Here is a 57,671-nt window from a genome sequence, read left to right as displayed (position 1 = left end):
AGCAGCGTCTCGCCGTGGCGGCGAGGCATAATGAACTCGTCATAGATCGCGTAAGCCAGAAGGGCAACAATAAATAAAACCAGTACGGTGTCCGTGACAGTCATTCATCCTCCAGATAAAAAGACCGGGGGCAAGCCCCCGGTCGGTAACGCATTTTATTACAGACCCAGCAGGCCGACGGCGTAGCCCGCGATACCGATGACGAAGAAGCCAACGATGATCCACAGCGGGTTCACTTTCTTACGCAGCAGCCACATACAGGCGAAGGTTAATAGCAGCGGTACCAGGCCAGGCATCAGCTGGTCCAGAATGGTCTGCACGGTGGTGACGCGCGTCTGACCATCCTGACCGGTGATCGTCGATACCACCAGCGGGATGTTCACGTGCGTCCACTTGTTAACCAAAGCCCCCATTACAAACAGGCCGAGGATTGACGCCCCCTCAGTCAGTTTTTGCAGGAAGCCGCCGCCCATATCCTTAACGATATCCACCCCTTTACGGTAACCGTACGCCACGCCGTAGTAGCGGGTCAGCAGACGCACCGCGTTGAACAGGATAAAGAACAGCAGGGGACCAAGCAGACTGCCGCTCATGGCGATCCCGGCGCCCAGTGCCGCAAAGACCGGACGCACGGTACCCCAGAAGATCGGGTCGCCCACGCCTGCCAGCGGCCCCATCAGACCGACTTTAATACCGTTGATAGCACCATCGTCGATCTCAGCCCCGTTTGCACGCTGCTCTTCCATCGCCAGCGTTACGCCCAGAACAGGCGCCGCTACGTAAGGGTGGGTGTTGAAGAATTCCAGGTGACGCTTAATTGCCTGACGGCGTGCTTCGTTGTTTTCCGGATACAGGCGTTTGATTGCCGGCACCATGGAGAAGCAGAAGCCGAGCGCCTGCATACGTTCGAAGTTCCATGAACCCTGAAACAGGTTAGAACGGATGAACACGCCACGAATATCACCCGGAGTGAGTTTTTTCTCAGTGGTAGTTTTTGTCATATCAACCATTTCGCTCACCTGTTAGTCCAGTTCGTTATCGAGATCGTTGTTACCAGCAGCCTGCGCAGGGGCACCCGCGACACGGTTGTATTTTGGGCTGAGCTGGATATAAAGAATCGCCATCACCGCACCAATCACACCCAGCGCAACCAGGTTGAAGTTGGTGAATGCAGCGGTAACGAAACCAAGGTAGAAGAACGGCATCAGATAGCCTGCGCGCATCATGTTGATGACCATCGCGTAACCTACGACCACAATCATACCGCCCGCGATATTCAGACCGCCGGTGACCACTTCTGGTATGGCGTTCAGCATACTTTGAACTTCACTGGTCCCAACGGAAATCGCCACGATAACGGCCGGAATAGCGATACGCATCGCCTGCAGGAACAGGGACGAGACGTGGATCCAGGAGAGCGCTGTCAGGTTGCCGTTATCGGCCGCCTTATCCGCCGCGTGCTGGAAGGCAACGGTGATGGTACGAACAATGATGGTCAGCACCTGGCCTGCCGCGGCCAGTGGAATGGCCAGCGCGATACCGGCACCGATACTCTGATGACCGGCGATAACCAGAACGGTCGAAATAATGGACGCCAGCGCGGCATCTGGCGCAACTGCCGCACCGATGTTCATCCAGCCGAGGGCGATCATTTCCAGGGTACCACCGATGATGATACCGGTTTTCATGTCACCGAGAACGGCGCCAATCAACGTACAGGCCACCAGAGGGCGGTGGAACTGAAATTCATCAAGTACGGACTCCATACCCGCAATACACGCGACGATGAACACCAGCACAATCTGAAGAGTAGTAATCTCCATTGCACTTCTCCTATAACATAAGCTCTATATGAAAAACCGGCCCGGGCTTATTTCCCCACTTTGCCGATCAAATCCATCATTTTCAGTTTCTGATCCGTGGAAACCTTACGGGCTTCCAGCTCGATACCGCGTGCATTCAGCTTGTTGAAGGCCTCGATATCTTTCGCATCCACTGAAATCGCGTTGTTGACCTGCGTTTTGCCCTGACGGAAAGCCATACCGCCAATGTTAACGGAGGTGATTTTCACGCCGCCTTCAACAATGCGTTCAACGTCTGTCGGGTTGGTGAACAGAAGCATCACGCGTTCGCCCGCATATTTCGGGTTGTTGTAAACGCGGATCATTTTGGCGACATCCACGACGTGCGCGGTGACGCCCGGCGGTGCAACCTGGGTAAGAAGGGTTTTACGGACAGTGTCGGCGGCCACTTCGTCACTGACCACGATGATGCGTTGTACGTTGGTCTCTTTGGTCCAGCGCGTCGCCACCTGGCCGTGGATCAGACGGTCATCAATACGCGCAAGGCCGATAACCATGTAATCGTTCGGACCCATTGGCTTCGCCGGTGCCGCGGCTTTTGGTGCAGCAGGGGCAGGGGCAGGTTTTTCAACCGGCTGTGCTTTCAGCGCCTTCACGCCTTCGCGACCGGTTTCCACCGCCAGCGCCACCAGCTCGTCAAAGCCTGGGTTGTCGTCACGCGCCATGAAGGTTTCCACCAACATTGGGATATTTACCCCGGCGACGACTTCATAATGCTCTTTATCGACGACAATGCGGCTGGCAGCGTTGAACGGGCTACCGCCCCATGTATCCACGAGAAACAGCACGCCTTTGCTGGTATCCAGCTTCTCAAGCTGAGCAGTGTACTTTTCAATCAGCGTCTCGGCGTTTTCACCGGGAACGAAATCGATCCAGCCGACGTTTTCCTGCTCGCCCAACAGCATTTCTGCCGTTTTGAGTAACTGCTCCGCAGCCCAACCATGTGTGCCTATGACAATAGCAATGGTCACTTGCTACCTCCTATTATTATCATTTATACGTCTGCCAGGCAGGCGTACTGAGAATCGTATTGGCGAACCGAATCGATTCAGATAAGGGTTAGAGTTCTAAAAAACCAAGACTTCCGCGAATTATTTTAGATAGTGAAAAAATAATTTATGTGATGAAGATCCGTAATTTAGCTACGCCTTACAGATTTTTCTGTAAGATAAACCACGTGTGTTACAGAAGTTTGCAAAGGAACGTAAATCTTTGCTAAAAACCCATTGTCTCTGATATGTTTAGCGTCCGTTTAATTATTCAGGAGTATAGGGCTACAGCCCACTATATGGACCGTCACCGACGTCAGTTATCTTCCAGGCCATCCCGCGCCTTATTCACCGGCGACCTTCGCCACGCATCGACCCCCATTCCCTTTGAAATGCCCGAAATTAGCGGGGCACCGTTTTGTCATTCCTTTAGCAGGAGCGTGTCATGGAATTCTTAATGGACCCGTCAATCTGGGTAGGCTTGCTTACGCTGGTCGTGCTGGAGATCGTTCTCGGTATTGATAACCTGGTGTTTATTGCCATCCTTGCGGATAAGCTGCCGCCGAAACAGCGTGATAAAGCCCGTCTGATCGGCCTCTCGCTGGCGCTGATCATGCGACTGGGCCTGCTGTCCGTGATCTCGTGGATGGTTACGCTGACTAAGCCTCTGTTCACCGTCATGGATTTCACCTTCTCCGGCCGTGATTTAATCATGCTGGTGGGGGGGCTTTTCCTGCTGTTCAAAGCTACAACAGAGCTGCATGAACGGCTGGAGAACCGGCAGCATGATGATGGTCACGGTAAGGGGTATGCCAGCTTCTGGGTGGTGGTCCTGCAGATTGTGGTGCTTGATGCGGTCTTCTCACTGGATGCGGTGATTACAGCGGTTGGCATGGTGAACCATCTGCCGGTGATGATGGCGGCGGTTGTGATTGCGATGGCGGTAATGCTGCTGGCGTCGAAACCGCTGACGCGTTTCGTCAACCAACATCCGACGGTCGTCGTGCTGTGTCTGAGTTTCCTGTTGATGATTGGTCTGAGCCTGGTGGCAGAAGGTTTTGGTTTCCATATACCGAAAGGCTACCTGTACGCCGCGATTGGCTTCTCGATTCTGATCGAGCTGTTTAACCAGATTGCGCGCCGTAACTTCATTAAGCAGCAGTCGAATCAGCCGCTGCGCGCGCGTACCGCCGATGCGATCCTGCGCCTGATGGGCGGGCGTCGTCAGGTGAACGTGCAGGCGGATAACGAGAACCGTAACCCGGTTCCGGTGCCGGAAGGCGCGTTTGTGGAAGAAGAACGCTACATGATCAACGGCGTGCTTTCGCTGGCCTCCCGCTCCCTGCGCGGCATTATGACGCCGCGCGGTGAAATCAGCTGGGTGGACGCCAACCTGAGCGTCGACGAAATTCGCCAGCAGCTGCTCTCCTCGCCGCACAGCCTGTTCCCGGTCTGTCGGGGCGAGCTGGATGAGATCATCGGTGTGGTGCGCGCGAAAGAGATGCTCGTGGCGCTGGAAGAGGGCGTCAACGTCGAGGCCGTAGCGGCCGCGTCGCCTGCCATCGTGGTGCCGGAGACGCTGGATCCGATTAACCTGCTGGGCGTGTTGCGTCGTGCTCGCGGGAGCTTTGTTATCGTCACCAACGAATTTGGTGTGGTACAAGGTCTGGTAACGCCGCTGGACGTGCTGGAAGCCATTGCCGGTGAATTCCCTGATGCGGATGAAACGCCAGAAATCGTTGCCGACGGTGACGGCTGGCTGGTGAAAGGCACAACTGACCTGCATGCGCTCTCGCACACGCTGGGCGTCGAAAACGTGGTCAATGACGATGAAGACATCGCCACGGTAGCGGGGCTGGTGATTGCCGTTAACGGGCAGATCCCGCGTATCGGTGATGTGCTTGAGCTGCCGCCGCTGCAAATTACCATCGTTGAAGCCAACGACTATCGCGTTGATATGGTTCGTATTGTTAAAGAGCACTCTGTACACGACGAAGAAGAGTAACGCTATCTAGCGTAACGGCAATAAAGGCACGATGTGTCCGTTGTGACGGGCTGGCGGAGGGTTACTTTCCGCCAGCCATTTCGGAAACTCCCGCAGCGGCATCGGCCGCGCATACAAGTACCCCTGCAAAATATGTACGCTGTGGCGGCGCAAATAGCGTGACTGCTCCTCGGTTTCAACCCCTTCTGCAACCAGTTCAATATTCAACCGCTGGCCCAGCGCAATAATAATATCCGTTACCGTTGAGTTCACGGCGTCGGTGCCGATCGCGGTGGTGAAGGATTTATCAATTTTCAGCACGTCCGGGTGAAGTTTTTCAAGCCACGAAAGAGAACTATTGCCCGTACCAAAATCATCAATCGCAAGCTTCACCCCTTTGCGATGCAGCTCCCGCACGATGCGGTAATCCACATCGAGCAACGCATCGCGTTCGGTTAACTCTACAATCAACTTTTGAACAGGGTTCGCCTTAAACCAGATGCGGTTGAGATCCCGGATCAGCGCAGCGCGGCGAAAATGGCTGGCGGCCACGTTGATGCCAATATGGAAATCCCGTGAGGCCGGGAAAAAGCCTATCTGCCGCACCGTTTCGCTGATGACGTAGCGGGTAAGCGGAACAATCAGGCTATGTTCTTCAGCCAGGGGGATAAAGACATCGGGAGAAATCCAGCCCTGACGCGGGTTGTTCCAGCGCAGGAGGATCTCGACGCCAACGCATTCCCGGGTGCGGGCGTTTACCAGCGGCTGGCAGAAGAGTTCAAACTCCCGGGCAGCAATCCCCATATTAATTTCCCAGGTGAAACTTATGCGTCGCGCCGTGGCAAGCCAGGCGATATAGCCCATCAGTAAACTGAGCATCAACGCCAGCGGTAGCTGGGTGGGCAGATTTTTCAATGCCATTTGGCCTGCCCCCGGGCCGCTGACCGTGACGCTGAAAGGGTAGTGCTGTGAAGACTGTTCCAGTAGGGAGGCGTGTTCATCGAAGGTCGGCGTATTCGTCACCTGCTGCCCGTCGCGGAGAAAATTATCGCCTACTCTCAGGACCACGTCGGTGATTTGTGGCCGCTGTGGCTCCAGAATCATTTTGGTGATGAGATCGATATTCACTACCTCCATCAACCCGTCACTGCCGTCGCCCGCAAGGGGTGACCACTGAATCAGTACCGGACTGCCCTTTAACAGCCACCGATCGGTCAACAAGATCAGCCTGGGTTCACTGGACGGAAGCATCGGCTCAATGTCACTGACGGGCATATTTCGGTTGCCAAATACGCTCGAGCAATACAGTATTCCGTCTTTGACGAGGGCGATGGAGCGCACGGTCTGGAGGATCGCCGCCTGTTTTCGCAGTATCGGATTCGCTTCAGCGCAGGGCATATCAACCAGAAAACGTAGAGTTTCACGCTGGGTTTCTAACGCAAGAAGCACCTTATCAAGCGCACGCACGGTATGGTGAGTAAAGTCGTGGATCCGATCCTGATTAATGTTGCGCTGTGAAATAAAGCGAATGCCCAGCGTCAGGACGAGCGTAACGAGCGCAACCGTAACACAGACGATAACGCGCTTTCGGCGATAGTCTTTAATGATCGTTTGTGCAGTTTGCATGAACGGTCGCCTGATAAGCACCGGCCGGAAAAGCCAGACGCAACAGTGACAGTGTAGTGGGGAATACGTGAAGCGACGAGAGGCGGTGGGAAAATTCGCCCATCTGTTGCAGATGGGCGAAAAGGAAGGTTTAGTCGCACTGCACCTTAATGGCCAGACCGCCGCGCGAAGTCTCACGGTACTTCGCGTTCATGTCCTTGCCGGTTTCGTACATGGTTTCAATAACCTTATCCAGTGACACGCGTGGCTCGCTGGTACGGCGCATCGCCATACGCGAGGCGTTGATCGCTTTGACGGAGGCGATGGCGTTACGCTCAATGCACGGTACCTGCACCTGGCCGGCAACCGGGTCACAGGTCAGACCGAGGTTGTGCTCCATGCCGATTTCCGCCGCCACGCACACCTGCTCAGGGCTTGCGCCCAGCAGTTCCGCCAGACCGGCCGCCGCCATAGAGCAGGCCACGCCCACTTCACCCTGACAGCCTACTTCGGCACCGGAGATGGAGGCATTCATCTTGTACAGCGCGCCGATAGCGCCTGCCGCGAGGAAATAACGGATATAGATCTCCGATGTCACGGGCTCAATAAAGTGATCGTAGTAGGCCAGCACCGCCGGAACGATACCGCACGCGCCGTTGGTTGGCGCCGTCACCACGCGACCACCCGCTGCGTTCTCTTCGTTAACCGCCAGCGCAAACATGTTCACCCAGTCAACCACATTCATAGGGTCATTGGAGAATTTGTCGGTGGTGACCAGCATACGGCGAAGCGCAGAGGCACGACGCGGCACACGCAGTGGCCCAGGCAGAACCCCCTCGGTGTTCATCCCGCGGTCAATACAGGCGCGCATGGTTTGCCACACGTTAGCAAAATAGTCTTCGATCTCTTTCTTGCTGTGCAGCGCCAGTTCGTTCTGCATCACCATGCCGGAGAGGGAGAGACCGGTCTCTTTGCAATAGGCCAACATCTCGGTGGCAGATTTAAACGGATAGGGCACATTCACATCGCCCGCGCTCTCTTTGCCAAAGTGTTCTTCGTCAACGATAAAGCCGCCGCCGATGGAGTAGTAGGTTTTACTGTAGATCTCTTTTTCGCCGCTCCAGGCGTGGATGGTCATACCGTTTTCATGCAGCGGCAGGTTGTCGCTACGAAAACGCATCCCGTCATCCTGCGGGAAGTCCACTTCGTGCTGACCGTTAGCCAGCAGCAGACGACCGCGCGTTTCCACGTCGCGGATAAATGCCGGAATGGCATCAATATCAACTGTGTCCGGCATATTGCCCGCCAGACCCATAATAATGGCGATATCGGTGTGGTGGCCTTTACCCGTTAATGACAGTGAACCGTAAACGTCTACGGCGACTCGGGTAACGCTTTCCAGTAATCCTTTTTCGACCAGATCATCGACGAACTGTTTACCGGCCTTCATCGGCCCTACAGTGTGGGAAGAAGATGGACCAATCCCCACTTTGAACATGTCGAATATACTAATCACTTTCACACTCCTGACAGGGTTACTGGGGTTCCAGTAACGATGTTATAACTGCGCATAGTGTAAGAGGGAACACTAACCTCGGCTTAACTATTCACATGAATTAAACTAATGGTTAACGATGGTTTAGCTAATAGCGCGACGCCGATCGCAAACCTGCCAGAAAAGGGTGGAATGTAAAGTATAGTCAAGGCTTCAGGCCGATTTGTAGCGCAAGCTCACGAATGATGCCTGCCGTCATGCCCCAGACAAAATAATGCTGATACCACGACAGCCAGACCCGATGATCGTGCCCGCGGCGGTGAATATCCAGAGGATGATAGCGGCCCAGACGAAGGGCCTCTTCAAGCGGCATTTCGAACACCGCTGAAACTTCATCGACGCTGGCGTGATACTGAAGATCGGGCGGAATAATGCCGACGACCGGCGTGACCTGAAAACCGGTTACGCTGTCCACTGGCGGCAGCACGCCAATCACCTCGACCGCCTCCGGGGGGATCGCCACCTCCTCATGCGCTTCGCGCAGCGCGGCGGCAATCAGGGAAGCATCGGTGCTGTCCACCGCGCCGCCCGGAAACGCAACCTGACCGGCGTGTTTTCGCATATGCGGTGAGCGCTGGGTAAGCAACAGACCCGGCTGTTCACGACGCACGACCGGGATCAGTACCGCCGCCTGACGTTGATTCAGCGCGGCGCGGTTAACCTGGGGCCGCAGAAGCTGAAAACGCGACAGAAAATCATCCAGCGTCAGGTTGTCTTTCTTCACCGTGAGTTCTCCAGTTGTTTCAGGATACGATTCACTTTATCAAAGGTTTCCTGATATTCCGCCCCGGCTTGGCTGTCGGCTACAATGCCGCCGCCTGCGGAACAGTAAAGGTTACCGTCGCAGGCCGTCAGGGTGCGAATAGTGATGCTGGTATCCATGGTTCCGCACAGGCTCACATAGCCGATGCTGCCGCACCAGGCGTTGCGGCGATGCGGTTCCAGTTCGTCGATAATCTCCATCGCGCGGACCTTCGGCGCGCCGGTGATGGAGCCGCCCGGAAACGCGGCGCGGAGCAGATCGCAGGCGGTTCGCGAGGCCGGCAGGCGTGCAGTGATAGTACTGACCAGATGATGCACCGCCGGGAAAGGTTCCACAACGAACAGCTCCGGCACGCGCACGCTGCCCGGCTCGGCGACGCGGCCAATATCATTGCGCATCAGATCGACAATCATCAGGTTTTCAGCGCGATCTTTCGGCGAGGCCGCCAGCGTCTCCGCCTGCTGGCGGTCGGCGTTAGCATCGGCAAGGCGCGGCAGGGTGCCCTTGATCGGGCGGGTCTGAATAATACCGTCAGCCAGATGAATAAAACGCTCAGGCGAAAGGCTGAGGATGGCACCGTGTTCAAGGCGTAAAAATGCGCTAAACGGGGCCTTATTGCTGGCATTGAGGCGAGTAAATGCCTGCCATTCGTCTCCCCGGTACGCCGCCTGGAAACGCTGGGCAAGGTTGACCTGATAACAGTCGCCGCTGTGAAGATACGCCTGCACGCGAGAGAATTTTTCCGCATATTCCGCCGCGCTCATGTTCGAGTGCCAGCCAGAGGTCAGCATAAAGTGTTCCGCTGTGGCGGGCCGTTGCGCCTCAAGCCAGGCCAGACGCGCCTGCACATCTCGGTGGCTAAGCAGGGAAACCGTCTGCTTACGGTGATCCACGATTAGCGCCCAGTCATACAGCCCCACCGCCATATCCGGCAGGGAAACATCCGCCTGTGCATGCTCGGGCAGCTTTTCGAAACGGCGACCCAGATCGTAACCAAACAGGCCCAGCGCGCCCCCCTGGAAAGGCAGATCCGGATCCGGTGTGGCAGATAAGCCCAGAGCATGGATCTCGTTCTGAAGCCGCATCAGCGGATCGTCCGTGGGTGACAGCGCATCGGTAGTCAGCGTTTTAACCGGGTCGGCCACCAGAATATCAAAGCGGCTGTAGGGGTGATCCGCATGCCCGGAGTGCAGCAGCATGGCAAAAGGAAGGTGGCTCAGACGGGCAAACCAGAACTCGGCGGCGTCTGCACGCCAGGGTAAGGTCATAACAGTGGGGAAGCGCATGTTCATGTATGGCATACTACCGGGTAGCGTGAAATAATTAGCGCGAATAATTTAGCAGGAGTTAACGATGTTTGCAGGTTTACCTTCTCTCAGTCATGACCAACAGCAGAAAGCGGTAGAGCGGATTCAGGAACTGATGGGCCAGGGTATGAGCAGCGGAGAAGCGATCACCGTCGTCGCTCAGGAAATTCGCGCCAGTCATACCGGCGAGCGGATAGTGGCGCGATTTGAAGATGAAGATGAATAACCGGGCTTAAACTGCCGCGATAATCTTAATCTCCACCTTATACTCCGGTTTCATCAGCGTGGCCTGTACGGTGCAGCGTACAGGCGCGTGACCCGCCACTACCCACGCATCCCAGGCTTTATTCATCTCCGCGAAGTCGTCTTTATTCGCCAGGAAAATCGTCGCGTCCAGAATGCGGGATTTATCGCTGCCCTGTTTTTCCAGTACGGCGTCGATCTGCGCCAGGGTGTTAGCGGTTTGCTCGAAGGCGTCGGCGTCCAGATTGGCAGGGACACCGGTGTAGTACAGCGTCTGGTTGTGGATCACCACATCAGACCAGCGGGCTTCGGCATCAATGCGCGTAATTGTCATAAACGTATCCTCGTTATCTTTCATCGTCAGGCGGCAAGACTGCCATATTGTTCCGCCGTCGTCACTATTTGGGGTGGCACCGGAGAGAAGGGGCTGACATAATCCCTGTGCAAAAATACAGTGAGAGAACACCGTGGCAGACGATTTTTCCCCTGAAGGTCAGTTAGCACAGGCAATTCCCGGTTTTAAACCGCGCGAACCCCAACGTCAGATGGCGCATGCCGTCGCGCACGCCATCGACAAGGCGCAGCCGCTGGTTGTGGAGGCCGGCACCGGTACGGGGAAAACCTACGCTTACCTCGCTCCTGCGTTGCGGGCGAAAAAAAAGGTGATCATCTCTACGGGATCAAAAGCGCTCCAGGATCAGCTCTACAGCCGCGACTTACCCACGGTGGCGAAAGCGCTGAAATACAAAGGTCGTCTGGCCTTGCTGAAAGGGCGTTCTAACTATCTGTGTCTGGAGCGTCTCGAACAGCAGGCACTGGCGGGCGGTGACCTGCCGGTACAAACACTCAGCGATGTGATCGTCCTGCGCGCCTGGGCCAACCAGACGGAGGAGGGGGACATCAGCACCTGTGCGAGCGTGCCGGAAGACTCCCCGGCCTGGCCGCTGGTGACCAGCACCAACGACAACTGCCTCGGCAGCGACTGCCCGCTGTATAAAGACTGCTTTGTGGTGAAAGCGCGTAAAACGGCGATGGAAGCCGATGTGGTGGTGGTGAACCATCACCTGTTTCTTGCGGATATGGTGGTCAAGGACAGTGGTTTCGGCGAGCTGATCCCGGAGGCGGAGGTGATGATCTTCGATGAAGCCCATCAGCTACCGGACATCGCCAGCCAGTATTTTGGCCAGTCGCTCTCCAGCCGTCAGCTTCAGGATCTGGCGAAAGATATTACCATTGCCTATCGCACCGAGCTCAAAGATACCCAGCAGTTGCAGAAGTGCGCGGACCGCCTGGCGCAATGCGCACAGGATTTCCGCTTACAGCTTGGCGAGCCGGGCTATCGCGGCAACCTGCGCGAACTGCTCGCGGACAAAAATATCCAGCGCGCGCTGCTGCTGCTCGATGATGCCCTTGAACTCTGTTATGACGTGGCGAAGCTGTCCCTCGGACGTTCAGCGCTGCTGGACGCCGCCTTCGAGCGGGCCACGCTCTACCGTGGGCGGCTGAAGCGGCTGAAAGAGATCAACCAGCCGGGCTACAGCTACTGGTATGAATGTACCTCGCGCCACTTTACCCTGGCGCTCACGCCGCTGACCGTTGCCGATAAATTCAAAGAGGTGATGGCGCAAAAGCCCGGCACCTGGGTCTTTACCTCGGCCACGCTGTCGGTCAACGACGATCTGCACCACTTTACCGAGCGTCTCGGCATTGAGCAGGCTGAATCCTTACTCCTCCCAAGCCCGTTCGACTATGAGAAACAGGCGCTGCTGTGCGTGCCACGCAATCTGCCGCTGCCTAACCAGCCAGGGGCGGCGCGCCATCTGGCGGCCATGCTAAAGCCGATGATTGAGGCCAACAACGGACGCTGCTTTATGCTCTGCACCTCTCACGCCATGATGCGCGATCTGGCCGAGCAGTTCCGCGCGACCATGACGTTGCCGGTGCTGTTGCAGGGGGAAACCAGCAAAGGCCAGCTGCTCCAGCAGTTTGTCAGCGCCGGTAATGCCCTGCTGGTGGCGACCAGCAGCTTCTGGGAAGGGGTGGACGTGCGCGGCGATACGCTCTCGCTGGTGATTATCGATAAGCTGCCATTCACATCGCCGGACGATCCGCTCCTGAAAGCACGCATGGAGGACTGCCGTCTGCGCGGGGGCGATCCGTTCGACGACGTCCAGTTGCCGGACGCGGTTATCACGCTTAAACAGGGGGTAGGGCGACTGATACGCGACGTCACCGACCGCGGAGTGCTGGTGATCTGCGACAATCGCCTGGTGATGCGTCCCTACGGCGCCACCTTCCTCGCCAGCCTGCCGCCTGCGCCGCGCACACGGGATATTAAACGCGCGGTCCGCTTCCTGGCGAACCCGACGGCGGAGTAATTCTTCCCGGAGTGTGTTAAGATGCGCGCCATTTTGTGACTGACCATTGCGAGAGCGCGACGACTGATGCGAATTCTGGCTATTGATACCGCGACAGAGGCCTGTTCCGTTGCCCTGTGGAACGACGGTACAACTTTTGCTCATTTCGAAGAGTGCCCACGGGAACACACCCAACGTATTCTGCCCCTGGTAAAAACCATTTTAACCGAGGGCAACACCGCCCTGACTGACCTCGACGCGCTGGCCTACGGCCGTGGTCCGGGCAGCTTTACGGGCGTACGTATCGGGATTGGCATTGCGCAGGGGCTGGCGCTGGGCGCTGACCTGCCGATGATCGGCGTTTCAACGCTTGCGACTATGGCTCAGGGTGCCTGGCGCATGACCGGTGCCAGCCGCGTGCTGGCCGCGATTGATGCCCGCATGGGTGAAGTCTACTGGGCGGAGTACACCCGTGACGAAAACGGCGTCTGGCACGGCGAAGAGTCGGAAGCCGTGCTTAAACCTGAAGCCGTCACCGAGCGCCTGAAACAGCTCACGGGTGAGTGGGCGACGGTCGGAACCGGCTGGCCGGCATGGCCTGAGATGGCGAAGGACACCGGCCTTACGCTGGTGGATGGTAACATGCTCCTGCCTGCCGCCGAAGATATGTTGCCTGTTGCCTGTCAGCAGCTTGCCGCAGGAAAAACCGTGGCCGTTGAACACGCCGAGCCGGTTTATTTACGAAACACCGTCGCGTGGAAGAAACTTCCTGGCCGCGAGTGAATCTCAGTAACAGGAACTGAGAAAAAGGAGTCGCATCATGGCGGTTCAGACTAAAGTTGTACGCTTTTTTATGGCAGGCGCGGTTGCCATAGCACTGAGCGGGTGCGTCACCGTTCCTGATGCGATCAAGGGCACCAGCCCGACGCCACAGCAGGATCTGGTACGCGTGATGAATGCTCCGGAGCTGTATGTCGGGCAGGAAGCGCGCTTTGGCGGCAAGGTGGTTGAAGTGCTAAACCAGCAGGGGAAAACCCGGCTGGAGATTGCCACCGTTCCACTGGACAGCGGCGCACGGCCTGTTCTGGGTGAAGCCTCGCGCGGGCGGATCTACGCTGACGTCAGCGGCTTCCTCGATCCGGTAGATTTCCGCGGGCAGCTGGTGACCGTCGTCGGGCCGATTACCGGTTCGGTGGCGGGGAAAATCGGCAATACGCCATACAAATTTATGACCATGCAGGTGAACGGCTACAAACGCTGGCGTATCGCCCAGCAGGTGGTGATGCCGCCACAGCCAATCGATCCGTGGATGTGGGGTCCGCATCCGTATCGTTACGGCTACGGTGGCTGGGGTTGGTACAATCCAGGCCCTGCACAGGTTCAAACAATCGTAACTGAGTAACTTACTGTTATTGTTAGGAAAGAGACAGCGGCTCAGCCGCTGTCTCTGTTTTTTTACGGACAAAACGAAAAAAAAGAGTGACGCGCTTCGCAACCTGCAATCTGAGCAATTAATAAACTGGTACGCTGAGTTAATATAATGTTAACAAACTGTTTATTATCGGGGCTGTGATGACGACGAACACTCATTTCAGAGGTGATGCATTGAAAAAGGTTTGGCTTAACCGTTATCCCGCGGATGTCCCTGCGGAGATCAATCCTGACCGTTATCAATCCCTGATTGAATTATTTGAACACTCGGTACGGCGCTACGCTGACCAGCCCGCATTTGTGAATATGGGCGAAGTGATGACTTTCCGTAAGCTGGAAGAGCGCAGCCGGGCGTTTGCGGCCTATTTACAGGAAGGGTTGGGCTTGCAGAAAGGGGATCGCGTCGCGCTGATGATGCCAAACCTGCTGCAATACCCGGTGGCGCTGTTCGGGATCCTCAGGGCGGGGATGATCGTGGTTAACGTTAACCCGCTCTATACCCCGCGCGAGCTGGAACATCAGTTGAATGACAGCGGTGCGGCGGCGATTGTGATTGTCTCCAACTTTGCCCACACGCTGGAAAAAGTCGTTGAAAGAACTCAGGTTAAGCACGTCATTCTGACGCGCATGGGCGACCAGCTCTCTACCGCGAAAGGTACGCTGGTCAACTTTGTCGTGAAATACGTTAAGCGGCTGGTGCCGAAATACCACCTGCCGGATGCCATCTCTTTCCGCCGCGCGCTGCATGCGGGCTATCGGATGCAGTACGTTAAGCCGGAGATCGTGTCAGAAGATCTGGCGTTCCTGCAATACACCGGCGGTACCACCGGCGTGGCTAAAGGGGCGATGCTGACCCATCGTAACATGCTGGCGAACCTTGAACAGGTGAACGCCACCTACGGGCCGCTACTGCACCCGGGCAAGGAGCTGGTGATCACCGCGCTTCCGCTGTATCACATTTTTGCGCTGACCATGAACTGCCTGCTGTTTATCGAGCTTGGCGGTCAAAACGTATTGATCACCAACCCGCGCGACATTCCGGGGCTGGTTAAAGAGCTGGCGAAATACCCGTTCACCGCCATGACCGGCGTGAACACCCTGTTTAACGCGCTGCTTAACAATAAAGAGTTCCAGCAGCTCGATTTCTCCACGCTGCATCTTTCTGCGGGCGGCGGGATGCCGGTTCAGCAGGCGGTTGCCGAGCGCTGGGTAAAACTCACCGGACAGTATCTGCTGGAAGGCTATGGTCTGACGGAGTGCGCCCCGCTGGTCAGCGTCAACCCGCATGACATCGACTACCACAGCGGCAGTATCGGTCTGCCGGTCCCGTCGACGGAAGCTAAACTGGTGGACGATGAAGGTAACGAAGTGCCTCACGGCGAACCGGGCGAGCTGTGCGTCAGAGGGCCGCAGGTGATGCTGGGCTACTGGCAGCGCCCAGATGCCACGGATGAGATCATCAAAGACGGCTGGCTGTACACCGGCGACATCGCGGTGATGGATGACGAAGGTTTTCTGCGTATCGTCGATCGCAAGAAAGACATGATCCTCGTTTCCGGTTTCAACGTCTATCCGAACGAAATCGAAGACGTGGTGATGCAGCACAGCGGCGTGCTGGAAGTGGCAGCGGTGGGGGTTCCTTCCGGCAGCAGTGGTGAAGCGGTGAAGATATTTGTGGTCAAGAAAGATCCTTCTCTTACCGAGGAAGCGCTGATAACGTTTTGTCGCCGGCAGCTGACGGGCTATAAAGTGCCGAAGCTGGTGGAATTCCGCGATGAGCTGCCGAAATCCAACGTCGGGAAGATATTACGACGAGAATTACGTGACGAAGCCCGTGCCAAAGTGGACAATAAGGCCTGAGCTTCACGTTAATCGCCCAGACGCCGGTTAAGCCGGCGTTTTTTATGGGCGCAAACAAAAGAGAGTCCGATTTGAATTACCAGATGATCACTACCAACGACGAGCTGGCTTCGCTGTGCGAGGTGACGCGTGATTTCCCCGCTATCGCCCTGGATACGGAATTTGTCCGTACCCGCACGTACTACCCGCAACTGGGCCTGATCCAGATGTATGACGGCAAACACGTGTCGTTGATTGACCCCCTCGGCATTACCGACTGGGCGCCAATGCGCGAGCTGTTGCTTGATACCGCCGTGACCAAATATCTGCACGCCGGCAGTGAAGATCTGGAAGTCTTTCTCAACACCTTTGGCATCATGCCGCAGCCGCTGATTGATACCCAGATCCTCGCGGCGTTCAGCGGTCGCCCGCTCTCCTGGGGCTTCGCGGCGATGGTGGAAGAGTACACCGGTCTGACGCTGGATAAGAGCGAATCGCGTACCGACTGGCTCGCGCGCCCGCTGACGGCGCGTCAGCTTGAATACGCCGCGGCAGATGTATTCTACCTGCTGCCGATTGCTGGCCAGCTTATGAAAGAGGCTGAGGCGTCCGGTTGGCTGTCTGCCGCCCTGGACGAGTGCCGCATGACGCAGCAGCGTCGTCAGGAAGTGGTTGATCCGAAAGAGGCCTGGCGTGACATCACTAACGCCTGGCAGCTGCGCACCCGTCAACTGGCCTGTCTGCAACTGCTGGCTGACTGGCGGCTGCGTAAAGCGCGTGAACGCGATCTGGCGGTTAACTTCGTGGTGCGTGAAGAACACCTGTGGGCGGTGGCGCGCTATATGCCGGGTAGCCTTGGCGAACTGGACAGCATTGGCCTTTCCGGGAGTGAGATCCGTTTCCACGGTAAAACGCTGCTCGCGCTGGTAGAGAAAGCTCAGCAGCTGCCGGAGGACGCACTGCCAGAACCACTGCTTAACCTGATGGATATGCCGGGCTACCGCAAGGCGTTCAAAGATATCAAAGCGCTGGTGCAGACGGTGGCGGGGGAAAGCAAACTGAGCGCCGAGCTGCTGGCTTCACGTCGTCAGATTAACCAGCTGCTGAACTGGCACTGGAAGTTGAAACCGCAAAATGGCTTACCGGAACTGGTCGCCGGATGGCGGGGGGAACTGATGGCTGAACGCCTGAACACCCTGCTGGAAGGGTATCCGCGCTAAAGAATTGTAGCCCCGGTAAGCGCCGCGCCACCGGGGAAATTGCCGGGCGGTACGATGCTTGCCCGGCCTACAAAACCACAAACGGATTAACGTGACTCTTCCGCTTCCGGAAGCGTCACGTTCAGCTCCAGAATCGAAATATCCCCGTCTTTTTGCTCCAACTGAACGGTGACCATTTCCGGGTCAATCTGCACGTATTTGCAGATCACTTCCAGAATGTCTTTGCGCAGCTGCGGCAGGTAGTGCGGTTCGGCGTCGCTACGACGACGTTCCGCCACAATGATTTGCAGACGTTCTTTTGCGATGTTGGCGGTGCTTTTTTTCCGCGAGAGAAAAAAGTCCAGTAATGCCATAACTTATCCTCCGAACAGGCGTTTGAGGAAACCTTTCTTCTCTTCTTCAATGAAGCGGAAAGGACGTTCTTCTCCCAGCAGACGGTCAACGGTATCCGCATACGCTTTACCCGCGTCTGCCTGTGTATCCAGGATCACGGGCTCGCCCTGGTTAGAGGCGCGCAATACGGACTGATCTTCCGGGATCACGCCAACCAGTTTGATGCGCAGGATCTCCAGCACGTCTTCCATGCTCAGCATGTCACCTTTGTTCACCCGACCCGGGTTGTAGCGGGTCAGCAGAAGGTGCTCTTTGATCGGCTCCTGGCCATTTTCCGCGCGACGAGATTTCGAGGCCAGAATGCCGAGAATACGGTCGGAGTCACGTACTGACGAGACTTCCGGGTTAGTAGTGATGATGGCTTCATCCGCGAAGTAGAGCGCCATCAGCGCGCCGGTTTCGATGCCGGCCGGGGAGTCGCAGACCACGAAGTCGAACTCCATCTTTTTCAGATCGTCGAGCACCTTTTCCACGCCTTCACGGGTCAGCGCGTCTTTATCACGGGTCTGGGACGCCGGGAGAATGTAGAGGTTCTCGGTACGCTTATCTTTAATTAGCGCCTGGTTAAGCGTGGCATCGCCCTGAATGACGTTCACGAAGTCATACACCACGCGACGCTCGCAACCCATGATCAGGTCCAGGTTACGCAGACCGATATCGAAGTCGATTACGACGGTTTTCTTTCCCTTCTGGGCCAAACCAGTAGCGATGGCCGCGCTGGAGGTGGTCTTGCCAACGCCTCCTTTACCCGAAGTCACAACAATAATGCGTGCCATAGAAATTCCTTGTTAAAAGGGATCAATTTAACGGTTGAACGGTCAAAGCGTTATCTGCCAGCTGCAGACGAGCCGCTTTGCCATAAAATTCGGCTGGGATTTTATCGCTCAGCCAATATTCACCTGCGATAGACACCAGTTCTGCCGTCAGGTGAGTACAAAAAATTTGTGCTTCTCGATCGCCGCTGGCGCCCGCAAGCGCACGCCCACGCATCATACCGTAAACGTGAATATTGCCGTCTGCAATCAGTTCTGCGCCCGCACTGACGTGGCTTGTAACAATCAGATCACAGTTTGGCGCATAAATGCGCTGACCGGAACGAACCGGCAGATCAATCAATCGCGTTTTTGTGACTGGGGCTACATTTTGCGCCGAAGGCGGGGGAGCGGGAACGGTTGCAGGCGTTGCGCGCGGGGATTTTTCTTTACCCTCGTTTAACAAGGGCAAACCCGCGCGTTCAATTTCGGCTTTTAACTCTGCGTCTTTACAGCCGCTTATACCCACGATGCGCAACCCCGTGGAGACGACGGCCTGCTGGAGTCGCTTCCAGTTAACCGGCCCCTCAAGGTCGCTTACATTAACGACAACAGGAGCATGCTTAAGAAAAGCGGGAGCCTGCGCGATTTTGTCTTCTAACGCCTGACGAATAACCTCGGGTTTTGCATCATGCAAATGAACCACTGATAAGGTGAAGCTACTGCCTTTAAGCTCGATGGGCGTATTTGACATCCTGGCCTTACTCAATTTGCTATTAACCGCAACACATCGCCGCGATATTCCGAAGAGTATCAGGCATGTTATAGTCAGGAGTATATTGAGGCAAGCAACCACCCATTAATTCAGAGTAAAAACATGTTTTGTGTGATCTACAGAAGTACCAGCCGCGACCAGACCTACCTTTATGTCGAAAAGAAAGACGATTTTTCCCGCGTGCCTGAGGAATTAATGAAAAGCTTTGGCCGACCGCAACTGGCGATGCTGCTGCCGCTGGACGGCCGTAAGAAGCTGGTGAACGCCGATCTGGAGAAAGTCAAAAAGGCGTTAACCGAGCAGGGCTATTATTTACAGCTTCCGCCGCCACCGGAGAATTTATTAAAACAGCATCTTGAGGTGAGCGGAAAGAAATAAGCCCGGGTCACTCCGGGAACAACTCATCAACCGATTAGGGGTCGACCATGTATCAACATCATAACTGGCAAGGTGCATTACTGGATTATCCCGTCAGCAAAGTGATCTGCGTGGGCAGCAACTATGCAAAACATATTCAGGAGATGGGCAGCGCCGTGCCGGATGAGCCGGTTCTGTTTATTAAGCCAGAAACTGCACTGTGCGATATTCGCCAGCCGCTGGTTCTGCCGCAGGGGCTGGGCTCGGTGCATCATGAAGTGGAGCTGGCGGTGCTGATCGGCGCGACGCTGCGCCAGGCGACCGAAGAGCATGTAGAGAAAGCGATTGCGGGTTACGGTGTCGCGCTCGACCTGACCCTGCGCGACGTCCAGAGCAAAATGAAGAAAGCGGGGCAGCCGTGGGAAAAAGCCAAGGGCTTTGACAATTCATGCCCGATTTCCGGTTTCGTTCCGGTGAGTGAATTTACCGACGATCCGCAGAATACGCCCCTCAGCCTGAAGGTCAACGGCGAGATCCGCCAGCAGGGGACGACCGCTGACATGATCCATAAGATCGTTCCGCTGATTGCCTACATGAGCCGCTTCTTCACCCTGAAACCCGGCGACGTGATCCTTACCGGCACTCCGGAAGGTGTGGGGCCGCTGCACAGTGGCGACGAGCTGGACGTCAGTTTTAACGGCCTGTCGCTGAAAACCCGCGTGCTGTAAAAGCACCTTGCCGCCTGAAAAGGGCGGCAAAACTTGCATCAACGTGCCAGACTCGTTATAAGGTGCGCTCTATTTTGACGTGTGGACATCCCGATGAACGACATTCCTTTCTGGCAAAGCAAAACTCTCGACGACATGACCGACGCGGAGTGGGAATCGTTGTGTGACGGCTGTGGGCAGTGCTGCCTGCATAAGCTGATGGATGAAGATTCGGATGAGATCTATTTCACCAACGTAGCCTGCAAGCAGTTAAACATCAAAACCTGCCAGTGCCGCAACTACGAGCGACGTTTCGACTATGAGCCGGATTGCATCAAGTTAACCCGTGAAAATCTGCCGACCTTTGAGTGGCTGCCGCATACCTGCGCGTATCGCCTGCTGGCGGAAGGTAAAGATCTGCCCACATGGCATCCGCTGTTGACGGGGTCGAAAGCGGCGATGCACGGCGAGCGTATTTCCGTGCGCCACATTGCGGTGAAAGAGTCCGAGGTGCAGGACTGGGAAGACCACATTATGAATCACCCTAATCGGTGATAATAAAAAACCCGCCGAGGCGGGTTTTTTATTGTGCGCAATTTTGTCGGGTGGCGCTGCGCTTACCCGACCTACAAAACTGACGTTGCCGTTTCGCTTTTACCTTCCAAAAAGATCGCGTTTCTTTGGCTTGAACGGCTGGGCAATCAGCACCAGCAGGGCTACCACGAAGTAGGCGACAAAAATGCCCACCAGCCACTGCGGCATCTCCAGCGTCAGAAACTCCCACTGGCGTACAGAGCAGTCACCGGAGGCCACAAACACTTGCGGCAGCCATTTATCCAGCGGCAGCCAGCTCGGGAAGCGGGCGGCAAAGTCGCAGGTCATAAACGGCGACGGGTGAAGCTGCATCTGGGTGTGCTCCCAGGCAAGCGCAATCCCTTTCCCGGCGCTGTACAGCCAGATGGCAATTGCGGCATAGCGTAACGGTGTTTTAGGTGCAATCGCACCTACCAGACCCGCGCCCATAATGCCGAACAGCGCACAACGCTCATAAATACACAGGACGCAAGGTTTCAGCCCCATCACATGCTGAAACCACAGCGCGACCATTTCCAGCGCAAAGGCGGTCAGGGCCATCAACAACCACGCTCCGCGACCGCGTGAGCACTGGTTCAAAAATCGCAACATAATCATTTCCCTGGAACATGCTTAGACAGCGCAGTGTAAACGAATTTTAATGCGCCGCAAGTATACCTGCTTGCAACAACCATTGCGTACAGGGAACGAGAGTAATTTTGATGCACAGCAAACCAACAAGGGTAAGCACCAGCGTGTACGGCAGCGCCATCCAGACCATTCTTCCATAAGAAAGTCGTATGAGTGGCGCCAGCGCCGAGGTCAGCAGGAAGAGGAAGGCCGCCTGACCGTTCGGGGTTGCCACGGAGGGGAGGTTGGTTCCAGTGTTGATCGCCACCGCCAGCAGCTCGAACTGTTCACTGCTGACAATCCCTTGCTCCATCGCGGCTTTGGCCTCATTGATGTATACCGTCCCGACAAAGACGTTATCGGATATAGAAGACAACAGACCGTTAAACAAATAGAACAGCGTTAGCTGCGAATCTGGCGTGGCCTGAAGCACAAACGCGATGATTGGCGCGAACAGATGTTGGTCAATAATCACCGCCACGACGGCGAAAAACACCGCCAGCAGGGCGGTAAACGGCAGCGCTTCGGTAAAGGCTTTTCCGATAGCATGTTCGTCCGTGACGCCGCTCAGGCTGGTTGCAAGAATAATTACCGACAGACCAATCAGCCCCACCTCGGCAAGGTGGAAGGCCAGCGCAGCGATAAGCCACACGCCGATGATGCCCTGTGCAATCAGGCGCAGCGTCTCCTGGCGCGTGCGTTGTTTGCGGCTCTGCTCGTCAAACTTATGCAGCTCCTGACGGACCTGATCGGGCAACTTCGCGCCATACCCAAAAAGGTTGAATTTTTCGACCAGCACGCAGGTCGCTAAGCCGCAGATCAGAACGGGCACGCTGACCGGCGCCATGCGCAGGAAAAATTCGCCAAAATGCCACTCAGCCGCTTTGGCGATAATCAGGTTTTGCGGCTCTCCGACCATTGTCATCACGCCCCCCAGCGCCGTCCCCACGCCCGCATGCATCATCAGGCTGCGCAGAAACGCGCGGAACTGCTCGAGCACATCGCGGTTGTGCGCCTCAACGTGGCTGTCGTCCTGTAAGTTATCGCCAGGACGAGACGAGGCGACCCGGTGGTAAATACCGTAAAAGCCGACGGCGACGCTGATCACCACAGCCACAACCGTCAGCGCATCCAGGAAGGCAGAGAGGAAAGCCGCGGCGAGGCAAAACGCCAGCGAGAGCAGCGTTTTCGACGGAATGCTCAGCAGCAGACGGGTGAAGATAAACAGCAGAAGCTGCTTCATAAAGTAGATCCCCGCCACCATGAAGATCAGCAGTAGCAGGACTTCAAGATTCGACGCAATCTCGTTTTTAACATGCTCCGCGCTGGTCATTCCAATGACCACGGCTTCCAGCGCCAGCAGCCCGCCGGGCAGCAGCGGATAGCACTTCAATGCCATCGCCAGGGTAAAGATAAACTCGGCGACCAACATCCACCCGGCAACGAAGGGATCCAGCAAAAAGATAACGGGATTAACGACCAGGAATACCAGTAGAGTGAGTTTGTACCAGTCAGGTGACTGACCTAAAAAGTTGCGCCACAGCGCGCGCCCAAATGAAATTTCCACGACAGACGTCCTTTCCCCGTCAAATAAGACAAGACATCAGTATACGCAAAAACGGCGGCGGAGAGGGGGATAAAGCCATTTTGTAAATTTCATAAAAATGAAACGGCGATCCCTCTTTTCTGTCTCTGCTGCGCTATCTGCCTCTGCGCGCCTCTGGTATGATGAGTGCAATTTGCTAAAGCTGTGTAATGGAAATCTCACTATGGTCATTAAGGCGCAGAGCCCGGCGGGTTTCGCGGAAGAGTACATCATTGAAAGCATCTGGAATAATCGTTTCCCTGCGGGATCAATTCTACCTGCTGAACGCGAACTCTCTGAACTGATTGGCGTCACCCGTACCACGCTGCGAGAAGTGCTCCAGCGTCTGGCGCGCGATGGCTGGTTGACGATACAGCATGGCAAACCCACTAAGGTGAATAACTTCTGGGAAACGTCCGGGCTGAATATTCTGGAAACGCTGGCGCGTCTCGATCACGAAAGCGTACCGCAGCTGATTGACAATCTGCTTTCGGTGCGCACCAACATCGCTACCATTTTCATCCGCACCGCGTTTCGTCAGCATCCTGAAGATGCGCTGAAGGTGCTTGCCACCGCCAATGAGGTGGAAGACCACGCGGACGCCTTTGCGACCCTCGACTACAACGTGTTCCGCGGTCTGGCGTTTGCTTCCGGCAATCCGGTTTACGGTCTGATCCTGAATGGAATGAAAGGGTTATATACACGCATTGGTCGTCACTACTTTGCCAACCCTGAAGCCCGCAGCCTGGCGCTCGGCTTCTACCATAAACTGAGCAAGCTCTGCACCGAAGGGCTGCACGATCAGGTCTATGAAACGGTGCGTCGTTATGGCCACGACTCCGGTGAAATCTGGCACCGAATGCAGAAAACCCTGCCGGGTGATTTAGCGATTCAGAGTCGCTGAAATAAAAAACCTCTCGATTGAGAGGTTTTTTTCGCCCGGTGGCGCTTCGCTTACCGGGCAAAAAAACTACAACGTATTCAACCGCGCCGGACACCGCTCCAGCAGCTCCACGCTGCCATCTTCATTCTGCTGCTCCAGCGACACGTCAAATCCCCACAGGCGATGCACATGCTTCAGCACTTCCTTACGCCCCTTATCCAGCGGCGCGCGGTTGTGAGGGATATAGCGCAGCGTCAAAGAGCGGTCACCGCGCAGATCCACATTCCAGACCTGAATGTTCGGTTCAAGATTGCTCAGGTTGTACTGAGACGACAGGCGCGAGCGGATCTCACGATAGCCCTCTTCGTTGTGGATCGCAGAGATCTCCAGGTAGTTGTTGCGGTCATCATCCAGTACGGTGAAGAAGCGGAAATCACGCATGATCTTCGGCGACATGAACTGGCTGATAAAGCTCTCATCCTTAAAATCACGCATCGCGAAGTGCAGCGTTTCCAGCCAGTCAGAACCGGCAATATCCGGGAACCAGTATTTGTCCTCTTCGGTGGGCGACTGGCAGATACGCTTGATATCCTGGAACATGGCAAAGCCGAGTGCGTACGGGTTAATGCCGCTGTACCACGGGCTGTTATACGCTGGCTGGAATACCACGTTGGTGTGGCTGTGCAGAAACTCCATCATAAACCGCTCGGTGACTTTTCCTTCGTCATACAGGTGGTTAAGAATGGTGTAGTGCCAGAAGGTCGCCCAGCCTTCGTTCATCACCTGGGTCTGCTTCTGAGGATAGAAATACTGGCTCACCTTGCGCACGATGCGCAAGATCTCACGCTGCCACGGCTCCAGCAATGGGGCGTTCTTCTCCATAAAGTAGAGCAGGTTTTCCTGCGGCTCGGAAGGGTAACGACGCGCCTCGGCGACGGTTTTCTCCTCCTCACGTTTCGGCAGGGTGCGCCACAGCATATTCACCTGGCTTTGCAGATACTCCTCGCGGCTCTTCTGCCGGGCTTTCTCTTCCTGCAATGAGATCTTCTGCGGACGCTTATAGCGGTCAACGCCGTAATTCATCAGCGCGTGGCAGGAGTCCAGCAGCTTCTCTACCTCGTCCACGCCGTAGCGCTCTTCGCAGTCGGTAATGTATTTGCGGGCGAAGATCAGGTAATCGACGATGGAGCTGGCGTCCGTCCAGCTGCGGAACAGATAGTTATTTTTGAAGAACGAGTTATGTCCATAGCAAGCGTGCGCCATCACCAGCGCCTGCATGGTAATGGTGTTCTCCTCCATCAGATAGGCAATACACGGGTTAGAGTTAATAACGATTTCATACGCCAGCCCCTGCTGTCCGTGCTTATACAGTCGCTCCGTTTCAATGAATTTTTTACCAAACGACCAGTGCGGATAGTTAATCGGCATCCCGACGCTGGAGTAAGCGTCCATCATCTGTTCCGAGGTGATGACTTCAATCTGATGGGGATAGGTGTCCAGACGATAGAGTTTGGCCACCCGGTCGATCTCCGCCAGGTAGACATCCAGCAACTCGAAGGTCCAGTCGGGTCCATCGCTCAGACGGGTGCTGTCCCTTGACATGGAATCTAGTGTAGCCATTAGCGCGCCCTCGTTGTTGGTCGCTCTCTCTGACTGGAGAGCCTCCTTTCAAGCATAGATCACCCCATTCAAATACGCGGGGCGCAGAAATTTTTTCTTTGCGATTTCCCGTTTTCGATACGGCAAAAAAAGCGGTGCTCGCAGAATTTTCTACTGGTTAAAAATAACGCGCAGCAGGAGATCCCAAATAAGCGCCATCCCCTGATACAGCGGGATATGTGAGTTGAGTCACCATAAAAAAGTCATATGTTGAATAATATTTTCAGCTAGGTTATCAATCTGTAATTAGATGATTGTTCTTTTGCTCATAATGGAGTGGCTATGCGTGTTGTCATACTGGGAAGTGGTGTCGTTGGCGTAACCAGCGCCTGGTATTTAAGTCAGGCGGGACATGAGGTTACCGTTATCGATCGCGAATCCGGTCCGGCGCTGGAAACCAGTGCGGCGAATGCGGGGCAGATCTCCCCGGGCTACGCTGCGCCGTGGGCGGCCCCGGGCGTTCCGCTGAAGGCGATCAAATGGATGTTTCAGCGACATGCGCCGCTGGCGATAAGCCTTGACGGCACACAGTTCCAGCTTAAGTGGATGTGGCAGATGCTGCGCAACTGCGATACCCGCCACTACATGGAAAACAAAGGGCGCATGGTGCGCCTCGCAGAATACAGCCGCGATTGCCTGAAAGCGCTGCGTTCCTCAACGGGGATCGAATATGAAGGGCGCCAGGGCGGCACACTTCAGCTGTTCCGTACCGCGCAACAGTATGAAAACGCGACCCGCGATATCGCCGTGCTTGAAGATGCGGGCGTACCGTATCAGCTGCTGGAAGCCAGCCAACTTGCCCAGGTGGAGCCAGCACTTGCCGAGGTCGCGCACAAGCTGACGGGCGGCCTGCGTTTACCGAACGATGAAACCGGCGACTGCCAGCTTTTCACCCAGCGTCTGGCGCGCATGTGTGAGCAGGCCGGGGTGAAATTCCGCTTCAACACCTCTGTCGACAAGCTGCTGTCGGAAGGGGAGAAGATTTACGGCGTGAAGTGTGGAGAAGAGGTGATCAAAGCCGATGCTTACGTGATGGCGTTCGGATCCTATTCTACCGCGATGCTGAAAGGGATCCTGGATATCCCGGTCTATCCGCTGAAAGGCTACTCCCTGACCATTCCCGTGAAAGAGGACAGCGGCGCGCCAGTATCAACCATTCTTGATGAAACCTACAAAATCGCCATCACCCGTTTCGATAACCGGATCCGCGTCGGCGGCATGGCGGAAATCGTGGGCTTCAATACCGAACTGCTCAAACCACGTCGTGAAACGTTGGAGATGGTCGTCGGCGATCTCTTCCCGCGCGGCGGTTTCATTGAGCAGGCGACGTTCTGGACCGGCCTGCGTCCAATGACCCCGGACGGCACGCCGATTGTGGGCCGTACGCCATACAAAAATCTGTGGACAAATACCGGCCACGGTACGCTTGGCTGGACCATGGCCTGCGGTTCGGGCCAGCTGCTTAGCGACCTGATTTCCGGGCGGACGCCGGCAATTCCGTTTGACGATTTAAGCGCCGCACGCTATCAATCAGGGTTTACCCCCTCGCGTCCACAACACCTGCACGGCGCGCATAATTAAGGAGTCGTCATGTCCCGTCCCATTCTGGCCCAGCTGGATTTGCAGGCGCTGAAGGATAACCTGCAAATTGTTCGTCGTGCTGCGCCGGGTTCTCGTGTCTGGTCGGTGGTGAAAGCCAACGCCTACGGTCATGGTATCGACCGTATCTGGAGTGCGCTCGGCGCCACCGACGGTTTTGCCTTGCTGAATCTGGAAGAGGCCATCCTGCTGCGTGAGCGCGGCTGGAAAGGACCGATCCTGCTGCTGGAAGGATTCTTCCATGCGCAAGATCTGCCTCTGCTGGATAAGTACCGCCTGACGACCAGCGTTCACAGTAACTGGCAGATCAAGGCCATTCAGGACGCGAAGCTGCATGCCCCGCTGGATATCTATCTCAAAGTGAACAGCGGTATGAATCGTCTGGGCTTCCAGCCTGAACGTGTGCACACGGTCTGGCAGCAGCTTCGTGCGCTGAAAAACGTCGGTGAGATGACGCTGATGGCGCATTTTGCCGATGCGGAAAAGCCGGACGGCATTGCCGATGCTATGGTCCGCATTGAGCAGGCGGCAGAAGGGCTGGACTGTCCGCGCTCGCTGTCGAACTCAGCGGCAACGCTCTGGCATCCCGAGGCGCATTACAACTGGGTGCGCCCAGGGATCGTTCTGTACGGCGCGTCACCCTCAGGTCAGTGGCAGGATATCGCCAACAGCGGCCTGAAGCCGGTGATGACGTTACGAAGCGAAATTATCGGCGTGCAAACCCTGAAAGCGGGCGATACGGTGGGCTATGGCAGCCGCTATCGGGCAGCGGGCGAACAGCGTATCGGTATCGTGGCGGGGGGCTATGCAGATGGTTATCCGCGCATCGCCCCAAGCGGCACGCCGGTGTGGGTCGATGGCGTGCGTACGGGCACGGTAGGCACCGTCTCAATGGACATGTTGGCTATTGATTTGACGCCATGTCCTCAGGCGGGGATCGGCTCACCGGTTGAGCTGTGGGGCAACGAGGTTAAAATTGATGATGTGGCCGCTGCGGCGGGCACTGTCGGGTATGAACTGATGTGCGCGCTGGCGTCAAGAGTGCCTGTTGTGACGGTGTAACATGTGTGTGCCGGGTGGCGGCTTCGCCTTACCCGGCCTACAAAAGCCCGAACGTAGGCCGGGTAAGCGTTAGCGCCACCCGGCAAAAAAGCAGCTACTCCGCCTCCTCCTCCATCGGCCTTACGCCGACTTTGCGCACCGCGTTATCCTCTTTCTCGGCCACCGTCCAGACCATCCCGGCAAACTCCACCTGGTCACCGACGACCGGTGCAGCCCCTAATAATTGCTGAATAATCTCGCCCAGTGTTTGCTGGTTATCGCGATTCTCCAGTCCTCCCTCCAGGCCATAAATCAGCGCCACATCCGCAAAGCGGGCGCTGGCTTCGAGGATAAAATCGCCGAAGAAACGCTGATCCAGCGCCACCGGGGGCGACTGGCTGAACAGCTTGCCAAGGGCAGGCAGGTCGCGCTCGCGGCCAATCACGCAGAGGATATCGTTCTCTCGCAGCCGCGTGCTGCCGGTCGGGTGAAGCAGGGCGTTATCCCGGAACAGGGCGGCAATACGCGTTTCAGCGGGCATATGCAGATCGCGTAGCGAAGCACCCACGCACCACTTATCGGCGCTTAGCTGATAGACAAACTGTTCCCACGGGTTGTCTGGGTGAATATCCAGCCCCACGCGGGAGACCGGCCAGCCAACGGGCGGTACCACCACTTTGGCTTTTTTCGCCGCCCAGCCCAGCGACGTCCCCTGGAACAGCAGCGATACCAGCACCACGAAGAAGGCGACGTTGAAGAACAGACGAGCGTTGTCCAGCCCGGCCATCATCGGGAAAACCGCCAGGATAATCGGCACCGCGCCGCGCAGCCCCACCCAACTGATAAATATCCGCTCACGCAGGTTAAACCCGCGGAACGGCAGCAGCCCGGCAAACACCGACAGCGGACGGGCGATGAAGATCATCCAGGCCGACAAAAGCAGCGCTGGCACGACGATAGGCAGCAGGTCGGAAGGCGTCACCAGCAGGCCCAGCACCAGGAACATGGCGATCTGTGCCAGCCAGGCCAGCCCGTCAAAGTTTTGCAGTATCGCATAACGGTTACGAATCGGTCGGTTGCCCAGCAGGAATCCACAGAGGTAAACCGCCAGAATACCGCTGCCGTCCAGCGCGGTGGTGACGGCAAAGATCAGGATCCCGCCGCTCAGGGCCAGCAGCGGGTAAAGGCCGGAAGGCAGCGTAATACGGTTGATTGTCTGCTGTAACAGGTAACCGCCGCCGAGACCAATGATAATCCCGAGGCCAAACTGCTGGAGGATGTGCCAGGCGAACATCCAGCTCAGGCCAGTTTCGTGCTGCTGGATCATCTCAATCAGGGTGATGGTCAGGAACACCGCCATCGGATCGTTGCTGCCGGATTCAATCTCAAGCGTGGAGCCAACGCGCTCGTTCAGCCCCTTGCCGCCGAGCAGCGAGAACACCGCCGCCGCATCGGTAGAGCCGACAATCGCGCCAATAAGCAGGCCTTCCATCATATCGAGGTTAAACAGCCAGGCTGCCATCATACCGGTCAGGCCGGAGGTGATTAGCACGCCGACGGTAGCCAGAGACAGCGCCGGGCCTAAGGCAACGCGAAACGAACTTGCCTGGGTGCGCATGCCGCCGTCCAGCAAGATCACCGCCAGCGCGAGGTTACTTACCATATAGGCGAAAGGGTAATTATCGAAGGGGATACCGCCGATTCCGTCAACCCCCGCCAGCATGCCGATAGCCAGGAAAATGACAAGAATAGGTATGCCAAGGCGCGATGAAAATGAACTTAATAAAATGCTGAAGGTTACCAGGATGGAACCCAGAATGAAAAGACTGATTATCGCTGTGGCACTCAATGTCGTCTTACTCCCACCTCAATGTGAACGCTGTTATTAAAACCCTAACATATTAACAACTGTATCTGCGTTTTATTGAGGGGGAATAACGGCTTTTTTATGCCTTTAAGACCGGATGACCGCTGATTGTTAACCGACTGCCTGAATTACCGTGTGCAAGGTGCGCCCGGGCACCCAGTGGCAAGGTAACGGTTTGCTGCTCATGGCCGAAATTCAGACCGGCGATCACCGGAATATCCAGCCGGGAACGAATGAAATCGACCATCGTCTCCAGCGTGTAGCCCGCGTCGTAATCGTTGGGGGCTGACCCGCTGAAACTGCCCAGCACAATGGCCGACTGCCGATCCAGGATCCCGGCGTGATAAAGCTGTAACAGCATGCGTTCGACGCGGAACGGGTGTTCGTTGATATCTTCCAGCACCAGAATGCCGTCCTCGATCTGCGGCAGCCACGGTGTCCCAATCAGCGATACCAGCATCGCGAGGTTTCCGCCCCACAGCTGCCCTTCACATTCCCAGTGCGGTCCGTTGCCTTGCCACTCGACGGTAAACGTCGGGTTTTGCAGGGCGCGCCAGAAATGGTCCTGCGTAAACGCATCCAGCTCCGGCGCACCAAAGTTGCCGGCCAGCATCGGGCCGCTAAAGGTAATGACGTTATGCAACGCCAGCAGGCCGAGCTGGATCGCCGTGAAATCGCTGTGTCCGCAGATTAACAGCGGATCCTGCTGCTGGCGTGCGGCCAGCCCGGCCCAGTCGATGCTCTCCAGCAGTCGGCTTGCGCCATAGCCGCCGCGCACGGCCAGCACAATAGTGTTTTCACCTTCCAGCGTCGCCAGGCTGTTGATATCGCTCAGTCTCTGCGCCTCCGTACCGGCAAAACGCTGCATGCGGCGGGGGATAATTGTCTGATTTTCTACCTGATGGCCCATTTCCAGCAGGCGCTGAACGCCCCGCTGTGCCGCCTCCTGGTTGATGCAGTAGCCCGACGGTGCGATGAGATGAAACTGAGGCATGGCAATTCCTTGCTGAATGAGAATCTAATTGTCTATATCATGCCGCTTATACGCCGCCTGCTTCAAGGGGCGACGTACCGCGATGACCGGCTATAAGGATAGATGACGTGAAATTGAGATGGTTTGCTTTTTTGATTGTGTTGCTCGCTGGCTGTAGTTCAAAACATGATTATAAAAATCCCCCCTGGAATCCTGAAGTCCCGGTAAAGCGGGCCATGCAGTGGATGCCGATCAGCGAACAAGCCGGGAAGGCCTGGGGCGTGAGCCCGCGCCTGATCACCGCGATCATCGCCGTGGAGTCCGGCGGTAACCCGACGCTGGTGAGTAAATCGAATGCGGTGGGGCTGATGCAGTTAAAAGCCTCTACGGCGGGAAGAGAGGTCTATCGCTACATGGGCTGGAAGGGACAGCCATCCACCAGCGAGCTGAAAAACCCGGAACGTAATATCTCTATGGGAACCGCTTACCTGAGCATTCTGGAGCATGGCATTCTGAAGGGGATTGACGATCCGGAAGTGATGCAATATGCGCTGGTGGTGTCGTACGTTAACGGAGCTGGCGCGCTCCTCCGAACCTTCTCATCCGATCGCAAAGAGGCGATAGAAGAGATTAACGATATGGATAAAGATGAATTCTTCGAACACGTTGTGAAGAATCATCCGTCAGCACAGGCTCCACGTTATATCTGGAAAGTACAGAAAGCAATGGACGCCATGTAACGTCTTTGTCGGGCGGCAGCACGCTGCCCGACGCCTTTCAGCGCACTTTATTCGCGCGTTCCCGCGCTTCACGCTCCAGTGAAAAAATGATGCGCTGTAGTTCGCGCTCGGCGCCTGGCCCGACATTCAGAAAGCGAAAACTCAGTCGCGGCGTGGTAATGGTTTCGTTTTTGCCGTCCACCACCTTGCGCTCGCTGATGGCAATCAGCTGGGCGTCAAACCAGAAGCGTCCCCATCCGCCCATATCCAGCTCGATCTGACTAAAACGCATACCTTCCACCAGCCCTTCCGGCTTCGGCATATCCATCAACGCTCCCATGCCGCCCAGCGACAGGTCGAAGAGACGAAAGCGGATCTCTTTTTTGTCCGGCATTTTCGCCTTACAGAAGTAGGCCGGGTGAAGCGGGGCGCTGATGCGAAAATACTCGCGGCGCTGCACGAACCAGAGATTAGCGGGCAGGGGGGTGATAAACGCAGGCAAACCCTGGTACACGATCGTGGTCAGGCGAGGCAGTATAAACTCGACTTTAGCCCCCTGCGTTTCGGCCATCACCGAGAGGTTTTCTGCCTGTAGCGCGGCACGGTTTTCATCGCTCTGGCTACCCAGATCCACGATCAGGTGTTCTGCCGTCACGTCCAGGATCTTGCTGATAAACTGGCTGGTTGACCAGTTGATGCGCAGCGGCACCTCGCCCTTTTTCAGGTCGCGTAACACCCCTAATACAGCCAGCGGATTTTGTTTCAGGAACTGCTCACTGTAGCTACTCACGCCAGATGGCTCCTCGATAGATGACAGACTGTCTCTGGGTTATCGGCACGCTGGCATGAAACTTAATACAAACGATCTGTTTTTCTCCGCTGATATTGATTTGGTAATAAAAATGATAATAATTGTCGTTCCCAATATCATCTAATAATAAGACGACACTATGAGCACCTCACGTTTTGCGTTATGCGCGTTGGCAGGCGCCGTCACGCTGGCATTGCAGACACAGGCTTTCGCAGAAGAACCCAACATCGTGGTAACCGGTACAGAGCAGGGCAGCGCGCTCCCTGCCTGGACCAATAGCGCCACGAAATCAGCCGTCGCGGAAAGTAAAACGCCGCAGGTGATCAACACCATCGCCGCTAAAGAGATTGAGCAGCGGCACGCCAGTTCGGTAAACGAGATCCTGCGCTATGCGCCGGGCGTTTCCACGGAGGTGCGCGGGAGCACCTCTTACATGAGCGAGTACAAAATCCGCGGGTTCAACGTTGATCAGGAGTTCTACAACGGCCTGCAACTTCCCTATAACGTCACCGGGAACACCAAAGCGCGAATCGATCCGCTGCTGATTGAGAGCGTCGATATCCTGAAGGGGCCGTCATCCGTGCTGTATGGCGGCGGCTCCCCGGGTGGGCTGGTCAATATTCAGAGTAAAAAGCCGCAGAAAGAGGCGAAAACGGAACTGGGCTTTAATACCGGAAACCGCAATCTGAAAGAGGGGTACCTGGATTCCACGGGGCAGATCGCGAACAGCGACTGGAACTATCGTCTGCTGGGCAAAGCAACGGAAAGTGACGAACAGGCGCACACCACGCGCTATGAAAACTATCTGGTGGCCCCCTCCGTGACCTGGCAGCCGGATGACAAAACGCGCCTGACCATTGACGCGCTGGCGCAAAATACGCCGAGCCTGACGCCGTCTGATCCGATGCCGCTAAGCTATCTGCGGTCTAAATACGCCGATCGTCGTGACTATGCCGGGGATGAGTGGAGCGGCTTCAAACAGCGCCAGTGGATGCTGGGCTACAGCTTTGAGCATGAGTTTGACAGTGGCTGGGGCTTTAACCAGAAAGCGCGCTACTTTGACGTGGATACCCACCAGCGCAGCGCCTATTCCACCGGGACGGGCAGCGAGGTCTACCAGCTTAACCGCTTCGCCTATACCACGGATGAAGATTTGCAGAGCTTCAACATTGATAACCAGGTTACCCGAACCGTCGCGCTGGGGGACTGGCAACATCATCTGCTGGCGGGCTTTGACTACCAGAAGCTGAACTCTCACTTCCATTATCGTTACGCCTCGTCCACACCGGGTATCGATATGCGCAATCCGGATCACTCGCAGATCGATAACGATGCGCTGGGGCTTTACACCGCGCAGAAAAACCGTCTCAGCTATCAGCAGAATGGCTATTACCTCCAGGATCAGATTGCGTTTGGCGGGCTGAACGTGCTGGCCAGCCTGCGCTATGACGACTACCGTTCCGTCACCACCAACTATCTGCAAAACGGTGACAAAGCCTGGGTATCGCAGGATCGCCTCACCAAACGACTGGGCGCGCTTTATGCCTTCGACAATGGTCTCTCGCCGTTTATCAGCTATTCGGAAGGTTTCGCACCGGTATCGCCGCAGGGTACGCTGACCGCGAAAGACGTTAAGCCCACCACCAGTAAGCAGGTGGAGGGTGGGGTGAAATATCTGCTGGCGGAATATGCAACTACCTTCACCGCCTCGGTGTTTAACATTCGTCAGAAAAATGTGGTGACCAGCGATCCGGGCTTCCTCAACTACCGACAGACCGGGGAAGTGGAATCGAAAGGCGCGGAGCTTTCCGCTATTAGTCGTCCAACGGATAACCTGACGCTGATTGCCAATTATGCCTACACCCACGCCATCAATACCGAAGATGACAAGTACCAGGGCAAACGACCGACGCAGGTCCCTGAGAACGCCTTTAATCTGTGGGGAGATTACACCTTTGACAGCACGCCGCTGAGAGGGTTAGCGCTGGGGGCTGGTGCACGCTACACCGGGCCGATGGAGATCTCGCCAGCCAATGATGCAGGCAAGCTGGGCGGTACGACGCAGTACGATCTGGCGGCATCTTACCGCATGGGCGAACTGGCGCCATCGCTGGAGGGGCTGACGCTGAAAGCGAGCGCGCAGAACGTCACCAACAAAGAGACGCTCACCTGCTATGACGCGACCAACTGCTGGATAGGCCGCGACCGCACCTTCCAGGTCGGGGCGAACTACAGCTTCTGAAAAAAGCCCGGTGGCGCTACCGCACTGAACAGTCCCCTCGCCCCTCCGGGGAGAGGGTTAGGGTGAGGGGAACATACGGCGGTGGTGGTCATTCCGTTCACTTTATGTTCCTTGCTACTCTGTAACGACATGACCGGTGAACGTGCCAGGGTGGCTCAGTCGCCACCACCCTGGCGACCCGGGCTCCCGGCGGTAAATCGCCGCTTCGCGGTGCCCTCGGCTTATTCCTTCCGGCTTATCGGGTACGGGCGGAGGCAACGTCCCTGTAAAGCCGCCCTCTCGGCGCATCCCTGCGCCTCGCCCCGGCCTTCAGGAAACGCCTCAGCGATTTACAGCCGGACCAGGTCATCGCTGAAAGCTCTCAGTTATTCTGAAGGCAGCGTTATTGCTTCTGCTTTGAAATCACTGGGGAACCCTCGCCCCTTTGGGGAGAGGGTTAGGGTGAGGGGCGCTACTGCGCCGCCTGTTTAGCAGGTGCAACATCATCGTTTGCCGCAGACTGATTCTCCGGTACGCTGTCGCACGGCTTCTCTTTCGGGCAGACCATGTCCAGCATCCTGAGCGTCACACCGTTACTCCAGCCGAAACCGTCCTGCAACGGATACTCACCGCCGCCACCGCCGGTACCTGTCGAAGAGACATCGTACTTCTCAACCAGTTTCTTCTCGCGATCGTAGGTATGCTGAACGTTTTTCAGGAAACGCCAGGTCACGTCCATCGCCACTTTCTGCTGACCATAGTTCTGCAACCCTTCCACCGCTACCCACTGCAACGGCGCCCAGCCGTTCGGCGCATCCCACTGCTGCCCGCTGTTGATGGTGGTGGTAGAAATACCGCCCGGTTTCAGCAGGCGCGACGATGCGGCTGCGGCCACTTTATCGGCGCGATCCTGTGATGCGGCCTTCACATACAGCGGGAAGAGGGCCGCGGCAGTCAGCTGATTACGCACCTTCCTGGTTTTCAGATCGTAATCCGCATACCAGCCCTCTTTATCGTTCCACAGGTGGCTCTCCATGGCTTTCTGACGTGCGGAGGCCAGCGCGTCATATTTACTTGCACTTGCGGTATCCCCGTCTTCCTGGCTGGCACGGGCCAGCAGTTTTTCCATCTTAAACATCAGCGCATTCAGATCCACCGGCACGATGCTGGTGGTGCGGATGGTACCCAGCTTCTGGGGATCGTCCATCCAGCGGGAGCTGAAATCCCAGCCCGAGGCCGCGGCAGAGCGCAGATCACGGTAAATCTCGGTGGCCGGACGGTTAGGGTTATTTTTGGCGGTGGTCACGTCATCCAGCCACGACTCAGGGCGTGGCGTGTCCAGATCGTCCCAGTAGCGGTTGAGGAGGGAGCCGTCATCCAGCTTCACTACGCGTTTGTTTGCCTGACCAGGCTGGAGCCCATCAGCCCCCTCCATCCAGTAGGCATACTCCTTCTCCATCTGCGGACGGTATTTCTTCAACGCGTCGCTGTCATGCGTGGCCAACAGTTCCACCATCAAAGAAAAGAAAGGCGGCTGAGAGCGGCTCAGGTAGTAACTGCGGTTACCGTTAGGGATATGGCCCCAGGTATCAAGCTCGTATGCGAAGTTGTCCACCATGTCGCCGATCTTATCCCAGTGGCCGCTCTCGGCCAGCCCCAGCATGGTGAAATAGCTGTCCCAGTAATAGACTTCGCGGAATCGTCCTCCCGGCACGACATAGGGTTTTGGCAGAGGCAGGAGGGAGTCCCATTTGTTCGCTTTGTCGGTGGTGCGAGTCAGCACAGGCCACAGATCGTCTATGTGTTCCCGCAGGCTCTGGCCCTCAGGGGGAACATATTTCTCACCCTCCTTCGGCAGGATAAAGTTCATCTCCACGAAGTGACGCAGGTCAAAACCGGACTGGGTATGCTGCATCCGGTAATCCGCCAGGATCATCAGCGGGTCGCTTTTGGGAACGGCATCCGCGAAGGTTTTCTGATCCGGGAACAGTTTGGCGCTCTGAACGTCATTAAAGAGGGGGCCAAGAAGAATATCAGGTGAGCTTTGCTGGCTCGTTGGCTGGTCTTCAGCATAACCAAATGCGGTAACACCGAGTAGTGCGCCTGCCAACGCAAGGGGTAAAAAAGCGGGGCGTCGTGCGCGAGGTCTTATCATCGGTTCGTCTCCTGTCTTCGCTGAGCAGCGTGACCGCTGTTGTCAATTACCTGAAAACCTTAGACGAATATCGATAACTTCGCGTGGTGAATGTCCCATTTTTCGCATAACCAGAAAATTCGGGTGCGCTTTCACTACACCAGGGTTGGATTGCTTAATTTTTAACCACACCACGGAAAAGCCGGGTAAGCTTCATGCCACCCGGCTTAAGCCCTACAACCCTTTTTTATCCATCAGCACCGCCAAATCCACCAGACGGTTTGAGAAGCCCCACTCGTTGTCATACCACGACAGGATCTTCACCATATTCCCGCCAATCACCAGCGTTGAAAGCCCGTCGATAATGGATGAGCGCGGGTCGCCCTGATAATCACTGGAGACAAGCGGTTCATCGCTGTAGCCCAGGATGCCTTTCAGCGGCCCGCTACCGGCAGCCTGACGGAACGCGTCATTCACCTCTTCGGCGGTCACGTTGCGGCTCAGCGTCACCGTCAGATCGACAATCGACACCACTGGCACCGGCACGCGCAGGGAATACCCGGTGAGTTTACCGTCCAGTTCGGGGATTACTTTCCCGAGCGCTTTTGCCGCGCCGCTGGAATAAGGCACAATCGATAATGCTGCCGCACGCGCGCCGCGCAGATCTTTTTCTGGCTGGTCATGCAGCGCCTGGCTGTTGGTGTAGGCATGCGTGGTGTTCATCAGCCCGTGTTCAATGCCAAACTGCTGGTGCAGCACCTGCGCCGCTGGCGCCAGACCGTTAGTGGTGCAACTCCCGTTACTGACCACAAAATGCTGGGCCGGATCGTACAGCGTGTGGTTCACGCCCATTACCACCGTAAGATCATCATTTTTAGCCGGGGCGGAAATAATGACGCGTTTTGCGCCGCCGCTCGTGATATGCACCGCCGCTTTATCACGTTCGGTGAAGAAACCGGTGGCTTCGATTACCACCTCAACGTCAGCGTCTTTCCACGGAATGTTTGCCGGGTCGCGTTCACTGAATACGGTGATGCGTTGCCCGTCAACCTGTAGCGCGCCGTCCGCCGCTTCCACAGGTACCGGTAGCATGCCGAGCAGAGAGTCATATTTCAGCAGATGGGCGAGGGTTTTACTGTCCGTCAGATCGTTAATGGCCACAATCTGGAGATCCGGATTGCCCAGCGCCGCGCGCAGGACATTACGTCCGATACGGCCGAAACCGTTAATACCGACCTTAACCATGATGCACTCCTTATCTGTGTTGTCTGGAGTTACTGTAGGTGTCAGGTCGGTTGGCGTAAATGACAAAAAAGGATCAGATTACGCCATTCTGCGGCAGTGGAAGCGCTGGCGATATTCCCCCGGCGTGAGATGAAGCTGCTTTTCAAAAACGCGGCGCAGGTTGATGCTAGTCCCAAACCCGCTTTTTTCGGCAATGACCTCAAGCGGATACGGGGTCTGCTCCAGAAGCTGTCGTGCGGCGGCCAGGCGCGCTTCGGTGACATAACGGGCCGGAGGTACACCGACGTCACGCGTGAACACGCGGGTGAAATTGCGCGGACTCATGGCGACCCGTTCGGCCAGCCTTTCGACGCACAAATCTGCGGTGAGGTTTTGCAGGATCCAGCTTTGCAGTTCGCTAACCGGTCCGGTCGCGCCGGACTGCTCCAGATTATAGCGGCTGAACTGTAGCTGGCCGCCAGGCCGGCGCAGGTACATCACCATATCCTGCGCCACGTTGCGGGCGAGGGTGAAGCCGTAATCATCCTCCACCAGCGCCAGCGTCAGATCAAACCCGGAACTGACGCCGCCGGATGTCCAGACGGGACCATCCTGAACATAGAGCGGGCCGCCCTCAACGTTGACCGCAGGATAGCGGGTTTTCAACGTTTCCAGAAGCCGCCAGTGGGTCGTTGCCCGGCGCCCATCGAGAAGTCCGGCCTGTGCCAGCAGCAGGGCCCCGCCGCAGACAGAGGCGACGCGTCGCGCATGCGGCGCGGCCAGGTGCAGCCAGTCCACCACCGCAGTGCTTTCCTGCTCATTCATGCCACGGCCGGTGATGATAATCGTGTCCAGCGGCTCGCGCGGATCCAGCTCCGGCAGGCGATAGTCCGCCAGCAGATTTAAGCCGGACTGGCCATGGATCACCAGGTGAGGCTGGGTAGTGGCAATAATGATGCGGTAGCGGGGCTGCGCCAGACCGTCAGGGTGCAGACGGTTGGCCTGCATCAGAATGTCGGCTATACCGGCGGCTTCAAACAACATGCCACCATCAGGAACGATTATCAGGATCTTCTTCATGTCCTGAAAAGTACCTTTCTTACAATATAAGTCAAGTGGAGGACGTTGACAGTTACCGAGCACGGTTCTGGTCAACCCCGATGCCGGCAACGGCACATATTTTGATACCCACTTAACCTGTTTTTACCGCTCGCCCTGTAAGCTATGGTGCGGGAAAGCAAAGAACTCATAACAAATTTTCATCATGTTTGTAATAAATCGACGGAGTGGTGGAAAGCAAGCAATAGTGTAGTGACGGTAAAATGCCAATTGAAGTTCGCCTGTCGAAAGCAGCGTCTTTATTAATTACCTGGAAAGGGTGGGTTATATTTTGAGCAATGCCTTGGCGAGCAAGATTGTAGTCAGGCTTAATTATTTGTACGGCCCAGACGAGAGAAAATTATCTTAAGAAGGGGGAGAGCATAAAGTTAATTTGCGGCGTGAAATTAATTTTTTCACCCTTACTGTGTTTTCTTAATTTGATGGGACATGGCCCTGAGTATTGACGATTTGCTATCGATACAACAAATAATTCGTGTGAGATATATTCATATGCAACTGAAAAATTCTCCGTTCTACTAATTATGGTAGTGGCAGGAATAGTGGTATTACGTTAGTGATAATGGTTCTCTTTTGGATTTTTTTGTCTTTAAATCAGTTAATTGCATGACTTCTCTATTTTTCAGATTAATCTCAGAGTGAGGCGAATGCCTCATGAATCAGCAGTAGCGAAAAAGGAAATATTGAAAAGGTGATAAGCTCATGTAAACTTGTTTACCGTTTGTCAAAATATGTCAGGATTACGCTGGGCCTTATTCTCGAAGGCTCGTGCGGTAGCTATGCCCAAATAATAGTAACGCCCCGGAAAAACCTGACTATTTTTAACAATAGCACCTAAGTCAAATTTTATCCCCTCTCTTCATCCTCTAAATATCGCTACGGAAAAGCATATGAAACTGCGTGTATTGTTATCACTTCTGTTTGTTATGGCGGTGGCGGGCTGTAAGGCGCCGCAAAAACCAGCGATCACCGATGATACGATTGTGACCAGCCAGGTTAATGGCATCACGCTGACGCACCGTCACGCTGTTACCCCTCCGGCGGAGTTCACTCAGGTGAATGAACCGTATCGTGCTATGTACCCGGCATCCCTGATGAGCCGTCCTGACTACGGTGGAAAAGTGATCCGTACGCTTGAGACCGGAAAAACTTACGTCGTGCTTGGGCAGGTTGAACATTTCTGGATGGCGCTGGCCGATGATGGGAGTGAACAGCTGATTGGTTACGTGCCGATGCGTGCCGTGATCAAGGCCGACCAGTACGAAGCCACCGTGCGTAAACAGGCACTGCGCCCTAAAGCGCGCAAGAAAACCACCTGTGTTGATGTCGATGGCAACAGCAAAGCCTGCAAAGACAGCGCGAACGGTACCTGGATCCTGAACTAAACGGGTTTCACGAGCATATTTTTATGAATAATAAAAATTTCCATCGGATGTGGTTCCCTTTTTTTGCGTTGATTCTCGCGCTGATCGGTGGTTGTACGTCGTCTTCACACAGCGACCCCTCCCGCTACAATCTTCAGTTTCAGGCTCATCCTCAAATCAATGATTCTGCACCGCTTAAGGTCAGAGTATTGCTGCTGAAATCCGATGCGGATTTCATGTCCAGCGACTTCTACTCCTTACAGAACAACGCGTCAGCCACGCTTGGCGCGAATCTGCTGAACAGCGATGTGTTCTTCCTGATGCCGGGCCAGCTTTCGAAAACCCTGAGCGGTCAAAGCTCACCGGAAGCGCGCTATATCGGCGTAATGGCGGAATACCAGGCACTGGACGGCAAAAAATGGCGCGTCTCACTTCCTTTGCCTGTTCCCGGCGAAAACGCGATTTACCAGTTCTGGAAATGGTCCGCAGATGAACTCCAGGCCAGCGTCTTCCTTGACGTAAATGGTATCCGGGTCATCAGCCAGTAACGCCCTTCATAACAGGAAAGAGATCATCATGACGAAAGCAGAAAAGGTCGTCTGGACCGAGGGCATGTTCCTGCGTCCCCACCATTTTCAGCGGACAGAAAGTTACCTCCTCAACCACGTTCGTGAGTGGGGGGCCTTGCAGCGTTCGTATCTCTGGGGCTTTCTCGACCTTGAGCTGGATGAAGCGATGCTTCGCCAGGGCTGTATTGCCCTGAGCTACTGTAGCGGTTTGCTCCCTGACGGCACCTTTTTCCAGGTGCGCAGCGACCGCAACGGTCCGGCCCCGCTAAAAATCCCCGATAATCTTACCAATGAAAAGGTGGTGCTTGCGCTGCCGGTTCGTCGCGGTGGACGTGAAGAGGTGATTTTCAGCGAGGAGCACTCTTCTCTGGCGCGTTTTATTACGTTTGAACAAGAGGTAGAAGACGACAACGCCATGTCGGTCGGGGAAGCGACGGTTCAGTTTGGCCGCCTGCGTCTGACCCTGATGCTGGAGAAAGATCTGACGGCAGAATGGACCGCCATCGGCGTGGCGTGCGTCGCTGAAAAGCGCAACGACAACCACGTGCGGCTGGATAACAGCTACATCCCACCAATGCTAAACGCCAATAACAGCCCGCAGCTGTACGGCATGATCAATGACCTGCACGGCCTGCTGGTGCAGCGTAGCCAGCAGATCGGCGGCCGCCTGCGCCAGCCGGGGCGTTTCAATACGTCCGAGATGGTTGAGTTCACGCTTCTTTCGCTGATCAACCGCCACCTTGGCGACATCTCACATTTAAAAACGCTGCCGCTGCTTCACCCTGAAGCGCTCTGGCGAAGCTGGCTGCCGTTTGCCACGGAACTCGCCACCTGGACGCCGCAGCGTACCGCAGAGAGCGTACTGCCGGTATACGACCATGACGATCTCGCCCTTTGCTTCGGCAAAATGATGCTGATGCTGCGTCAGGGGCTGTCGCTGGTCATGGAAGATCATGCCATCCAGCTGCCGCTGCACGAACGCTCTCACGGTCTTAACATCGCCACCGTGCCGGAGACCAGCATGGTCCGCGAATTTGGCTTCGTGCTGGCGGTAAAAGCCAATGTCCCCGGCGAACACCTGCAAACCCATTTCCCTGCCCAGATGAAGGTTGCGCCAGTCTCGAAAATTCGCGATCTGGTTCAGCTCCAGCTGCCGGGCATCATGCTTCGGGCAATGCCCGTCGCGCCGCCGCAGATCCCGTGGCATGCAGGCTACAGCTATTTCGAGCTCGAGAGGGGCAGCGAACTGTGGCACGAGATGGACAAGTCTGGGGCATTCGCGCTGCATCTCGCAGGGGAATTCCCGGGTCTCGATATGGAGTTCTGGGCCATCCGTAGCCCGACAGAATAATAAAGCGAGCGCTTAATATGCAGGAACGACAGGATACCGGCAGTGATGCCCTGTTTACCGGAGCCAGTGGGAACAATCAGCTGGTGGCGGCCGCCAATCCGCTGCTCAATGCGATTCCGCAAATCCGTCATTCGGTTTCCCACGACGATCAGGTCGGGCTGCGCCAGCGCCTGATTGACGAAATTCGCCGTTTCGAGGTGCGATGCCAGCAGGCGGGCTTACCATATGAAGTGATTGTCGGCGCGCGCTACTGCCTCTGCACGGCGCTGGACGAAGCCGCCGCTCTGACCCCCTGGGGAAGCAGCGGCGTCTGGTCAAGCAATGGTCTGCTGGTGACGTTTCATAACGAAACCTGGGGTGGCGAGAAGTTTTTCCAGCTGCTGGCACGTCTTTCGCAGAATCCGCGCGAACACATTCTGCTGCTGGAGATGATCAACTACTGTCTGCTGCTCGGCTTTGAAGGCCGCTACCGCGTGCTGGACAATGGCCGGACCCAGCTTGAAACCATCAAACAGCGCCTGTGGCAGATGATCCGTGGCGTTCGCGGCAGCTACCCGCCGCCGCTCTCGCCGCACCCGGAAGATCGCCCCGTTTTGCGCAAGCTCTGGCGGCCGATGATTCCACTCTGGGCGTGCGTGGCGCTGGTCGGCTTTATCGCCTGCCTGTTCTATATCGTGCTGAACTGGCGTCTCGGTGATAACACCAGCCCGGTGCTGGCGAAAATTTACCAGTCCCAACTGCCGGAAACCACGATCCAGCAACCTGCGCGCCAGCTGCCGGCGGTACTGAACCTGCGCGGCTTCCTGAAACCGGAAATTGATGCCGGTCTGGTGGCCGTTAAGGATGAGGCGGATCGCAGCGTGGTGATCCTGAAAGGGGACGGACTCTTTGCCTCGGCCTCAACGGTGGTGCGCGATCGCTATGAGCCGGTCATCGACCGCATCGCCCAGGCGATGAATAACGTCAGCGGCAAAATTCTGGTGGTGGGGTACAGCGACAACGTGCCGATCCGCAGCGCACGCTTCGCCTCCAACTATGAACTCTCGCTTGAGCGCGCCCGTTCGGTGCAAAAACAGCTCCAGGGTAGCCTCTCGCAGCCTGAGCGCGTCAAAGCCGAAGGGCGGGGCGAGATCAACCCGGTAGCGCCTAACACGACGCCTGAAAATCGCGCCCGTAACCGCCGCGTGGAGATTACGCTGCTGGTATCGCCTGACAATACCCAGGCCGAGCTGAACGGATTGCCGCAAGGAAACTAAGGATGCTGACTACTCTACTTTCTATACTGACCAATCGCATTCTGTGGAGCTTCCTGGGCGTAACGGCACTCGCGGCGGTCATCTGGATGATTGGCCCGCTGTTGTCCATCGTGGACACCCGGCCCCTTGAATCAGAGCAGAACCGCGTCATCAGCATTGCGGTGGTCTACCTGATTTGGGCCCAGAGCCACATTCTGCCGCGGCTGTATAACGCCTGGCTGAACCGTAAGCTGATGGACAAGCTTAACGAAAATACCACCAGCCCGGAGGCGGCCGATCCGCAGAAACGTCTGAACAGCGAGGAGCAGATCCTTGCCGGGCGTTTCGATGAAGCCGCCCAGATGCTGAAAAAAGCCCACTTCAGCAAAGCGGGACATTGCGCGCAGTGGACGCAGCGCTTCAGTACGCAGTACCTCTATCAGCTGCCGTGGTACGTCATTATTGGCGCGCCGGGTTCAGGTAAAACCACCGCGCTGGCCAACTCCGGGCTGCAATTCCCGCTGGCGGACCGCTTCGGTAAAACCGCGCTGCGCGGCATTGGCGGCACGCGCAACTGTGACTGGTGGTTTACCAACGAGGCGGTTCTGCTGGATACCGCGGGGCGCTACACCACTCAGGAGAGCGAGCAGGTTCAGGACGCCGGGGAGTGGCTGGAATTTATCAACCTGCTGCGTAAATACCGCCGTCGCCAGCCCATCAACGGCGTGATTATCACCATCAGCATTTCCGACCTGCTTTCGCAGTCCGCTGAGGCCTCCCGCCAGCAGGCGGTCAACCTGCGCCAGCGTCTCTCCGAGCTGCATGAACAGCTGGGTATTCGCTTCCCGGTGTATGTGATGGTGACCAAAGCGGATCTGCTTAAAGGCTTCCGCGCCTGGTTTGCGGATTACGACAAAGCCCAGCGCGATCAGATCTGGGGCTTTACGCTGCCGTGGGAGCAGACCAAACACGCCGATTACGACCTGATGGGCAACTTCCAGCAGGAATTTTCCCTGCTGCAACAGCGTCTGGATGCTGGCCTTCCGGAAACCATGCTCAAAGAGCATGACGCCAAAACCCGTGCGGAAGCCTATCTCTTCCCGCAGGAGTTCGCCGCGCTGCGTCCGCTGCTGGCAGACTACCTGAGCACGGTCTTTGCCCGCTCAAACTTCGAAACCGAATTTTCGCCGCGCGGCATCTACTTCGCCAGCGGCACCCAGGAAGGGATGCCGTTTGACCGCGTGATGGGCGAGCTGAACCGCGCGCTCTCCTTACCTGAAGGGGAGGAAAGCACGCGCTGGGATTCGGTGAGCAAAGAGGCGCCGATCCCGGGCGCGAAGGGTCAAAGCTTCTTCATTAAGAACCTGCTGCAAAACGTGATTTTCCAGGAAGCGGGCATCGCCGGGGAAAACCGCTGGTGGGAGCTTCGCAACCGCGCCGTGATGTGGTCCGGCTACGCGGCGCTGCTGGCCCTGCTGGTGATCCTGGGTGGCCTGTGGCTGACCAGCTACGCCAAAAATAAAGCCTATCTGGAAGAAGTGGACGCAAAAGTGCCGATGCTGGAGCAGCAGAGCAAGGCGCTGCAAAACCAGCCCCAGCGCGATCTGTTTGCGCTTCTGCCGCTGCTTAACAGCCTGGTGGATCTGCCGAAAAGCGATGCCTTCGACGTTAACGACCCGCCGGTATCCCGCCGCATGGGGCTTTATCGCGGGGATGACGTCAGCGATGCCTCGCAGTCTCTGTATCAGAAGGCGCTGGATCAGATGCTGCTGCCTGCCGTGGCGATGCACATTACCACCTGGCTGCGCAACGACAACGGCAGCGACGTGGAATACAGCTATGAGGCGCTGAAAGCCTATCAGATGCTCTACCAGCCGAAGCACTATGACGGCAAATTCCTGCACTCGTGGGTAATGCTCAACCTGCAACGCAACCTGCCGCAGAACGTGACGCAGGCGCAGCTTCAGGAGCTGGAATGGCACCTGACCCAGTTGCTGGAGCCAAAAATTCAGGCTTCACCGTATGCGCAGGATGAGGATCTGGTGGCACGTGAAAGGGCGCTTATCAACCAGCAGCCGCTCTCAACACGCGTATATGGCCGCCTGAAACGTCTGCTGGAGCATGATGAAAACCTGAAGCCGGTTTCGCTTTCTGATCTCGGCGGCCCGCAGAGCGAGCTGGTGTTTTCGCGCAAAAGCGGCAAGCCGGTGAGTGAGGGCGTACCGGGCCTCTACACGCCGGACGGCTACTGGAAAAGCTTCAACGACCAGATCGACAGCGTGACCACTGCCCTGCACGAGGACGATGCCTGGGTACTGGGAGCGACCACTGCCCAGGAAGATAAACAGCAGATCGACAACGCCGTGCGTCAGCTCTACATGCGCGACTTTATCGTTAACTGGGATCGCTTTCTCGCTGACATTCAGCTCAACAACAGCGCCGATCTTTCCCAGCGTATCAACACCGCGCGCCTGCTTTCAGGCACCAATTCGCCGCTGCGCCGTCTGGTACTTAACCTGAGCAAGGTGCTGACCCTGTCGCGCACTGCGCCTGCGCCGGAAGATGCGCAGAAAGCGGAAGACCAAAGCAACCGCGCCACCCGCACGCTGGAAGCGCTGTTCAGCAACGGTGACAATGCCCCGACGCAGGGCGCGGTTGTGACGCAGGCGCCTGAGCAACTGGTGACCGACCACTATGCGCCGATGATTGAGCTGGCGCAGCCGCTGGAGAAGGGCGGCAAGACCATCGTCTTTGATGATTTTCTTAAGCAGGTTGACGAGCTTTATCGCTACCTGACCGCCGTTCAGGATGCAGCCAACAGCGGTATGCCCGCGCCGGGCGGCGATGCAATTAGCCGCCTGCAAGCCAGCGCGGGACGTCTGCCGGGCGGGCTGCAAACCATGTTCAGCAATATGGCCGTCGGCGCCAGCAGCGACACTCAGCGTCGCGATCTGGAGAACGTGCGTAAGCGCATTAACGTGGAAGTGGGTGGGTTCTGCCGTCAGGCGATTGCCGGGCGTTATCCGCTGGTGCGCAGCGCCAGCACCGAGGTGACGCCGGACGATCTCGCCCGCATGTTCGCGCCGGGCACCGGACTGATGGACACCTTTTTCCGCGACAACCTGACCAACAAGGTGGACACCACCCAGGCGAACTGGCGCTTTATGCCGGGCATCGACGGTAAAACGCTGCCGGGCAGTGAAGGGCTGCTGCGTCCGTTCCAGCAGGCGCAGTCTGTCCGCGATGCCTTCTTCGCAAACGGCGCGACCACGCCATCCTTCAAGGTGACGGTGCGCACCGTGCGTATGGACAATACCATTCTGAACCTGACGCTGGACGTGGACGGCCAACTGCTGCGCTACAGCCACGGTCCGCAGGCGGTGCAGATCATGACCTGGCCGGGGCCGGGCGGGACGAACCAGGTGCGTATGCAGCTCGGTCTGGCCAATGGCAGCACCGCAACGCTGGTGACTAACGGTTCCTGGGCGCTGAACCGCTTTTTCGACAAGGCGCGCACCAGCCCTGGCGCGGGTAGCCTGAGCCGTCAGGCCACCTTCAACGTCGACGGACATCAGGTCACGCTGGAGTTTGCCCCGAACAGCATCCGTAACCCGTTCCAGCTTCCCCGTTTCTCATGCCCATAACCGCAAGGACAGCCGTATGACGAATACCCCTGCGATGAACCGTTATAGCTGGTATGGCAAATTACCCAGCGCCGGAGATTTTTTGCAGCGTCGCTTTCCGGATACCCTGCAACGCCAGTGGTCGCACTGGTTTCAGGTCGGCCTGCTGGCCTGGCAACAGGAAGAGCAGCGCAGCGGTGAGCGCCCGTTTTCTAAAGCCCCGGTGTGGAACTTTGTCGTCCCGCCGATGCTTGGTAGCCAGATGATTCAGATGGGCTGCCTGCTACCGGGCCGTGACAGCGTAGGCCGTCACTATCCGGTATGCCTGCAACTGAGCTTCACCCCGGCCGAGTGGTCATCCCGTCTGCTCGGGCAGGCTGAAAGCTGGTACCAGCAGCTTGGCCGTCTGGGGCTGCACGCGGTGCGTAACAGCTATTCTGCCTCCCAGCTGGATGAAATGCTGATGACCATCCCGGCGCCCCAGCCGGTTGAGCCGCAAAAGCGTTCCGACATTCTCGACGTGATTGGCTATGACGACGAGGGTCAGAGCACGCTGGGCTGGCCGCAGGCGGCGGAGTGTTTTGATCCGCTGCGCCAGACCAGCTACTGGTGGACAAACCGCTGCGACGGCTATCCGCTTTACACCCACGTCCACAGCGGAAACTTCACCGGGCAGCTCTTTACGCTGCTGTTCGATCCGGCAGGCGGCGCCCGTCCGGGCCGCCACGGTCTTTACCCGCCTATGTTTGAATAAGCAGGGATCTTATGAATATCGATGAATTTCTCGCGCCGATAAGCCCCGATAACCCCTGCGGTGAAAACCTGGAGTACGACGCTGATTTCCAGGCCATGGGGCAGGCCAGTCAGGGCAAAGCCGAACAGCAGTTTGGCGACACCATCATTCCGGCAGAGCCTGCCGACTGGAACACGGTGGAAAAACTCGCCACCAGCCTGCTGGGCCGCACCAAAGATCTTCGCGTCATGCTGGCGTTAACCCATGCCTGGACGCGTCGTCGCGGGCTGGCAGGTTACGCCGACGGGCTACTGCTGGTGCAGGAAGCCCTGTCCCGTTACTGGGAGCAACTTTACCCGCTGCTGGAAGAGTATGGCGAAACCGATCCGTTCTACCGCATTAACGCCCTCGCCGGGCTGAGCGATAAATCTGACCTGACGGTCGCGGTGCGTAACGCCTCACTGCTCCGCTCTAACGGCGATGAGATTTCGCTCCGTGACGCCCAGGCGCTGCTTGATGGCAGTAAAACAGAGTGTCCGGATTATCCGGGCGGTCGTCCACGACTGATCGATGAGCTGGCCCGGGGCGATCAGCCAGGCACCGAAGCGGTAATCGTGATCAACGAACGCCTGCTCGCCATCCGTGAACTGCTTACCGGCTATCTCGGGGAAAGTGGCGTACCGGAGATGGAACAGCTGCTGAAAACCGTCGGGCAAGTTTCGAGCGCCTGTCAGGTGACCGATATCAGCAAGTTGCTGCCGAACCGTGACGCGCAGGCTGAGCAGCACGCCGAGCCGCAGCCGGTGACCGCGTCGCCCGTTCAGCAGGTGACGGACTGGCGCAGCGTGCAGGTGACCAGCCGCGCCGACGCGCAGCTGATGCTGGAAAAAGCGAAACAGTATTTTGCGAAGTACGAACCCAGCCACCCCGCACCGCTGATGATTGAACGGGTGCAGCGGCTGTCTGAACTCAACTTTATGGACATTATTCGCGACCTGGCGCCAGACGGCGTTAACCAACTGGAAAACATCTTTGGACGCCGCGAATGACGCGTCCTGGCATTATGACGACAGGCATGGAGTCTGCCGTTTCACCTTCACCGCGCATCTTTGATGGAGAACATCATGGCAATGAGTAACAGTGGACAGAAATTCATCGCACGCAACCGTGCTCCCCGCGTGCAGATCGAATACGACGTAGAGATCTACGGCGCAGAACGCAAAATTCAGCTGCCGTTTGTGATGGGCGTTATGGCCGATCTGGTTGGCAAGCCGGTGGAAAACCTGCCAGCCGTCGACGAGCGTAAGTTCCTTGAAATCGACATCGACAACTTCGACGAACGCATGAAGGCGCTGAAGCCGCGCGTGGCGTTCCAGGTGGATAACACCCTGACCGGCGAAGGTAAGCTCAACGTCGATCTGACCTTTGACAGTATGGACGACTTCCTGCCGGACGCGGTAGCCCGCAAAGTAGAGCCGCTGAACAAGCTGCTGGAAGCGCGCACCCAGCTCTCTAACCTGCTGACCTACATGGATGGCAAAAACGGCGCGGAAGAGCTGATTGCAAAAATCCTTCAGGATCCGACGCTGCTCAAATCCCTGAGCCAGATGCCAAAAAATGACGAAAGTGCAAAAGGTAGCGAGGAATAATCGATGAGCAACCAGACCCAACAACACGATCAGCAGGCGGGCCAGGCCTTCAGCCAGGACGAGTTCAGCGCGCTGCTGAATAAAGAGTTCCGCCCGAAAACCGATCAGGCGCGCTCTGCCGTAGAAAGCGCGGTAAAAACCCTGGCGCAGCAGGCGCTGGAAAACACCGTGACCTTTTCAAACGATACCTACCGCACCATTCAGAACCTGATTGCCGGTATTGACGAGCAGCTTTCACAGCAGGTGAACCAGATCATTCACCACGAGGAGTTCCAGAAGCTGGAGAGCGCCTGGCGCGGGCTGAGCTATCTGGTGAACAACACCGAAACCGACGAGATGCTGAAGATCCGCTTTATGAGCATCTCCAAGCAGGAGCTGGGCCGCACCCTGAAGCGCTACAAGGGCGTGGGCTGGGACCAGAGCCCGATCTTCAAGAAAATCTACGAGCAGGAGTACGGCCAGTTCGGTGGCGAGCCGTTTGGCTGCATCGTAGGCGACTACTACTTCGACCACAGCCCGCAGGACGTTGAGCTGCTGGGCGAGATGGCGCGCATCGGCTCTGCGGCCCACTGTCCGTTCATTACCGGCACCGCGCCGGGCGTGATGCAGATGGAGTCCTGGCAGGAGCTGGCTAACCCGCGCGACCTGACAAAAATCTTTCAGAACACCGAATACGCCGCCTGGCGTTCACTGCGTGAATCGGAAGATGCCCGTTATCTGGGCCTGGTCATGCCGCGCTTCCTGTCGCGTCTGCCGTACGGCATTCGCACCAATCCGGTCGACAGCTTTGACTTTGAAGAGCAGACCGACGGCGCGAACCACAACAGCTACTCCTGGGCGAACGCGGCTTACGCGATGGCCGCCAACATCAACCGTTCCTTCAAAGAGTACGGCTGGTGCACCTCGATTCGCGGCGTGGAGTCCGGCGGGGCGGTGGAAAACCTGCCGTGCCACACCTTCCCGAGCGATGACGGCGGCGTGGACATGAAATGCCCGACCGAGATCGCCATCAGCGATCGTCGTGAAGCCGAGCTGGCGAAAAACGGCTTTATGCCGCTGGTTCACCGCAAAAACTCCGACTTCGCCGCCTTCATCGGCGCGCAGTCCCTGCAAAAACCGGCCGAGTATCACGACCCGGATGCCACCGCTAACGCGCGTCTGGCCTCCCGTCTGCCTTACCTGTTCGCCTGCTGTCGTTTTGCTCACTACCTGAAGTGCATCGTGCGCGACAAAATCGGCTCCTTCCGCGAGCGCGAAGAGATGGAACGCTGGCTGAACGACTGGGTGATGAATTACGTGGACGGCGACCCGGCTAACTCCTCCCAGGAAACTAAGTCCCGCAAACCGCTGGCGGCTGCGGAAGTGCAGGTGCAGGAAATTGAAGACAACCCGGGCTACTACGCCGCGAAGTTCTTCCTGCGTCCACACTACCAGCTGGAAGGCCTGACCGTTTCCCTGCGTCTGGTATCTAAACTGCCGTCGCTGAAGACGAAGGACGCGTAATGATGATTGCCGGCCCGAAGGGGCCGGCAATTTGAGCGGAAGAGCTTAGCTTGTTTCTGTCAGTGAATAAGGATAGACGGTGAAACATATACTTTTGATCGCGACCAGTTTGCTGGCAGTTTCTACTCTCGCAGGCGCGGAGGCAGGAAATTACAAATACCCTCAAGCGGAAGCATTGCCTCAGGATGACACATCAAACTTCCAACGCGATCCGACGCTGTTAACAGGGTACGATTTAAATCTGAGTGCAGAGCGTTTTGCTAAAGCCTGGCTGTCGAAAACGAATGAACGTGAACGCATTAAGGCAAATATGTATCTTCTCGGCGTAGTCGACGCGTCTGAGGGCACTGCATGGTGCAAGGGCAGGCCTTTTTTGCCAAATACAATACATGAGTTTCTCTATTCTCGTTTTGCGGACTTATCGAAACAGCAAGGCGAGGAACGCGCTTCAAAAATCATCATTGACGGCATGAAAGAATTACGCCCGTGCAAAAAAGGAGAGTGACAAATGAGACCATTATACGAACAACTTAAACGTCAGCATTACTCTTCAAATCACACACGCGCGGGTTTTGCCTCGGGTGAACAGGTTTTTTCAGAAATTGGCTACGATTATTCGACGATTATCAAGCAACAACCGGCATACGAAAATACCTGTGCGGTAAGAATGAGCCTGGCATTGTTAAAATGCAATGTTGAATTTACAGGGCGTTTACCCATAAAGACCGGTCCCTATAAGGGAAAAACAATCGAGCCTGGAGCAAAATTACTTGCCGATCAGCTTTATAAATCCCATGTGTTTGGCAAGGCAGAAATCTTTAAAGACCGCGAGGCTGGTGCACGCTCAATGTTGGGCCGAAAAGGTGTTGTTTTCTTCAATAAAATTGATGGGTATGGGGGTGGTCATATCGACCTTATCGAGCCTCTGAGTAATAATTCGTTTATATGTAACTCCGATTGCTTTCCGTACTGTCAGGAAATCTGGTTTTGGGAATTAAAATAATTATATTCAGGTTTCTAAAGACCGCATTTCTTTTGCTCACTTGCTTATCTTTTTCTGCTCGCGGTGACAACCCTTACGTTGATTTTTATCAGCAGCAAACATACCGGCAGGTGGTAAAAGATTTGGTCCTGGCGCGCTGCCTTGCGCAGGTTGCAGGTAAAGGTAGTCAATTTTCTGCTGATGCGGCCCGCAGTGCGAGTGCATTTATTGAGTGGATGCCGTTTGATGCTGAAAACGGTACTGACAAAGTTAACGCCATTATTGGGAAGTATAAAAACCAAATTAATGGTTTCCACTCGGAGCGCAAACCTGATGTAAAAGGCGTAACCTTAAATTGTCTACGTCTTTATCATAGCGACGAACTGAATAAACTGGTTCCGCAGTTCATCATTGGCGATCCTGATCGTACCTGGATTCAGGATAATCCGCAGTAGTAAAAGACTTAACATTCTTTCCGTTCATTCAGGGGGAATGTAAGACTGTCAAATGACACGGGTCGTTTGATATGAGGCAGAGGTAAAATATGGACGGTTTTATTCAGCCCCATGCTTTCCTGTTTGCCATATAAGGGCTTTTTCGAAAGCAATATTGTTCATCCACGAAGAGTAGATATTATGGCTATTGATATGTTTCTGAAGGTCGAGGGTGTTACGGGCGAATCTAAAGATTCTAACCACACCGGCTGGACTGATATTACCTCCTTCTCCTGGGGCGCGTCCCAGCCGGGTAATATGAGCGTTGGCGGCGGCGGCGGTGCCGGTAAAGTTAACTTTAACGATCTGCACGTTAACGCTCTGATCGACAAATCCACTACAGCAATCCTGAAACACTGCGCAAGCGGTAAACACCTGACCAAAGTTGAACTGTCCGTCTGCAAAGCGGGTGGTCAGCAGGTTGAATACACCCGCATCACCCTGGAAGACGTTCTCGTGACTTCTGTTCAGTACACCGGTGCAGACAACGGCGATACCGTTGGCGTGACCTATGCATTCCAGGCTGCGAAAGTGAAACAGCAGTACTGGGAGCAGACCACTGCCGGTGGTAAAGGTGCTGAAAGCAGCGCTGGCTGGAACATTAAAGAAAACAAAGAAGCGTAATTGTTCATCCATGACCGGGGAACCTCCCCGGTCATGATGATTGATTCCAAATATGTTGCAGGTGAATGATGATTAGAGAGTTAAACGTAATATCAATCGCATTAGCCTATAGTGCTTGCATTTCACCACCTGCACAGTATTAGAAACTTTCTGTTACGTTAAAAAAACAAAATCCCTTGTTTTGATATCAGGCTGGATTCAAATTTTATTGGGCCTGTATCAGTTTACGCACCATCTGTAATGAAACGCGTTGGTAATCAATGGAAAACTATTAATTCTCATGACCAACTTCCAGCAATGCATATCTTGATTACAGAGGAGTGTATTCGTCTGAATGAGGTTGACTGGCGCAAAAGTGAGTATGATGTTGTATTGAAGATTGTCAATGAAAAAACTGCTATTCGATATGCTGCACGGTTAATATTAAAGAAAGGTATAAGTTGCGAGTTACTTTTAACGGCAAGTGAATGATATAATTTTCAAACCTCGGTGTTTCGAGAGTGCATCGGCGTTTGAATGTTTATTTAATTATAAAATAATTAAACAATTCACCACTGCAAACTCTGGACAACTATGTGTGTTGATTAAAGGGTTTAAATATGACACATCGTTCAACCGTTAGCCCGGGCTACTGTGTGGTCCAACATCCTGGAACTTTAGATTATCAAGCTCGATTATTGTTTAATAATGTCAATAGCGAAGCCGCTAGATACTTTATGCAAATAAACAATGACACACCTTGGTTGAAACCAGGGCAGTTACTCATCGTGGCTGACCCAGACAACACGAATCAGTCATCGCAACTGAGTATTCTTTCCAGGGCAAAACAGAAAATTAACCATGCGCTGGCATCATTAAACACATCGGTTGCAGAGTATCTCCACGCTAATTATGACAATATTTCCGCATTGACTTCTTTAGGTGATAAACTAGCTGGGAATGCTGGTGATTTAGGTGAGAAATATTTCAGGCAAATTGAAAATATACTCATTAAAATTGAGAAGACTTATCAGAATCAGTTTATATCCCAAGGTTCTTTAATTGGTCAGCAGTTTTATATGGAAAGAAGGGCGTTATTCTCTCAGCTAAAACCTTTATTAAATAACGTAAGCAAGCTAACACTTAAGATTCAAACCTACGAAAATATTAAAAAAGCATTGAACTTATCAAGCCGCTCTATCGTCCATGAATGGAGTACGGTTGGTATCGGCGCGATCCCTGGATATTCAGATTATATTGTACGCTCTTCTCGCGCGGCTAGTATTATGAAAGCAGGGGGCTGGATCTCACTAGGTTTCTCTTTTTTGAATACTTCTAATGATGTTTATAAAGCCTGTACTGTCGATCGTGAAGATGAATGTGGAAAAGTTGCTGTTACTGAATATAGTAAGTTTGGTGGAGGTACGCTTGGTGCTGCGGGAGGAGCCTGGGCTGCGTCTTTAGGTACTGGCGCTCTTTGCGGTGCAATGGGAATACCTACGATGGGTACTGGTGCCCTTGTGTGTGGAATTGTTGTAGGACTAGGCGCTACTTCTGCGGGAGCCTGGATGGGTACTAAAGGAGGGGCTGAATTGGGTGAAGGGATTAGTAACTTGATTTTTTCTGGGGACGAATAAATGTATGGAGATTTGCGTTTAATATTGCTTTTATTGGTTTTTTTAGGACTGTTTGCTTCTTTGTGTTTTTATTTTTATTTTTATCGTAAATATTCCCTGGAGCTATCAAAATCATTTCATATTTTGAGTGATAAGCAATATTTAGAAGTAAACGATTATCTTTTTTATGAACAACTTGGTCTTCCCGGATTTGCGCATCGTGTGTTCCTTATGAAAAGGATTTTGGCTGGAAAAGCCACAAAGCAAAATAGCAAAAAAAATCTCCCTCCGGAGGCAGAGGCATTAGTATCATCGATATACGATTTCTCATGGATAAAAATGTTTTACAGGATGACACTTTTTGTTGTCTTTTTGATGCTTCTATTGTTCTTATTGATTGCTACAGGACCCTAAAAGCATGTCATCTTTATGCCTGGCAAATATAACGTTATTGTTTCTTGTGCTTTTATTTATTAACGTTGTAATCATGGATGTTTACAGTTCTCGGTTTTTTAAAAAACACGAGTCAGATTATAAGTGGCTTCTCTCTGAATATCGCCAAAAAGGCTACGATCTCGATCTGGTGACAAATTACGCATCTTTTTTTGGCTCGCTGGCGAACTATCAAAAAATAATCTGGTTTGTTCGTCTTCGCAAAGGCGTGAAGATGAAATTTACCAAAGACAGAAATGTTCAGGATGATGCCTATAAATTCGTTCAGGCTTTACCGGAAGAGAGAATCGGCTGGATATTAAAACTGCATCGACGCTATAAAGTTCAGGCCTTACTTTTTACGCTATGGCTGCTTATCGGCATTATTTTCCTGAATGTAGTCAAATAGCTTTAATCAGCCCTTAACCCCCAAACCCCGCCGTTTTCACCCCCGAGAGCGGCAGCGTTTGAGCGCTAATCATACCAGCAGGAATACGCCATGCGATTCACGATTATTTCTACGAAACCCGGTCATCAGCCGCCGCAAAGCAGCTGTGATTTTTATGCCCCGGGCGGCACCATTGGGCGCGGTACGGATAACAATCTGGTGCTGCCGGACAATGACCGCACCATCTCGCGTTTGCAGGCCATCGTTCACGTCGACGCCAGTGGCGAATGCCGCGTCACGAACCGCGGCAGCGTTACCCGCGTGGTACTGAATGATATCCCGCTGGAGCGTGGGCGTCAGGTTGAGCTTCAGGACGGGGATATTCTCGGTATTGATGATTATCGCATTGAAGTCAGCGAACTCATTCACGACACCCAGCCCGTAAGCCGCATGGCGGCCAGCATGCAGCAGGCGCGCCCAGCGGCGACACCTGCTCCGGCGCCACAACCGAAACCGGCCAGCGCCGCGCCTCGCGGAAAAGCTGAACCTACGGCCGTGCCGTCGGAAATCTGGGACAGCCTGATGCAGGAGTTCTCCATCTCCGACAGCATCTCCAGCAATCGGGCAAAGCCACAGCCCGCGGCCTCCCACGACCCGTTCTCCCAGCCTGCGGCCCCGGAGCGGAATGCCGAAGACCCGCTGGCGATGTTCAACGATGCCGATCCGTCGCTTGAACGTAAAAACGTGGACCCGGACACGCTGTTCAGCGATGAAGCGTTGTTTAAAAAAGAGAGCATCTTTGACGATGTCACCCCTTCAACGCTGGTACAGCCGGACGAAAGCAAACCTGCCCAGCCAAAGGAAGAGGCGTCGGACGAACTCGATCCGTTAGCCCTGTTTGGCGGGTCGGCGAGCGCACCTGCCGCGCGTCACGATGACCCCCTCGGCCTGATGGGCGGCGCGCCGTTAACCCATCCGGATGAAATCGTGGCAGATAAGCCGGAGCCAAAGCCTGAAGCGCAAGCCGCACAGGAAGAGGATGCGCTTGCCAGCTCACCGCTGTTCGATCCGGAACCGACTGAACCACAGGACGCGCCGCGCGCGGAAGAGGAGCCCGCGCGTCCCGATTACGCTGGCTTCACCATGCCAACGCCGCAGGCCGTGACGCGCAGCAACGCGCAGGCGCCGAAAGGCCGCCTGCGTATCGACCCGGTTAAAAACGCTGCATCGCCTGCTGCCTCCACGCAGACCGGCGAGCGGGGCGAGGTGCTTCAGGGCGAACTGCTGGAGGCGCTGCTGGAGGGCATGGGCCTGAGCGAAATGCAGCCGGTGCCGCAGTTTGACCGGGAAAATATGCGTCAGCTGGGGCAGATCCTGGGCATGTTCTCGCAGGGGACCGTGGCGCTGCTCTCCTCGCGCTCCATCCTCAAGCGTGGGGTGAAGGCTGATATGACCATGGTGCTCGACGATGCCAACAACCCGTTCAAGCTGCTGCCAACCGGTAAAACGGTCCTGATCCAGATGTTCGGCACGCCGATGCCGGGCTTTATGCCGCCGACCAAATCGGTGCGTGATGCGCTGATCGATCTGCAGGCGCACCAGCTGGGGATGATCTCCGGTATCCGCGCCATTATCGCCGCCATGCTGCAATCCTTTAACCCGGAACAGCTGGAAGAGCAGGCGAAACAGAACGGAATGACGTCACGCCTGGCGCTGCCGGGCAGCCGTAAAGCCGCGCTGTGGGATTATTTTGTTCGCAGCTATGGCGAGACGGCGGGCGAGATTGAGGACGACTTCCACACCCTGTTTGGCGAAGCCTTCCTCCATGCCTATGACATGGAGGTCAATCAGTACAAAGACTCACAAAGCGGATCCGAAGAAAAATGAATATCGCAACGGCTTCTCTCTCCCGCCAGGGGACGCGCGCCAGCAACCAGGATCAGACGGGAGAA

General features: G+C 55.7%; 54 protein-coding genes and 1 pseudogene (2 of these 55 only partly in view). 34 read left to right on the top strand and 21 right to left on the bottom strand.

The genetic code is table 11. From position 1 onward, the window contains the following. The 4 genes in view from ACQG03_RS12865 to manX are tightly spaced (at most 54 nt apart) and all read right to left on the bottom strand, a layout consistent with a single transcriptional unit that may run on beyond the window. A protein-coding gene (locus ACQG03_RS12865) for a DUF986 family protein (RefSeq protein ID WP_063162948.1) crosses the window boundary here: on the bottom strand, window positions 1-104 show its start. 355 nt of this gene lie to the left of the window's left edge; 104 of the gene's 459 nt are visible here — the first part of the coding sequence; the start codon lies at window positions 102-104; its stop codon lies off the left edge, out of view. Window positions 105-158: 54 nt separating this feature from the next. After that, complete coding sequence (locus tag ACQG03_RS12860) at window positions 159-1,010, bottom strand: PTS mannose transporter subunit IID (protein ID WP_006810994.1); 852 nt, start codon at window positions 1,008-1,010, stop codon at window positions 159-161. A gap of 12 nt (window positions 1,011-1,022) precedes the next feature. After that, window positions 1,023-1,823 (bottom strand): PTS mannose transporter subunit IIC, encoded by an 801-nt coding sequence (gene manY / locus ACQG03_RS12855; protein ID WP_022648448.1) that lies wholly within the window; start codon window positions 1,821-1,823, stop codon window positions 1,023-1,025. A gap of 47 nt (window positions 1,824-1,870) precedes the next feature. Continuing rightward, window positions 1,871-2,833, bottom strand: a complete 963-nt coding sequence (manX, locus tag ACQG03_RS12850) for a PTS mannose transporter subunit IIAB (RefSeq protein ID WP_022651434.1) — start codon at window positions 2,831-2,833, stop codon at window positions 1,871-1,873. Between the two features lie 463 nt (window positions 2,834-3,296). On the opposite strand from manX, the gene yoaE reads away from it, so the two are divergent. After that, complete coding sequence (yoaE, locus tag ACQG03_RS12845) at window positions 3,297-4,856, top strand: CNNM family cation transport protein YoaE (protein ID WP_023300354.1); 1,560 nt, start codon at window positions 3,297-3,299, stop codon at window positions 4,854-4,856. Between the two features lie 6 nt (window positions 4,857-4,862). Here yoaE and ACQG03_RS12840 read toward each other — a convergent pair whose 3' ends face one another. The 4 genes from ACQG03_RS12840 to pabB form a co-directional block, all read right to left on the bottom strand. Then, window positions 4,863-6,461, bottom strand: a complete 1,599-nt coding sequence (locus ACQG03_RS12840) for an EAL domain-containing protein (protein WP_426726128.1) — start codon at window positions 6,459-6,461, stop codon at window positions 4,863-4,865. Window positions 6,462-6,591: 130 nt separating this feature from the next. After that, window positions 6,592-7,956 carry an L-serine ammonia-lyase gene (gene sdaA, locus ACQG03_RS12835; RefSeq protein WP_063146325.1) on the bottom strand — a complete coding sequence of 455 codons (1,365 nt, stop codon included), beginning with the start codon at window positions 7,954-7,956 and terminating at the stop codon, window positions 6,592-6,594. Window positions 7,957-8,140: 184 nt separating this feature from the next. Next, on the bottom strand, window positions 8,141-8,719 hold the full coding sequence (locus ACQG03_RS12830) for a CoA pyrophosphatase (protein WP_022648443.1): 579 nt from the start codon (window positions 8,717-8,719) through the stop codon (window positions 8,141-8,143). Continuing rightward, window positions 8,716-10,050, bottom strand: a complete 1,335-nt coding sequence (gene pabB / locus ACQG03_RS12825) for an aminodeoxychorismate synthase component 1 (protein WP_063162949.1) — start codon at window positions 10,048-10,050, stop codon at window positions 8,716-8,718. The genes ACQG03_RS12830 and pabB overlap by 4 nt, the downstream gene beginning before the upstream one ends. A 61-nt stretch (window positions 10,051-10,111) precedes the next feature. Here pabB and ACQG03_RS12820 point away from each other — a divergent pair, with 61 nt between their 5' ends. Then, window positions 10,112-10,291 (top strand): YoaH family protein, encoded by a 180-nt coding sequence (locus tag ACQG03_RS12820; RefSeq protein ID WP_022648441.1) that lies wholly within the window; start codon window positions 10,112-10,114, stop codon window positions 10,289-10,291. A gap of 6 nt (window positions 10,292-10,297) precedes the next feature. On the opposite strand, the gene ACQG03_RS12815 is transcribed toward ACQG03_RS12820, so the two are convergent. After that, a complete protein-coding gene (locus ACQG03_RS12815) occupies window positions 10,298-10,642 on the bottom strand; it encodes a RidA family protein (protein WP_022648440.1) in 345 nt (114 codons plus the stop codon). Between the two features lie 133 nt (window positions 10,643-10,775). Between ACQG03_RS12815 and ACQG03_RS12810 the strand changes: the two genes are divergently transcribed. The 5 genes from ACQG03_RS12810 to rnd all read left to right on the top strand — a co-directional run bounded on the left by ACQG03_RS12810 (window position 10,776) and on the right by rnd (window position 17,155). Further along, entirely contained in the window at window positions 10,776-12,686 is a 1,911-nt protein-coding gene (locus tag ACQG03_RS12810) for an ATP-dependent DNA helicase (RefSeq protein WP_023300349.1), read from the top strand. 66 nt (window positions 12,687-12,752) lie between these two features. Then, a complete protein-coding gene (tsaB, locus tag ACQG03_RS12805) occupies window positions 12,753-13,448 on the top strand; it encodes a tRNA (adenosine(37)-N6)-threonylcarbamoyltransferase complex dimerization subunit type 1 TsaB (RefSeq protein WP_023300348.1) in 696 nt (231 codons plus the stop codon). A gap of 37 nt (window positions 13,449-13,485) precedes the next feature. Continuing rightward, window positions 13,486-14,067 carry a Slp family lipoprotein gene (locus ACQG03_RS12800; RefSeq protein WP_023300347.1) on the top strand — a complete coding sequence of 194 codons (582 nt, stop codon included), beginning with the start codon at window positions 13,486-13,488 and terminating at the stop codon, window positions 14,065-14,067. Between the two features lie 203 nt (window positions 14,068-14,270). Further along, window positions 14,271-15,956 carry a long-chain-fatty-acid--CoA ligase FadD gene (gene fadD, locus ACQG03_RS12795; RefSeq protein ID WP_072201026.1) on the top strand — a complete coding sequence of 562 codons (1,686 nt, stop codon included), beginning with the start codon at window positions 14,271-14,273 and terminating at the stop codon, window positions 15,954-15,956. An 83-nt stretch (window positions 15,957-16,039) separates the two neighbouring features. After that, complete coding sequence (gene rnd / locus ACQG03_RS12790; RefSeq protein ID WP_123059168.1) at window positions 16,040-17,155, top strand: ribonuclease D; 1,116 nt, start codon at window positions 16,040-16,042, stop codon at window positions 17,153-17,155. Between the two features lie 86 nt (window positions 17,156-17,241). Here rnd and minE read toward each other — a convergent pair whose 3' ends face one another. Genes minE through minC form a run of 3 tightly spaced genes read right to left on the bottom strand, consistent with a single transcriptional unit; the run spans window position 17,242 to window position 19,054 of the window. Then, the gene (minE, locus tag ACQG03_RS12785; protein ID WP_003859937.1) at window positions 17,242-17,508 is read right to left on the bottom strand and encodes a cell division topological specificity factor MinE; all 267 of its coding nucleotides are present in this window, start codon (window positions 17,506-17,508) and stop codon (window positions 17,242-17,244) included. 3 nt (window positions 17,509-17,511) lie between these two features. Then, on the bottom strand, window positions 17,512-18,324 hold the full coding sequence (minD, locus tag ACQG03_RS12780; protein WP_003859938.1) for a septum site-determining protein MinD: 813 nt from the start codon (window positions 18,322-18,324) through the stop codon (window positions 17,512-17,514). 22 nt (window positions 18,325-18,346) lie between these two features. Continuing rightward, the gene (gene minC, locus ACQG03_RS12775; RefSeq protein WP_022648434.1) at window positions 18,347-19,054 is read right to left on the bottom strand and encodes a septum site-determining protein MinC; all 708 of its coding nucleotides are present in this window, start codon (window positions 19,052-19,054) and stop codon (window positions 18,347-18,349) included. Between the two features lie 123 nt (window positions 19,055-19,177). Here minC and ACQG03_RS12770 point away from each other — a divergent pair, with 123 nt between their 5' ends. From ACQG03_RS12770 to ACQG03_RS12760, 3 genes are all read left to right on the top strand, one after another. Further along, window positions 19,178-19,453 carry a YcgL domain-containing protein gene (locus tag ACQG03_RS12770; protein WP_006810982.1) on the top strand — a complete coding sequence of 92 codons (276 nt, stop codon included), beginning with the start codon at window positions 19,178-19,180 and terminating at the stop codon, window positions 19,451-19,453. Window positions 19,454-19,500: 47 nt separating this feature from the next. Continuing rightward, window positions 19,501-20,160, top strand: coding sequence for a fumarylacetoacetate hydrolase family protein (locus ACQG03_RS12765; protein ID WP_022648433.1), 660 nt, complete (start codon window positions 19,501-19,503; stop codon window positions 20,158-20,160). Between the two features lie 93 nt (window positions 20,161-20,253). Beyond that, window positions 20,254-20,694: a YcgN family cysteine cluster protein gene (locus tag ACQG03_RS12760; RefSeq protein ID WP_022648432.1), complete on the top strand. Its 441-nt coding sequence runs from the start codon at window positions 20,254-20,256 to the stop codon at window positions 20,692-20,694. A 99-nt stretch (window positions 20,695-20,793) separates the two neighbouring features. Here ACQG03_RS12760 and dsbB read toward each other — a convergent pair whose 3' ends face one another. Both dsbB and nhaB read right to left on the bottom strand, forming a co-directional pair. Further along, window positions 20,794-21,324, bottom strand: coding sequence for a disulfide bond formation protein DsbB (dsbB, locus tag ACQG03_RS12755; protein WP_032622423.1), 531 nt, complete (start codon window positions 21,322-21,324; stop codon window positions 20,794-20,796). 46 nt (window positions 21,325-21,370) lie between these two features. Then, window positions 21,371-22,909: a Na(+)/H(+) antiporter NhaB gene (nhaB, locus tag ACQG03_RS12750; protein WP_045308313.1), complete on the bottom strand. Its 1,539-nt coding sequence runs from the start codon at window positions 22,907-22,909 to the stop codon at window positions 21,371-21,373. 202 nt (window positions 22,910-23,111) lie between these two features. On the opposite strand from nhaB, the gene fadR reads away from it, so the two are divergent. Next, a complete protein-coding gene (gene fadR, locus ACQG03_RS12745; protein ID WP_015570315.1) occupies window positions 23,112-23,831 on the top strand; it encodes a fatty acid metabolism transcriptional regulator FadR in 720 nt (239 codons plus the stop codon). 66 nt (window positions 23,832-23,897) lie between these two features. On the opposite strand, the gene ACQG03_RS12740 is transcribed toward fadR, so the two are convergent. Beyond that, window positions 23,898-25,430 carry a SpoVR family protein gene (locus tag ACQG03_RS12740; RefSeq protein ID WP_022648429.1) on the bottom strand — a complete coding sequence of 511 codons (1,533 nt, stop codon included), beginning with the start codon at window positions 25,428-25,430 and terminating at the stop codon, window positions 23,898-23,900. 321 nt (window positions 25,431-25,751) lie between these two features. On the opposite strand from ACQG03_RS12740, the gene ACQG03_RS12735 reads away from it, so the two are divergent. Further along, window positions 25,752-27,050 (top strand): D-amino acid dehydrogenase, encoded by a 1,299-nt coding sequence (locus ACQG03_RS12735; RefSeq protein ID WP_022648428.1) that lies wholly within the window; start codon window positions 25,752-25,754, stop codon window positions 27,048-27,050. Between the two features lie 9 nt (window positions 27,051-27,059). Beyond that, on the top strand, window positions 27,060-28,130 hold the full coding sequence (gene dadX, locus ACQG03_RS12730) for a catabolic alanine racemase DadX (protein WP_022648427.1): 1,071 nt from the start codon (window positions 27,060-27,062) through the stop codon (window positions 28,128-28,130). 160 nt (window positions 28,131-28,290) lie between these two features. On the opposite strand, the pseudogene ACQG03_RS12725 reads toward dadX, so the two are convergent. Both ACQG03_RS12725 and ldcA read right to left on the bottom strand, forming a co-directional pair. After that, a pseudogene (locus ACQG03_RS12725) lies at window positions 28,291-29,958 on the bottom strand (potassium/proton antiporter); the annotation flags it as partial. A gap of 97 nt (window positions 29,959-30,055) precedes the next feature. Then, window positions 30,056-30,970, bottom strand: a complete 915-nt coding sequence (gene ldcA / locus ACQG03_RS12720; protein ID WP_063150099.1) for a muramoyltetrapeptide carboxypeptidase — start codon at window positions 30,968-30,970, stop codon at window positions 30,056-30,058. Between the two features lie 107 nt (window positions 30,971-31,077). Here ldcA and emtA point away from each other — a divergent pair, with 107 nt between their 5' ends. Next, window positions 31,078-31,689 (top strand): membrane-bound lytic murein transglycosylase EmtA, encoded by a 612-nt coding sequence (emtA, locus tag ACQG03_RS12715; RefSeq protein ID WP_022648424.1) that lies wholly within the window; start codon window positions 31,078-31,080, stop codon window positions 31,687-31,689. A gap of 37 nt (window positions 31,690-31,726) precedes the next feature. On the opposite strand, the gene ycgR is transcribed toward emtA, so the two are convergent. After that, complete coding sequence (ycgR, locus tag ACQG03_RS12710; RefSeq protein ID WP_022648423.1) at window positions 31,727-32,458, bottom strand: flagellar brake protein YcgR; 732 nt, start codon at window positions 32,456-32,458, stop codon at window positions 31,727-31,729. A gap of 160 nt (window positions 32,459-32,618) precedes the next feature. Here ycgR and ACQG03_RS12705 point away from each other — a divergent pair, with 160 nt between their 5' ends. Further along, complete coding sequence (locus tag ACQG03_RS12705; protein WP_063162950.1) at window positions 32,619-34,721, top strand: TonB-dependent siderophore receptor; 2,103 nt, start codon at window positions 32,619-32,621, stop codon at window positions 34,719-34,721. Window positions 34,722-35,172: 451 nt separating this feature from the next. Here ACQG03_RS12705 and ACQG03_RS12700 read toward each other — a convergent pair whose 3' ends face one another. The 3 genes from ACQG03_RS12700 to ACQG03_RS12690 form a co-directional block, all read right to left on the bottom strand. Further along, window positions 35,173-36,855: an alpha,alpha-trehalase gene (locus ACQG03_RS12700; RefSeq protein WP_045623225.1), complete on the bottom strand. Its 1,683-nt coding sequence runs from the start codon at window positions 36,853-36,855 to the stop codon at window positions 35,173-35,175. A gap of 213 nt (window positions 36,856-37,068) precedes the next feature. Next, on the bottom strand, window positions 37,069-38,079 hold the full coding sequence (gap, locus tag ACQG03_RS12695) for a type I glyceraldehyde-3-phosphate dehydrogenase (protein ID WP_023300338.1): 1,011 nt from the start codon (window positions 38,077-38,079) through the stop codon (window positions 37,069-37,071). Window positions 38,080-38,157: 78 nt separating this feature from the next. Next, window positions 38,158-39,138, bottom strand: coding sequence for a GlxA family transcriptional regulator (locus tag ACQG03_RS12690; RefSeq protein WP_023300337.1), 981 nt, complete (start codon window positions 39,136-39,138; stop codon window positions 38,158-38,160). 929 nt (window positions 39,139-40,067) lie between these two features. Between ACQG03_RS12690 and ACQG03_RS12685 the strand changes: the two genes are divergently transcribed. The 19 genes from ACQG03_RS12685 to ACQG03_RS12595 all read left to right on the top strand — a co-directional run. Continuing rightward, a complete protein-coding gene (locus tag ACQG03_RS12685; protein ID WP_023300336.1) occupies window positions 40,068-40,562 on the top strand; it encodes a hypothetical protein in 495 nt (164 codons plus the stop codon). Between the two features lie 23 nt (window positions 40,563-40,585). Continuing rightward, window positions 40,586-41,089, top strand: coding sequence for a type VI secretion system lipoprotein TssJ (tssJ, locus tag ACQG03_RS12680; RefSeq protein ID WP_022648418.1), 504 nt, complete (start codon window positions 40,586-40,588; stop codon window positions 41,087-41,089). 28 nt (window positions 41,090-41,117) lie between these two features. Then, window positions 41,118-42,461: a type VI secretion system baseplate subunit TssK gene (gene tssK, locus ACQG03_RS12675; protein ID WP_023300335.1), complete on the top strand. Its 1,344-nt coding sequence runs from the start codon at window positions 41,118-41,120 to the stop codon at window positions 42,459-42,461. 17 nt (window positions 42,462-42,478) lie between these two features. Next, complete coding sequence (locus ACQG03_RS12670; protein ID WP_023300334.1) at window positions 42,479-43,717, top strand: DotU family type VI secretion system protein; 1,239 nt, start codon at window positions 42,479-42,481, stop codon at window positions 43,715-43,717. Window positions 43,718-43,719: 2 nt separating this feature from the next. Further along, window positions 43,720-47,340, top strand: a complete 3,621-nt coding sequence (gene tssM, locus ACQG03_RS12665) for a type VI secretion system membrane subunit TssM (RefSeq protein ID WP_063162951.1) — start codon at window positions 43,720-43,722, stop codon at window positions 47,338-47,340. 16 nt (window positions 47,341-47,356) lie between these two features. Beyond that, a complete protein-coding gene (gene tagF / locus ACQG03_RS12660) occupies window positions 47,357-48,073 on the top strand; it encodes a type VI secretion system-associated protein TagF (protein ID WP_006810959.1) in 717 nt (238 codons plus the stop codon). A gap of 11 nt (window positions 48,074-48,084) precedes the next feature. Next, window positions 48,085-49,101: a type VI secretion system protein TssA gene (gene tssA, locus ACQG03_RS12655; protein WP_063162952.1), complete on the top strand. Its 1,017-nt coding sequence runs from the start codon at window positions 48,085-48,087 to the stop codon at window positions 49,099-49,101. Between the two features lie 75 nt (window positions 49,102-49,176). After that, window positions 49,177-49,701: a type VI secretion system contractile sheath small subunit gene (gene tssB, locus ACQG03_RS12650; RefSeq protein WP_022648413.1), complete on the top strand. Its 525-nt coding sequence runs from the start codon at window positions 49,177-49,179 to the stop codon at window positions 49,699-49,701. 3 nt (window positions 49,702-49,704) lie between these two features. Further along, window positions 49,705-51,204, top strand: a complete 1,500-nt coding sequence (tssC, locus tag ACQG03_RS12645) for a type VI secretion system contractile sheath large subunit (protein WP_006810956.1) — start codon at window positions 49,705-49,707, stop codon at window positions 51,202-51,204. A gap of 79 nt (window positions 51,205-51,283) precedes the next feature. After that, entirely contained in the window at window positions 51,284-51,709 is a 426-nt protein-coding gene (locus ACQG03_RS12640; RefSeq protein ID WP_074148338.1) for a Rap1a/Tai family immunity protein, read from the top strand. A gap of 3 nt (window positions 51,710-51,712) precedes the next feature. Next, complete coding sequence (locus tag ACQG03_RS12635; protein WP_022648411.1) at window positions 51,713-52,207, top strand: T6SS effector amidase Tae4 family protein; 495 nt, start codon at window positions 51,713-51,715, stop codon at window positions 52,205-52,207. Beyond that, entirely contained in the window at window positions 52,192-52,641 is a 450-nt protein-coding gene (locus tag ACQG03_RS12630) for a T6SS amidase immunity protein Tai4 family protein (protein WP_063162953.1), read from the top strand. The genes ACQG03_RS12635 and ACQG03_RS12630 overlap by 16 nt, the downstream gene beginning before the upstream one ends. Before the next feature lie 180 nt (window positions 52,642-52,821). Next, the gene (locus tag ACQG03_RS12625; protein ID WP_014884229.1) at window positions 52,822-53,304 is read left to right on the top strand and encodes an Hcp family type VI secretion system effector; all 483 of its coding nucleotides are present in this window, start codon (window positions 52,822-52,824) and stop codon (window positions 53,302-53,304) included. 240 nt (window positions 53,305-53,544) lie between these two features. Then, window positions 53,545-53,775: a hypothetical protein gene (locus ACQG03_RS12620; RefSeq protein WP_123906481.1), complete on the top strand. Its 231-nt coding sequence runs from the start codon at window positions 53,545-53,547 to the stop codon at window positions 53,773-53,775. Window positions 53,776-53,903: 128 nt separating this feature from the next. After that, the gene (locus ACQG03_RS12615; protein WP_023306455.1) at window positions 53,904-54,920 is read left to right on the top strand and encodes a hypothetical protein; all 1,017 of its coding nucleotides are present in this window, start codon (window positions 53,904-53,906) and stop codon (window positions 54,918-54,920) included. Beyond that, entirely contained in the window at window positions 54,921-55,313 is a 393-nt protein-coding gene (locus tag ACQG03_RS12610; RefSeq protein WP_058677560.1) for a hypothetical protein, read from the top strand. It begins immediately after the preceding gene. Between the two features lie 4 nt (window positions 55,314-55,317). Continuing rightward, window positions 55,318-55,740, top strand: coding sequence for a hypothetical protein (locus ACQG03_RS12605; protein WP_063147831.1), 423 nt, complete (start codon window positions 55,318-55,320; stop codon window positions 55,738-55,740). Between the two features lie 90 nt (window positions 55,741-55,830). Then, a complete protein-coding gene (gene tagH, locus ACQG03_RS12600; protein ID WP_063162954.1) occupies window positions 55,831-57,606 on the top strand; it encodes a type VI secretion system-associated FHA domain protein TagH in 1,776 nt (591 codons plus the stop codon). After that, window positions 57,603-57,671, top strand: partial view of a PP2C family protein-serine/threonine phosphatase gene (locus ACQG03_RS12595; RefSeq protein ID WP_003859969.1) — the start only. 729 nt of this gene lie beyond the right edge of the window; the window shows 69 of its 798 coding nt (coding positions 1-69); the start codon lies at window positions 57,603-57,605; its stop codon lies off the right edge, out of view. The genes tagH and ACQG03_RS12595 overlap by 4 nt, the downstream gene beginning before the upstream one ends.

The organism is Enterobacter cloacae complex sp. 342H5 (genome assembly GCF_050030905.1).
Lineage (GTDB): Bacteria > Pseudomonadota > Gammaproteobacteria > Enterobacterales > Enterobacteriaceae > Enterobacter > Enterobacter intestinihominis.
Note: the sequence above shows the minus strand (reverse complement) of the source record. Positions and strands in the feature narration are given on the sequence as shown.

Bases quoted from the DNA above. Each gene is read 5' to 3' on its own strand.
- ACQG03_RS12770 (WP_006810982.1), top strand. From the start codon at position 19,178: ATGTTTTGTGTGATCTACAGAAGTACCAGCCGCGACCAGACCTACCTT.
- minC (WP_022648434.1), bottom strand. From the start codon at position 19,054: ATGTCAAATACGCCCATCGAGCTTAAAGGCAGTAGCTTCACCTTATCA.
- ACQG03_RS12735 (WP_022648428.1), top strand. From the start codon at position 25,752: ATGCGTGTTGTCATACTGGGAAGTGGTGTCGTTGGCGTAACCAGCGCC.
- tssC (WP_006810956.1), top strand. From the start codon at position 49,705: ATGAGCAACCAGACCCAACAACACGATCAGCAGGCGGGCCAGGCCTTC.
- ACQG03_RS12705 (WP_063162950.1), top strand. From the start codon at position 32,619: ATGAGCACCTCACGTTTTGCGTTATGCGCGTTGGCAGGCGCCGTCACG.
- dsbB (WP_032622423.1), bottom strand. From the start codon at position 21,324: ATGTTGCGATTTTTGAACCAGTGCTCACGCGGTCGCGGAGCGTGGTTG.
- ACQG03_RS12610 (WP_058677560.1), top strand. From the start codon at position 54,921: ATGTATGGAGATTTGCGTTTAATATTGCTTTTATTGGTTTTTTTAGGA.
- ACQG03_RS12840 (WP_426726128.1), bottom strand. From the start codon at position 6,461: ATGCAAACTGCACAAACGATCATTAAAGACTATCGCCGAAAGCGCGTT.
- ACQG03_RS12615 (WP_023306455.1), top strand. From the start codon at position 53,904: ATGACACATCGTTCAACCGTTAGCCCGGGCTACTGTGTGGTCCAACAT.
- tssM (WP_063162951.1), top strand. From the start codon at position 43,720: ATGCTGACTACTCTACTTTCTATACTGACCAATCGCATTCTGTGGAGC.
- tssJ (WP_022648418.1), top strand. From the start codon at position 40,586: ATGAATAATAAAAATTTCCATCGGATGTGGTTCCCTTTTTTTGCGTTG.
- minE (WP_003859937.1), bottom strand. From the start codon at position 17,508: ATGGCATTACTGGACTTTTTTCTCTCGCGGAAAAAAAGCACCGCCAAC.
- rnd (WP_123059168.1), top strand. From the start codon at position 16,040: ATGATCACTACCAACGACGAGCTGGCTTCGCTGTGCGAGGTGACGCGT.
- dadX (WP_022648427.1), top strand. From the start codon at position 27,060: ATGTCCCGTCCCATTCTGGCCCAGCTGGATTTGCAGGCGCTGAAGGAT.
- ACQG03_RS12760 (WP_022648432.1), top strand. From the start codon at position 20,254: ATGAACGACATTCCTTTCTGGCAAAGCAAAACTCTCGACGACATGACC.
- ACQG03_RS12765 (WP_022648433.1), top strand. From the start codon at position 19,501: ATGTATCAACATCATAACTGGCAAGGTGCATTACTGGATTATCCCGTC.
- ACQG03_RS12700 (WP_045623225.1), bottom strand. From the start codon at position 36,855: ATGATAAGACCTCGCGCACGACGCCCCGCTTTTTTACCCCTTGCGTTG.
- tagF (WP_006810959.1), top strand. From the start codon at position 47,357: ATGACGAATACCCCTGCGATGAACCGTTATAGCTGGTATGGCAAATTA.
- ACQG03_RS12860 (WP_006810994.1), bottom strand. From the start codon at position 1,010: ATGGTTGATATGACAAAAACTACCACTGAGAAAAAACTCACTCCGGGT.
- ACQG03_RS12820 (WP_022648441.1), top strand. From the start codon at position 10,112: ATGTTTGCAGGTTTACCTTCTCTCAGTCATGACCAACAGCAGAAAGCG.
- ACQG03_RS12635 (WP_022648411.1), top strand. From the start codon at position 51,713: ATGAGACCATTATACGAACAACTTAAACGTCAGCATTACTCTTCAAAT.
- pabB (WP_063162949.1), bottom strand. From the start codon at position 10,050: ATGAACATGCGCTTCCCCACTGTTATGACCTTACCCTGGCGTGCAGAC.
- ACQG03_RS12620 (WP_123906481.1), top strand. From the start codon at position 53,545: ATGAAACGCGTTGGTAATCAATGGAAAACTATTAATTCTCATGACCAA.
- ACQG03_RS12815 (WP_022648440.1), bottom strand. From the start codon at position 10,642: ATGACAATTACGCGCATTGATGCCGAAGCCCGCTGGTCTGATGTGGTG.
- minD (WP_003859938.1), bottom strand. From the start codon at position 18,324: ATGGCACGCATTATTGTTGTGACTTCGGGTAAAGGAGGCGTTGGCAAG.
- yoaE (WP_023300354.1), top strand. From the start codon at position 3,297: ATGGAATTCTTAATGGACCCGTCAATCTGGGTAGGCTTGCTTACGCTG.
- tssK (WP_023300335.1), top strand. From the start codon at position 41,118: ATGACGAAAGCAGAAAAGGTCGTCTGGACCGAGGGCATGTTCCTGCGT.
- ACQG03_RS12690 (WP_023300337.1), bottom strand. From the start codon at position 39,138: ATGAAGAAGATCCTGATAATCGTTCCTGATGGTGGCATGTTGTTTGAA.
- tssB (WP_022648413.1), top strand. From the start codon at position 49,177: ATGGCAATGAGTAACAGTGGACAGAAATTCATCGCACGCAACCGTGCT.
- ldcA (WP_063150099.1), bottom strand. From the start codon at position 30,970: ATGCCTCAGTTTCATCTCATCGCACCGTCGGGCTACTGCATCAACCAG.
- tsaB (WP_023300348.1), top strand. From the start codon at position 12,753: ATGCGAATTCTGGCTATTGATACCGCGACAGAGGCCTGTTCCGTTGCC.
- gap (WP_023300338.1), bottom strand. From the start codon at position 38,079: ATGGTTAAGGTCGGTATTAACGGTTTCGGCCGTATCGGACGTAATGTC.
- ACQG03_RS12800 (WP_023300347.1), top strand. From the start codon at position 13,486: ATGGCGGTTCAGACTAAAGTTGTACGCTTTTTTATGGCAGGCGCGGTT.
- ACQG03_RS12670 (WP_023300334.1), top strand. From the start codon at position 42,479: ATGCAGGAACGACAGGATACCGGCAGTGATGCCCTGTTTACCGGAGCC.
- ACQG03_RS12740 (WP_022648429.1), bottom strand. From the start codon at position 25,430: ATGGCTACACTAGATTCCATGTCAAGGGACAGCACCCGTCTGAGCGAT.
- ACQG03_RS12685 (WP_023300336.1), top strand. From the start codon at position 40,068: ATGAAACTGCGTGTATTGTTATCACTTCTGTTTGTTATGGCGGTGGCG.
- ACQG03_RS12605 (WP_063147831.1), top strand. From the start codon at position 55,318: ATGTCATCTTTATGCCTGGCAAATATAACGTTATTGTTTCTTGTGCTT.
- manY (WP_022648448.1), bottom strand. From the start codon at position 1,823: ATGGAGATTACTACTCTTCAGATTGTGCTGGTGTTCATCGTCGCGTGT.
- fadR (WP_015570315.1), top strand. From the start codon at position 23,112: ATGGTCATTAAGGCGCAGAGCCCGGCGGGTTTCGCGGAAGAGTACATC.
- tssA (WP_063162952.1), top strand. From the start codon at position 48,085: ATGAATATCGATGAATTTCTCGCGCCGATAAGCCCCGATAACCCCTGC.
- tagH (WP_063162954.1), top strand. From the start codon at position 55,831: ATGCGATTCACGATTATTTCTACGAAACCCGGTCATCAGCCGCCGCAA.
- ACQG03_RS12625 (WP_014884229.1), top strand. From the start codon at position 52,822: ATGGCTATTGATATGTTTCTGAAGGTCGAGGGTGTTACGGGCGAATCT.